Raw genomic sequence first — 57,671 nt, 5'->3', positions numbered from 1 at the left:
TCTAGAACGTTTTTCAACGCGCCCTCAGCTTGTTCCCATAAACGGTCATCGCCCATAGAATCTTCCGGACGAGTAGATAGTTCAACTGAATACTCAAAACCAAAAGTGCTGTAAATTTTATCTACCAGTTTAAATACGTTTTTGATCTCACTTTCAATCTGCCCTGGTGTAACAAAGATATGTGCATCATCTTGACAGAAAGTACGAACACGAATCATACCGTTTAGTGCACCGCTATATTCATGACGGTGAACTTGACCGAACTCGGCCATACGTACAGGGAGATCTCTGTATGAATGAAGCTTGTTTTTAAAGATGAGCATGTGACCCGGGCAGTTCATCGGTTTCATCGCAAATTTTGTATCATCCACTTCAGAGAAATACATGTTTTCGTGGTAGTGATCCCAGTGGCCAGATTGCTCCCATAAACGCTGATTCATCATAAATGGCGTACGCACTTCATCATAATCCACTTGACGCTGAAGTTCGCGAGAGAAATTCTCAAGCTCAGTACGGATAGTCTGGCCGTTTGGAAGATAGAACGGCATACCTGGCGCTTCTTCAGAAAACATGAACAGTTCTAATTCTTTTCCTAATTTACGGTGATCACGTTTTTGAGCTTCTTCAATAAAGTGGAGATACTCATCAAGATCTTTTTGGCTTAAGAATGCAGAGCCATAAATACGCTGAAGCATTTGGTTGTCACTGTCACCACGCCAGTAAGCTCCAGAGATACTCATTAATTTATACGCTTTGATCTTTCCAGTCGAAGGAACGTGCGGCCCGCGGCAAAGGTCAAAGAACTCACCTTGCTCATAGATAGTGATCTTTTCACCTTCAGGAAGGTCACGAATCAATTCAAGCTTTAAGTGATCATTCAATTTTTCATAAATTTCAAGAGCTTCTTCGCGACTTACTTCTTTACGCACGATAGGCAGGTTTTCGTTAACGATTTTCTTCATTTCTTTTTCAATCGCAGGAAGATCTTCTGGTGTTAAATTGTGAGACATATCTACATCGTAGTAGAAGCCGTTATCGATAACAGGTCCGATTCCTAGCTTCACGTCAGGGTAAAGGCGTTTAAGAGCTTGAGCAAGCAAGTGGGCATTCGAGTGTCTTGTCATTTCAAGACCTTCTTTAGAATCCTGCATCACGATTTCAATGGAAGCATCTTCTTCAATCGGACGAGAAAAATCATATAATTGTCCGTTTACTTTTCCTGCAACTGCTTTTTTCTTTAAACTTGGGCTGATACTTTCTGCCACTTGTTCAGAAGTAACGCCTTTTGGAAATTCCTTGACTGATCCGTCTGGGAATTTGATTGAAATTGACGACATATTAAACATCTCCTTTTTTATTTCAGCTGTTTAAGCTTTGTATCTCTTGTAAGTGGTTGATTTCCGCTCCAGGATGCTCGCTTTCCGGGGGGCGTGCGGTGAGCCACCTTGACGCTCTGCATCTGCTGTGTCTCACCTGTCCCGCTGCTCCCCCAGGAGTCTCGCACCTTGCACTCCAATCAACTGTCAATGAAGAGAAAAAAAGCTAGAAAGCAATATTCTTCAAACAGCCTTTATTTTTAAAACAAAAAACACCCGTCCCTAAAAGAAGGGACGAGTGATTATCTCGTGGTTCCACCCTTGTTCCACAACAAATAAATATGCTGCGGCACTCGGACAGTGTAACGGACTGCGGCCGTCAACGAATACTCTGAAAACATTTCACCGTTGAAGTTCCAAGGTGGTAAAGCAATTTTCCGTGATAGGAAGTTTTCAGCCTAGACTTCCCTCTCTTTAAACCGTAAAAATTTGCTTCGTGTCCTTTTCAATACAGATTGAGTGATAAAATTATACATTTATTATATGCAGTCACTTTTCAAAAAGCAAGAGGGCTCTGTAGGTTTATGACTTTTTTTTGCGATAGTACCGTTGTTCCTTATATGTCATCCTCTCAATCGGACTAATCGTCACCTTTTCTTGAAATATATTTTTTACAGTTTGAAGCAGTGGGTGATCGATGTCATAAGCATATATTCTAGCTGAAGAGGGTGATAATCCGATTAATGGACCTAGAAGCCTTTCATCCAAATTTGTAACATTTGTTAACCTCAAAGCTTTTTCATGCAACATCATTAATTCTGTGTGTGACAACTGTTTTTGCTGTTCATCAAAAAGAAACACATGCTCTTTCTCAAAAATAATGATGATATCAGATTTCGAGAAAGATCTTTGTTTGGTTAAGCAAGTCCGCAGCTGTTCGACAAACATCTGGTATTCAAGTTCTAATTTATATTCATCGATCGCACATTCAACAACCTTAAGCAAGGTAGCTAAGTACTCTTTCAATCTAAATTTTATAAATGATTCAAACTCTAAAAATTCTGTTTTTGCTTCTAGGATAGAATCCCACTGTCTGCGAATCAGATCATTCAAGTTTGGCAGATGCTTCACCTCAGGAATTCCTTCGATCTCTCCTAAAACAATACTTTTTGTTATGGCGAAAATTTCTTTTTGTTCAGCGGTATCTGTGTAAAAAAAAGCATGTTCAATCAATTCCTTTAAACAAATATCTTCTACCTTATTCCGTGTAAATTCTGTTAACACATCCAATATGAACGATTTTTTCTCATGTATGTGCAGTTCAAGAATTTTTGAAGAAGTTTCAGATAATTTGGCAAAGGAAGGGTTTATTTTATGTTTTGCAGCTATCCTGATCATGTTTTTCAAGACAGCTATTCCATCTGATGGGTGTGAAAAAGCAATCGCGACCAAATAAGTCCCCCCCATATAAAATCCTCAATAATACACTATATGGGACGAGGTCCTAAAACATGTTACTTACAAACGAAAAAACAACCCAGTAGATCGGGTTGTTTAATCATAAACAAATTTACGTTCAATTTTTGATAAGATATATGCCATCCCAAGAGTTAGGAGCAGATACATCAAGGCTGCGGTCATATAGGGTTCCCACGGCCGGTAGTATTCCCCCATCATGGCCCTCGCATAATACATCAATTCAGGTGTAGCAATGATGGAAACGAGTGATGAATCCTTAATCAGAACAATAAATTCATTCCCAAGCGGAGGAATCATTCTTCTTGAAGCTTGCGGAAGGATTACATTTTTCATAGCTTGTACATTGTTCATTCCTAGAGATCGCGCAGCTTCCATCTGCCCTTTGTCGATCGATTGAATACCTGCTCTGAAGATCTCCGCAATATATGCTGCCGCATTCAGTGACAGAGCTAGAACACTGGATACAAATACATTAGGCGGCTTCATAAAAATCGGCATTAGTGCTGAATGAATCAAAAGAATCTGAACTAATAATGGAGTTCCTCGAAAAAAACTGATATACCAGACACAAGGAAGACTTATGTATGACTGTTTCATCATTTTCCCGAGTCCAATAAACAATCCTAATATGGTGCCAAAAAGAATGGCTAGCAATGAAAGCTGGATTGTAACCCATGTTCCTTTTAAGAACAGAGGCATATACTCACCAATTATTTGTAAAGACAATTCCATGTAGACCTCCAAAGATAGTTTATTGTTTCAGCACATCTACATTCGGCTCTTCACCAAACCATTTTTTATAGATTTCAGCATACTTGCCATCATCAATTACTTTTTTCAAAGCCTTGTTGATCTCATCTTGATGCTCCCCGTCTTTAGGGAAAATGATACCGTAGAATTCACTTTCAAAACTATCTTTATCACTGATCGTCACTAATTTTTTATCAGGGTTATTCTTTTCATACTCCTGAACAACTGCATTATCCGCAACAACCGCTTCTACTTCACCGTTCAATAATGCTTGTATAGCCAGTGTATTGTTATCAAACTTTTTGATATTCTCATTTTTCCCGAACATTTTTTCTAGAGCTTCTTGACCGGTTGTCCCGTTTTGAACACTTACTTTCTTTCCTTCAAGGTCTTTTGCACTCTTAATAGATGTTCCTTCTTTTGCTAAGATCATATTTACGGATTCAAAGTACGGTGAAGAAAAATCATACGTTTTTTTTCTTTTATCATTAATTGTAATGGCAGAAATACCTGCAGATACTTCCTCATTTTTTAAGGCAATAAAGAGAGGCTCCCACCCTGTGTTCTTCATTTCGTATTCTAATCCTGCTTCTTTCATCACAGCATCAAGTAAATCCACATCAAATCCGACAATCTTGTCCCCATCCAAGGATTCAAAAGGGGCATATGCCGCATCTGTTCCAATCGTTAACTTATCTCCTGAAGACGAACAGGCTACAAGGAAAGCAGCAGATAAACCGATAAGTCCCATTTTAAATTTTCGTTTCATGTTCATTATTTTGTTTCCCCCTTTATTCTAAATATTCTTATATTATACACAAAATTTAAAATATAAGGAAAATTAAGATAATTATTTTTAGAAATTGCTGTTTTCGTAAACTTTGATGCTTTTGGAAGTGGTTGATTTCCGTTCCAGGTGCTCGCTTTCCGCGAGGCAGGCGGTGAGCCACATTTGTACGTTTCACTTTTAAGTGTCTCACCTGCCCGCCTGTACTAGCCGTAGTCTCCCAACTTGCACTACAATCAACTTTCACAGAAGAAAATAAAAATGATCTTTGCTCTACGTCTAAAAGTAAATGCTACCGACGCGAGCTTCCTCGTTGCATCCCATGGTGGTAGACACGCACCTTACACTCCACTTAGCTTGTCAAAGGTTTCTTTGGAACAACAACAAAGCAAAACAACAATCCTTTAGAAAATTGTGTTAAACAAAAAGACCCCATCTAGGAGTCTCTTAATTGAACAATTATATTCTGCAAATCTCGATTGGACAATCTTCACAGCTGCAGGCTGTTTTCAAATACTCCAAAGAGGTAATTTTAATTGTTCCTTCTGAATAAACAACGGCACCCTCTTTTTTTAACTGGCTTAACATTCTGTTTACCGTTTCTCGTGATGTACCTATAAGTTCTGCAAGATCAGTATTTGTGAAGTGCTGGGATAGCACAATTCCATCCGGTGTCATTATTCCATAAGAATTTGCAAGCCTGATTAATGTCGAGCATAGCGCTCCTTTTTTTCCATAAAGCATTAAATCTCTAAACTTGGATCGAGTAATTGCATGCATATTACTCATCCATCTCATGAATTCAACCGCTACTTCACCATGCTGCCAAATAATCGTTTCAAGATCTTTTTGCTGTATGATTCCTACTTCACACGTTCTCGTTGCTTTTGCACTGTAGCTGTATCGTGAGTTTGTTGAAATGCCTAATTCGCCAATAAGATCGCCTTCTTGAAAAATATATAAGACGAGTTCTTTTCCATCTTCGTTCATTTTAGTAATTTTAATCTGTCCTTGTTTCAAGTAATACAGACGATCGGCAGGATCGTTATCAACAAATAAATAATGATCTTTTTCCACTTTTTTCGAATACATAAGGTTCTCTAAATATTGAAATGATTTCTTTGAAAATACATCGGTATTTTGATATGAACAAAAATTTGACTGTTGCGTGCAGGCACCCATCAATAAAACCTCCCCGCTTTACTTATTTCCATTATAATCCACAAACGAAATAACGAGTGTGATTTTTATCACACCAACTGTGAACAATGTGTGATTTTTGATACATCCCCTAAAATGTATTTGAATTATCCTTTTGTTAGAAGGAGGTTATTTAAATGACAGCAGCAGTTATTTTAACGGAAATACACCCAGCTTGTCACAAAACGAATACTGTACCACACATATTGCAAGAACTTGAACCTTATTTTCAAGAAAAGATTTTGATCAGCAATCAGCCCTCACTTTATTTACCGTTTGTTAAGAATCAAGCACGCATTCTTGTTCCTTTCTACAAAGGGGCAGATCCATTATCGTCTCTTCATACTTCATTATCCTTGGCTGTTTCAGACGAGGTTTGGCTGCTTCATGAATCCAAGGGCTTTTCTGGTATTCATACTTTTAAAGAAATGAAAAAAACGAAGGAATACTTTCAAACTCAAGGTATTCTCTATCAAGAGGAATCGAAGACCTGCTTTACTAATAGTTTGTTTGATAAAAGTGTATTGAGTGTCCTTCAAAAACAATTAAGCGAGAACAATAAAGATACAGCAAAATTTTTGCGCCAAATTAATTATGTATTTTTTCATGAACAAAAAAAGAAAAGCTTGTAGACGACTGTGTCTACAAGCTTTTTTCTTACCAAAACTTATAACCTGGTGAACCTGGGGGTGCATGCTCAATCATGTGCCAAAAAGGAACGGTGTACGCGATAAGGATCAGTGCAGCGCAAATGCCGACCCAAAGCTTCCAGTTTTCAAGAATGACAGGAGTGGATACTGCATTTTCTTCTACCTCTCCTACCGGAAAGTCCACAACACCTTTAGGAGCTTTAAAGGCGAGAAACCAAGCAATATACATCAATAGTATGATAGCTAAAAAGAGGATTGTTCCACCCACTGCCATGGCGACCTGATAAGGAATCCAATCAACTGCCTGTGAATGATCTGCATAAGTCGTATACGAAGTTCTTCGTGGTGCACCGAACAGACCAACTATATGCATCGCACCCGACATAATCGCCATTCCTGCGGTCCACATGATAGTTTGGATGATTCCCAGCTTATTCATTCTAGGCGTTAACGTCCGTCCTGTAAGGTAAGGAATGAGCCAGTAACAGATGCCAAAAAAAGTGAGTGCAACGGTTGATGCTACTGTTAAATGAAAGTGGCCTGTTACCCACAGCGTGTTATGAATAACTTGGTTTAACTGATGGCTAGCATTGATGATACCTCCAGCTCCTGCCGGGATAAAAATCAGCATACCCATCATAGGAGCGAAAAATCGCACATCCTTCCAAGGCAAAACTTTAATCCAGCCAAACAAACCCCTTGCTCCCTTTTTTCTGCCTGCTGTTTCAAATACAGCAAACATAGAAAAGGCAGTCATCAAAGAAGGAACAATAACCATAAACGTTAAAACCACTTGGAAAAACTTCCACGTATGCGAGATTCCAGGTTCCAGCAACTGATGGTGAAACCCTACTGGAATACTAAATAATAAAAACAATACGAAGGAGAGCCTAGCTAAAGCATCACTAAATATTTTCCCACCTATAATCTTTGGAATCACTACATACCAGCACATATAAGCTGGCAGCAGCCAGAAGTATACGAGCGGATGTCCGAAATACCAAAAGAGAGTTCTGCTAATTAAGATATCAATCTTATCAACCCAACCGATCGACCATGGAATAAATTGAAGAAGAACCGTTGCCGCTAACCCAAGGGTTGCAACAAACCATAATGCCATAGTCATAGCTGCCATGTAGCTAAAAAGAGGAGAAAGTTTATTTTTTGTTCTGCTTTTCCAAATGTAATATTGGTTCCACATCGAAAAAGCACATAACCAGCTTCCCACAACAACGTGAACGAGAGCAATGTAAAACCAAGGGGATGCTTGGAGTGGAGCATAGAAGGTGTAAAGAACCGTTGCTTTGTTTAAAAGAATAAATACCGTTGCTAAACCAGTACCAAAAGTCATCATCACAAACCCAAGCCAGCCTGTTCGCCTTGGTACGTCGTAAAGAGTTCCCATCGTTTTACTAATTCCAGCGTATAAAAATCCTAAAATGAAAAAAGTCGTAAAAATAAGTGCCAACAATACCCCATGAGCCGTTAACAGCTGATAATAGCCTATAGAAAATGGAAGTTCAATTGCACCGCTTCTTACAAACGTCTGCAATAACCCTGCTATTGCCCCAATAAAAAGAGCAATGAAACTAACCGTCAAAAAAGCTAAACTTAAGTGAGCGTCTCTTTTATCAATCATGCTGTCACCTCCAAGGTTACTGCCATGACTTGGTGACCTGCTCCACAATATTCATTGCATAAAATGAGATACTTGCCGGGTTTTGTAAACGTATAAGAGATTTCACTTACATACCCTGGAGTAATCATCATGTTTACATTCGTTGATGGAATTTCAAAACCGTGAACCACATCAGTGCTTGTTACTTTAAAATGGACGGTAGAGCCTTTAGGTACAGACATTTTAGAAGGAGTGTACGTAAAAGCTTGTGCAAGCATAACCGCTTCATATTCCTTTTCTCCAACCTTTGTAAAACCTGGGTTATCAAATGGAGGAGTAGTTACAGCTTTTTCTGGATCAATTGTTTCCATATGACTAGGTGGCTGATTCCCCATAGCAAATGCTGATACACCTACAATTAATAGAAAAAGCGTTAAACACACTGCGCCAGACCAGAGCCAAATCTTTTCATATCTATGAATATGCATGTTTCAACCTCCTAACGTGAAAGGTACAGCAAATAAATTGCCGTCCATGATAAAACGATAAATAATCCTACACCCATTACTGATATAAGAGTGCCTAACAACTCTCTTTCTTTTTTTACTTCCACTTCTTCCTTTACATTTTTTTGAAGCTGCGGCATCTTCATTCCTCCTCACGTTTTACATCTACAGAATAATGCTTTATAAAAATTACCGCTGTGACAAAAGTCATAACGGTATTCACACATTAAAAAACACCCGACACGAATTCATGTCAGGTGTTCTCCACTAGTTTTGCATAACAAAATCTTTTTCTGCTTTTTCCTCTTCTTCAAAAACACGAAGCGTTTCATATTTTGTATTTCGCTGTGCAGGAATCTTACCTGCTTCACGAATTAAGCGAAGCGTTAAGTTTGTGTTTACTTTGTGTGTTGTCCCAGCAGCTGAAACAACGTTCTCTTCCATCATCGTGCTGCCAAAATCGTTACAGCCATAATGAAGAGATTTTTTTCCAACTTCAGGACCCATTGTTACCCAAGAGGATTGGAAGTTTGGAATGTTATCTAAGAAGATACGAGAGATGGCAACGTTTTTCAAATATTCTCTTGGCGTTGTCTTCTCTGCCTTCATATTTGTATTGTCAGGTTGGAACGTCCACGAAATAAAAGCCAGGAAGCAATCCGCTTCATCTTGAGCATCGCGAACTCGTTTTAAATGAAGAGCTCTCTCTTCAAACGTTTCTCCAAATCCAATTACCATCGTCGCAGTAGAATGAAGCCCTACTTTTTTAGCTGTCTTCATACACTCGATCCACTCGGTCCAAGAACCTTTTAATCTGCTTATCTTCTTACGTGTACGATCATCCAGAATCTCCGCTCCTCCACCAGGCAACGAATCAAGACCAGCTTCTTTCAGTTCACGAAGTACTTCTTCAAGAGATAGCCCTGATACTTCAACCATCTTCCACACTTCAGCCGGAGAGAAAGAATGCATCGTAATATCAAACCGTTTCTTTATTTCACGCAATAAGTCGGTATAATAGCTAAACGGCAGATTTGGGTTTGTTCCACCTTGCATTAAGATTTCTGTACCGCCAACATCAACGGTTTCCTGTATTTTTTGGAAGATTACTTCATCGTCCAATACATAACCTTCTTCACTTCCTGGTGCTCTGTAGAAGGCACAGAACCTGCAATATGTATCACAAAAGTTTGTATAGTTTACGTTGCGTCCTATTACAAAAGTGGTGATCGGTTCTGGGTGCCACCTTTTCATAATAATATCCGCAACTTCTCCCATACGTTCTACTTCATCACTTTCATAAAGTTTAACGGCGTCTTCTACCGATAAACGTTCGCCATCTAAAGCTTTTTGTAAAATCGATTCTATACTCATCGGTAACCTCCGAATACAATTTCTTAAGATCTCATCTGTTCTTATCCTATCATATTTTAGCAGAAGAGACAGCTTTGGGTTATAAAGAAGACTATTTTCATAACCTATGTTGTTCTTGGAAGTGTTTGATTTCCGTTTCAGATGCTCGCTTTCCGCGGGGCAGGCGGTGGGCCACATTCGTACGTTTCACTTTTAAGTGTCTCACCTGCCCGCCTCAAGAAAGTATTCTTGCTCCTGCGTCTACAAGTAAATGCTACCTCAGTGAGCTTCCTCGTCGCATGCCTTGCGAGAAGATTTTCATGTGGTAGGCACGCACCTTACACTCTAATCAAACTGTCACAGAAGAAAAGGGACAAATCATATAAAACACTCATTTTGGATATTAGCTTTAAAACGAAAAAAAGCTTCTGCCCTAGAAAGAGCAGAAACCGATATTAATAGTCTTCTCTGAAATTTTTATTGCCGCCCATGAATACTGGAGAACTTAAATGTTTAATGCGCTCCATGATCCTAAGAGCTTTCACTTCATCGAGGCCGCCTTTTTGCGAATAAGACAGGTGCTGCTGAAGCATGTCATAATCACAATTGGATGTATACAAAGTTGGCAGCTTCTCCATCATTCGATATTGAAGGATAACTCCGATAATCTCGTCTCTTACCCAATTAGTCATGTTTTCAGCACCAATATCGTCCAACATTAATACAGGGACCGTTTTTAATAGTTCCATTTTAGAATCAAAACTGCCATCAGAAAGTGATGATTTCATCTCTCGCAGAAACTCCGGTGTGTGGATGATCAATGAATGAATGCCCTTTTCAGCTAATCCATTTGCAATTGCACCGAGTAAATACGTTTTACCCACACCGAACTTACCATAAAAATAAATGCCTTTTACTTGTTGGTCTGTACCTGCCATTTGGACAAACTCATACGCCTTTGAGATAGCATTTCGTCTTGTTTCATCAATACTATGTTTATACAAACGATCGAACCTTGCTTCTAAAATCTCTTTTGGAATAAAATAGCTTTTAATTAATGAAGTCATCGTTTTCTTTTGTTCATCAAGAATTTTCAGCTCGCACGGTTTGTATCGAAGTTCTACAGTTTGTCTGACTTTCGTCAGTTCCGATCTGTACCCTTGCATAAGGTTAGGACATTTCTCTAAACCAGGGCAATTGCGGCAGGCATGTTGTTCGTTCTTAAAGGTGTAAAAACTGGACAATAATTTTTCCGCGTGGACATCTGATATGTCAGGGTTTTCTCTTAAAAAACGCATGACACCCGGGTCAGATAGAACTTGTTGTTTCATTTGCTCATATCTCTCTTGAAACTTATCAAAACCCGGCATGTGTTTAACAGATTCCTTTATGGATTCCATGTTGTTCCCCCCTTTATTTCGAACTATTTAACAAGCTCTCTAGCCATTTGCGATTTTCATCTTCTGTAGAACTTGAACTCGTCTCATCTGGCTGACTAGTTGGAGCCTTTTCTTGCTTCAGCCAATCTGGTACTGTTACATTCGGTTTATTATTATCTCTATACGATCTTGAATTTGACTTTTTATCTTGCCATTCTTTATATTTTCGTTTTTCATCACGAGCAAGCGCCATAGCTTCCGTTACGGTTTGCACTTTTTTACGAGCCCAATGTGATGCGATTCGTTCAATTAGTCCTTTTGCAAGTTTCATGTCATTCTCAGATAACACGTAATCCAAAAGCACATTTGTAACTCCTGGTGTTAAGTTTTGATCGAGCATACAATACGCAACTAGTTTCAGATCAACTTCCGAAGGTGTTGCACCAGAGTAGTCTTCTAGAAGACGGTATGGTGACACTTCTTCAAAATACTTAATAAGCTCTTCTTCTTTTGTTTGCGGCTGCATCCCATGCAGTGCCTTTAAAGGAACCGGTTGTGTTTTCAAAGCCAAAACCGGAAGCCCCTCTTCGTGTTCAAAACGATACCACTTTTGAATTTCTCTTCTTAAGTTTTCCGCAGAAATCTCACCTGTTGAGTAATATACGTTTTGGATTTGCTTGCTCATATCCATTGGCTGCAGCTGGTAGATATAAGCCAGTTTATAGATTGCTTCCTTCAATTTAGGAGTAAGAACCTCTTTAGGGACGATGAAAGCAGAAATCTGGTTTACCATCGCCTCAAAATCAAAAGTAGACTCACCTAGTACAACTTTCCCATGAACTCCTTTTTCATGTAAAGCGGCATCTTCTGGAAGCACATTTTCTGATATCTCGGCATAACTCTTTGAAGACATCTCAGATGGATGCAGCGAAGTAAACACATCGCTAAACGAAGCTGTCACATCCTTAAAACCCGAAACATCTAATTGAGGAATATAGAATGATTCTCTTACTTCAGTGAATTTCGCTTTTCCTAGTCGATTAAATAAGTAAATACTTAAAAAACCATCTGTAAAAAATGCATTTGGAGATAGAGGTTGTTGAAGCTCATACAAATATTCTCTTGAGCTCTCTCCATCTCTCTTATATGTTTTTAGCAGTCCGATCGCTTCTAATTTCTTTCTGCCGGATAAAATATCTTTTAATGAGAACTGAGTTACGTTCATAAGGTGCTGGTGTTTTTGTGCCTGTCGATCCATATTTGCTTCGCACCATAATGTCATGTATAAACTATGTGCAAAAGCGCCAATCAATGGCTGATAAAGCATGGTGAGAACTTTGTGATCTCCTTCATGTAATACACCCTTGCACTGGACGGAATACGCATCAACGGGCACGACTTCCTGAAAATGTACCGTCATCGTTTTCACCCTTTATAAATGATAAGTTATAAAAGTAATGTGGCCGACAGATCGTTTTAATCGTCAGCCATAATTACAATGTATTTTACGTTTTTTATCTCTTCATAACTGTTTTATGTTAAAGGAACAAAAAGAGCGTTACAGCAGTATACCAGACGCTTTAACGCTCCTCTTTGTTAATGAGTTCCTTAAGTTCCTGTATAAAGACGTTAATATCTTTAAATTGGCGATAAACTGAAGCAAATCTTACATAAGCAACTTCATCCGTTTTAGACAAGTGTTCCATTACCTGTTCACCAACAGCTGTACTTGAAATTTCAGATGCACCTGAGTTTCGCAATTCTTTTTCAATACTATCTACTATATTTTCAAGTGTTTCCAAGGGAACAGGTCTCTTTTCACATGCTTTAATAAGCCCACGAAGAATCTTTTCGCGGCTGAATTCTTCCCGTTCCCCGCCCTTTTTAACAATGATAAGCGGTGTTTGTTCTACCGTTTCAAATGTAGTAAATCTATAGCTGCAAGATTCACATTCCCTTCGTCGGCGAATGGACCTTCCGCTATGTACAGGTCTTGAATCAAGCACTTTTGTTCCGTTGTGCTGGCAAGTAGGACACCTCATTGTAATCATCCCCAAAAAATTTTCTATTCTATATCTATCTTAAAGAAAAGGGAGGAATGTGACAAGCTATTCCTACAATTTTTCAGCCATAGACGTCCCAATAAACGTAAGCTTTTGTTTTAACATTTCGTAAATGCTCGTGATCAGTCTCTGATTATTGCCGAAATTAAAGGGAAGAGCAGATTCTGTAGAAACATTAAGGTCTACAGCTGTACGATTTGGCTTCACTGTTACGACACTTACTACAACAAATGCATTCTTAGGCTGTCTTACCTCAAAGGTTACCTCTCCCCTTTCTTCTGAAAAACCAAGTTCCTGAAAATTGGTATCCTCATCTAAGATTTGTTTAATAACTCTCATTACTTCATGCTTATTAGCTTTAAAATAATGTGTTTTAAGCCTTTCGTCTACATGCTGTTCACTCGTTTCTGCATGGCTTTCCATAAGATTTTGAAGTTTTCTAAACATAGTAGTCCTCCAAAGCAACGTAATTTGTATCGTATTATTCCCTATTTTTAGTGAAATAAAAAAGAGGTGTGAAATCTCACACCTCGCTTACATTCTGTTTTTAATTATTGAGCAGTAACTTTTGATTTGGCAACGGAAATTGGACCCATTCCACGAGGAACTTCCAAGTTTTCACGTTTCTTAGCGCCTAATGCTTCTGAAATGTAATCAGCAGCTACGTTAGGATCAATTCGATCTCCACACGTATAAACATCAATACTTGCATAACCATGCTCAGGAAAACTGTGAATAGTTAGATGAGATTCAGAAATAATAACAACCCCACTTACACCATGTGGAGCAAATTTATGAAAAGCAACCTCACGAATTTCTGCACCTGCTTTCAATGCAGCATCAACGAATGTCTCTTCAATAAATTTCATGTCATTTAATTTTTCAGAATCACAACCCCATAACTCAGCAATTACGTGTCTTCCCATTGTATCCATTAGCATAGTCCCCCTTTTAAAAATAATCATGCCTTCAAGCATGCGGTATTGAACATCCACCACGGGGGCAAGTTAGTCCAAAGAGGTCCTAACCCTTTAAGTAGCATTCAACGCCTTTGTTTGCTTTATTTGAAGTTCACGAAACATAGTATACTTCTTTTAAAATTTATTTGCAATAAGTATGGGCAATTTTTTTTGTATCAATTTTTTGATGCGATTCATTTTTGTTGCCTGTCCTTTACTGCCAGTATGATTCTCTTTAAGTATTTAGTAAAACAAAAAAGAGCTGGCAAGTTCCAGCTCTCGGAATATATATTTTTTAATTTACGAAACCGATACATTCTTCTCTTGAACAGGCGTATTCAATGCAAGGCTAACATGCTTTGCAAGATCTACAACTCGGCAAGAATAACCCCACTCATTATCATACCAAGCAAGAACTTTAACCTTATTCCCGTCCATCACCATAGTCGATAATCCGTCTACGATCGAAGAGTTTTCATTTCCGTTATAATCGATTGAAACTAAAGGAAGATCGCTATACCCGAGGATACCTTGCATGGATCCTTCAGCAGCTGATTGAAACGCATGATTTACTTGATCTTTTGATACTGGCGTCTTAAGTTCCACAACAACATCTACCAAAGAAACATTTGGAGTTGGAACGCGAAGGGCCATTCCATTTAGCTTTCCTTCTAAATGCGGAAGAACTTTTGAGATCGCTTTGGCTGCACCTGTTGATGTTGGAATGATAGATGTTCCGCATGCACGTGCACGTCTTAAATCTTTATGTGGATTATCGATATTCTTTTGGTCATTTGTATAGGCATGAACCGTTGTCATCATGCCAGATTGAACACCAAACTGATCATCTAGCACTTTGATTACTGGTGCTAAACAATTTGTTGTACAAGATGCATTTGAAATAATATGATGTTCAGCTGAAATGTAATCGCTGTCATTTACACCCATAACAATTGTAATATCTTCATTTTTCCCTGGCGCTGTAATGATTACTTTCTTTGCACCCGCTTCAATATGAAGACCTGCCGATTCTTTTGAAACGAATTTGCCTGTAGCTTCTATAACAATATCAATACCTAATGTTCCCCAAGGAAGTTCGCGAGGATCACGGGAATTTACTAAAAGAACTTTTTTTCCGTTAACAAAAAGGGCATCTTCTCCAGCGATAACGTCTCCAGGATATGTTCCGTGTATAGAATCATATTTAACCATGTGAGCAAGTGTTTCTGCTGGATAGCTGGCATTAACAGCTACAACCTCGAATTCATCGTTCTCCATCATTTTACGGAAGACCATTCTTCCGATTCTCCCCAAGCCATTAATTGCAATTTTTGCTTTCATGAAGCTGCTCCTTCCAATGTGTTATACTCTTTATGGTATCTATCTGTAAATAGTATATCATAATGAACCACGAAAAGAACATACTTTTATTTAAAATAGGCTAAAAAGGGGCTTATATATACAAAAAACAGACCTTATCATTCTTAAGGTCTGTTTTTTGTATCGTTTAGCAGCTGCAGAACACGACTCTCCAACTCTGTAAGAGAACCGTTATTCTCAATCACTATATCTGCTAGTTTCTTTTTCTCGTCGATCGGCATTTGTGATTGAATTCTAGATAATGCTTGCTGTTCCGTAAAATCGTCTCTTAACATAAGACGCTCTAACTGTATTTCAGGTTTTGCATATACGAGCCAGGTTCGATTCACCATGTGCGTAAGTTTACTCTCAAATAGTAGAGGAATATCCATTATCACTAAAGATTCGCCTGCTTTAAGGTAGGAATCAGCTTGCAGCCGCATCTCTTTCCGAACAGCAGGATGTACTATATTGTTTAGTACACTTCTTTTTTCAGCATCGTTAAAAATAATTTCTCCTAATTGTGCTCGATTTATCGTCTTGTCTTCATGCAAAATACCTGCGCCAAAACTAGAGACAATTTTTTCATATGCTTCTTTTCCTGGCATAACAACTTCCCTGGAAATGATATCAGCGTCGACTATAGGAATTCCTTGATTCCTTACTATCTGGCTGACTGTCGATTTCCCAGTTGCGATGCCTCCTGTTAATCCGATTATCAATCGTTTTCCCCCTGTTACTGTTACATTTTTAGCAAACCCATTACAATCAATAATACACCTGGCAGAATGGATAAACCCTTCATCCAATTTGTTTTATTGAATAAATATAAACCTAACGCCATTCCACCCCACAAGAACAACGCACTCATTACAGCAATCGTAAAAGTTGTTAAAAAAGGTGAAAGATCGATAAGTGCGGCTCCGATTCCTGCTCCAAACGCATCAAGCGATAATGCTATTCCTAGCAGTACAGCTTCCCAGCCTGTTATGGAACCAGACTTATCAATATCAGCCATCACTGGTTTCTTCAGAATGTGTATGACGATGCCTAGAGACTTAATTTCAAAAAGCACAATGTTCTTAGGTTCTTTTTCATTGCTCTCAATGTTCTCTTTCTCTGGCAAAAAAACCTGCCATAGAGAATAGATTCCTATTCCTAAAAGAATCACGCCTCCCAATATCTCACCCGTTTTTGGCGAAATGAATTGTTCTAACGCAAATCCGAGCACCATTGAAAGTAAAAAGGTAACAGCTGAACAAATTGCAATGATCATTATGGAGCGAAAAGGAATTTTAATGGATTTCATTCCATACGTTAATCCGGCTCCAAAACTGTCCAGGCTGACGGCTAGTGCCAGTAAAACAAATGAGTAAGCCACCATGTTCCTGTACTCCTTTCAGTTAACGGTAAACGTAGTATATGAAAGGAGCAGTAAAATGGTTTATCTTTGACAAGACTTACAAATATGAGTTCCTCTTCCGGCTACGACTAACCGTTCGATCTCGGTCCCGCATACCCGGCACGCTTCATTTTTCCTGCCGTACACAAATAATTTCAGCTGAAATCCACCTGTTTCACCCATCGCATTCGTATAAGAACGGATGGAGCTTCCGCCATGCTTAACGGATTCAGATAATATATCCGTTATTGCGTTTTTTAATTTCTTTAACCTGTGAAGTGATAATTCATTCGCAGGTGTCTCTGGATGTATGCCCGCTTGAAACAATACTTCATCCACATAGATATTTCCTAATCCAGCTAAAAGCGTCTGATCTAGGAGTACTGCTTTTATATTTCGTTTTCTGTTAGAGAATAACTTTTTCATAAGAGCTGCTGTTAAGGAATCTGATAGAGGTTCTATTCCTAGCGTTTTCAACGGGGCATTACTTTCTTCTGTCCCTTTTGGATACAAGTGCATAGTACCAAACTTTCTTACATCACGATATCGAAGCTCTGTTCCATCGGTAAACTCAAACACCACGTGTGTGTGCTTATCAGCAGGTTCATCCGATTCAAACAAACCGTATTTGCCTTCCATTCGCAGATGAGAAACTAAAGAATCTTCATTCAGATGAAAAATTAAAAATTTACCCCTTCTGTACACCTTTTCAAAAGTTTGACCTGTGAGCTTCATGACAAATTCTTCCGTACAAGGATGTTTGATAATATTATCCCAATGAATTTTTACATCTTTAATTACTTTGCCAGGCAAAAATTGATTCAGCGTATTTTTGACGTTTTCTACTTCAGGTAACTCAGGCATCAAGTCCACCTCCTTTATTAAGAAAAACAGCACCCCACTTTTAATGAGGATGCTGTTTTTTTATTTATTTTGCTTCAAACCAGGAATCTCCCCAGTTCACATCTACTTTTAATGGCACATCTAGTTCAACTGCCTGTTCCATTACCTCACAGACAATTTGTTCTAGCTTTTGTAATTCATTCTCAGGTACTTCAAAAATAAGTTCATCGTGAACGGTTAAAAGCATCTTCGCTTCTAGTTTTTCTTTACTTAAACGCTGATCCATGTCCACCATCGCTTTTTTTATTATATCAGCTGCTGTTCCCTGGATCGGAGTGTTCATAGCTGTACGCTCAGCAAAACTGCGAAGGTTAAAGTTTCTGCTGTTGATTTCTGGTAAATAACGTCTTCTATGAAGAAGAGTTGAAACGTATCCGCTTTGCTTTGCTTCTGTAACGCTATCCTTCATGTATTGCTGTACACCTGGAAAACTTTCTAAGTAAGACGCGATAAATTCGCCTGCTTCTTTTCTTGTGATTCCTAGACTTTGAGATAATCCATAATCACTAATTCCATAAACAATACCAAAGTTAACGGCCTTTGCATGTCGCCTCATTTCAGATGTTACTTCGTCTTCTCCAACATGAAAAACGTCCATGGCTGTTTTCGTATGAACATCCATCTCCTTTTTGAAAGCTTCCATCAAGTTTTCATCTTGAGAGATGTGCGCCAGTACTCGCAATTCAATTTGCGAATAATCGGCTGCAAGAATCTTCCATCCGGGTTCTGAAGCCACAAAGGCATGTCTGATCTTCCTTCCTGCCTCTAAACGTATCGGGATATTTTGCAGGTTCGGATCGATCGAACTGAGTCTTCCTGTCTGAGCAAGCACCTGGTTAAAGCGAGTATGAATTTTCCCTGTATCTTCTTTCACAACTTTTAAAAGACCTTCGATGTAAGTTGATCTTAACTTACCCAGCTGACGATAGATAAGAATCTTATGAATGATCTCATGCTTTCCTTCTAATTTCTCCAAAACATCTACTGAAGTAGAGTAACCCGTTTTGGTCTTTTTTACAGGAGGAAGATTTAATTTCTCAAACAAGATTTCACCGAGCTGTTTTGGTGAGTTGATATTAAATGAAACACCTGCAAGCTCGTGAATTTCTTTTTCTAATGAAGTTAACTGCAGATCTAATTCAGCGCCCATCTTTTGCAGTGTATCTGCCTTAACCTTTACTCCGAACTCTTCCATTTTAGCTAGTACTAGAGCTAGCGGCATCTCTAGATGATAGAATAAATCACTCTGTTCGTTCTCTTTTAACTTTCCATCTAGTATTTCACTCAATTGAAAGATGGTATTTGCTTTTCTGCATAGGTGTTCAGCTAAAACCCCTTCTTCTTCCGGCAGCTTTTTCTTAGCACCTTTTCCGTATACAGCTTCATTCACATCTACATTGGATTTCCCATATTGCTTTGCAACATCAGCCACCTCATCTAAAGATTCAGCAGGATTTAGCAGGTATGAAGCAAGTTGGATATCAAATTCAATTCCATTCAACGTTATTCCTTGACCGTGTAATGCTACATGAGCTCTTTTGGCATCAAACATGACCTTTTTTTGTTTGTCATCTTGCAGCCAATCCTTAAATTCAGTAGATTCTTCTGCAAGAGTGGAAGAGATATAAAACGTTCCACTTTCATTGCTGAGCGCAAACCCATGAATTTTCGCTTTATGATAATCTTCTGTAAGAGTTTCCACAACAAGGGCAGAAGGACTTCTTAGCATGTCAGGCTCTATTTTCGTAACAGTCTGAAAGCTAAGCTCTTCTTTTTCTGCATCTTGAAGGACTTCTTCTTCACCACCTAATCGTTCTAGCAGCGAGTTGAAACCTAGCTCTTTAAATAGAGGAAAAACAGAAGAATTATCATAGCCTTCGTAGTTTGTATCTTCTAAACCAATCTTAACAGGGGCTTCCTTTGTGATAGTAGCAAGCTCTTTACTCATTAAAGCTTGTTCCTTATTTTCTGTTAAACGTTCTTTCAGCTTAGCTCCTGAGATCTCATCAATCGAATTCAATACTTTTTCAATCGTTCCGTATTGTTTGATAAGCTTGATCGCAGTCTTTTCTCCAACTCCAGGAACGCCTGGAATGTTGTCTGACGGGTCTCCCATCAGACCTTTCATATCAATGATCTGATCTGGCGTGATACCATATCGTTCATTTACTTGTTCGACTGTATATGCTTCTACCTCTGATATTCCTTTTCTCGTTAAAACAACTTCAACATCCTCGGTAACGAGCTGAAGCAAGTCTTTATCGCCAGTAAAAACTTTGACATCCCATTCACCATCTGCCGCATGCGAAGCAAGTGTTCCGATGATGTCATCGGCTTCATAATTCTCAAGTTCATAACGTTTAATTTCAAAAGCATCTAATAGCTGTCTGATAAAAGGAAACTGTTCAGATAGTTCAGGTGGCGTTTTTTGACGGCCGCCTTTGTATTCACCAAACGTCTTATGGCGGAAAGTCGTTTTCCCAGCATCAAAAGCAACAAGGATATGAGTTGGCTTTTCATCTTCTAAAATCTTTAATAGCATTTGCGTAAACCCATAAACAGCGTTTGTATAAACGCCTTTGTCGTTGTTTAAAAGGGGCAGAGCAAAAAAAGCTCGATAAGCAATACTATTTCCGTCAATCAGCACTAATTTATTTGTTTTTCCCAAGTCCGTAACCTCCTGAGGACAATTCTCTACAATCTATTGTATCATGACCGCTAACAGAAACAAAAAAGAAGAACAAAAGGAGCAGTGCTTCGCGTTTTTTAATGAATTTTCTTTTTAATGGTTGTTTTCTAACGGATTGTTGCTTCTTAATGTTTTTATTCATTCGCTTCTTTGACAAGTTGATTGGAGTGCAAGGTGCGAGACTCCTGCGGGACAGGCGGGCAGGTGAGACACTTATACGTGAAATGTAAAAATGTGGCTCACCGCCTGCCCCGCGGAAAGCGAAGCACCTGGAATGGAGATCAACCACTTTCAAAAGCAACAATAAATACGAAAACAATGGACATAAAGGAGTTTTACTAACAAAAAAGGCGAGAATCCAAAGGATTCTCGCTAAGGGGGTACTGAAAAAGGATACTTTTATAATAAAGTCTGACTATTAATTAAAGAAAACAAGGGTGTAAAGGATTTGTAAATCTTAAGACTCTATCTTTTTTGGAAATAATATTGTGAAAAGTGACCCTTCACCAGGCTTACTTTGAACGTAGATGGTCCCATGATGAGCTTCTACAAGATGTTTAACAATAGCAAGCCCCAGTCCAGTTCCACCTGAATTCCTGCTTCGTGCTTTATCTACACGATAGAATCGCTCGAAAATGCGAGGAATCTCACTTTCTTTAATACCGATTCCTGTATCTTTAACGACTAGCTTAACATGCTCTTCAAGTTCTTCGACAATTACAGATACACTGCCACCGACAGGCGTATACGTTAAGCTGTTTGATACAAGGTTGATGATAATCTGTTTCAGCCGCGGAGGATCTCCATCCATCATTGTATTGCCTATAACCTCGACTGAAAGTGAAATCTCTTTTTTTTCAGCCTTTGGAAGTAAAATCTCTACCGTTTCGTTAACTAATGATTCTAAATTAGTCTGTTGTACTTCTATCTGAAAGCTTTGCTCACTTTTTGATAAATCAAGTAAGTCTTGTATCAGCGCTTGCAGTCTGTCACTTTCATTCAAAATTATAGTTAAGAACTTATTTCGGAACTCTGCATTTTCTCCAGCACCATCTAAAAGTGTTTCAGCAAACCCTTTTAAAGAGGTAATTGGTGTTTTGAGTTCATGAGACACATTGGCTACGAAATCTTTTCTTACCTGCTCTAGTTTTTTTAACTCCGTTATATCGTGAAAAACGAGTACTATTCCTTTCAATTTGCCTTTAGCATTTAATACGGGTGCGCTATATACATCAAAATGCTTTCTTTCAATATGAATCGGAATGACTGTGTTTTTCCTTACATTTTTTTCAGTTAGATACGTTTCTTTAACGATATCTTTAATAGAAGCATGTGGAAATACTTCGTAAAACAGATGGCCCGTCCAATAATCAGCATGCTCCTTGAATAGTTCTTTAAATGCTTTATTCACTAAATTGATATAGCCGTTTGCATCAATTAAAATTAGTCCGCTGCCCATATTTTCTATTAGTGTTATTAAGCGGTCATGCTGTGATTCCTGTGATTTTGTCATTTTTTCTAGATTTCTAGCCAATACGTTCAATGAAAAGTTTAACTCTCCAATATCCTCCCCAAAGTACTCATATGTTCTTGCTTTAAAGTTCCCTTTTGCAAGTTCTTTAGCGGTTTGGGTCGCCTCTTCAACAGGCCGAACAATCTTATGAATCACTTTAATAGATACGTAAAGAATGATAATAAAACATACTAAAAAACCGACTGACATCATGATCCATATTGATCTCTCATCTGATTCCGCAGAACCTTCTGGAATGGCAAATTGTATATACCCTGATTCATCTTTCTTTTTTAATGTATAATACAATTTGCCATTCTCGTTCTTTTGCACGAGACTCTGATTCGATTGTTTTGTATCACCTGGATAATAGGGTGCCATGTTTCTTGGACTGTCCCCGTCAGATGTATACTTTACATTCCAGTCCGAATCCAGTACATAGATTTCACCCTTTAAGGATTTAGAGGCTGTTCTCAATATGTTGGTTATGATTAATTTTCGTTCCTCTGTCTTTAGGACTTCTTCAATCAGGCTTAATTCTCCCGTATAGAATTCCATTCGTTTCTCTTTAACACTGTGATGAACGATGTTTCCCATAATTAGCGCTAAAAGAATAAAAACAAGTAAAATACCGAGTAAAAAAAACGTAAGTACCCGGTTTTTAAAGTCATGCATTATTGAGGCTCCTCTAATTTATAACCTAACCCTCTAATCGTTTTGATATAAACAGGCTTACGCGTATTGCTTTCAATTTTTTCACGAAGATGACTAATATGCACATCAACAATTCTCGTATCTCCTACAAAATCATAATTCCAAACCGCTGATAGAAGCTGCTCTCTCGAAAGAACACGGCTCTTGTGCCGAGCTAAATAAACGAGCAGTTCAAATTCTTTTGGTGTTAGTTCTAGTGCTTTTTCTTTAAAATAAGCTTCATAATTCTCAGGATAAATATCTACTTCACCAATTCTGAGATGCTCAACTTCTTCTTTTGTTTTTTCAGAATCAGTATTCACTGATGCAGTCCTGCGGAGAATGGCTTTCACTCTAGCTACTACTTCTCTTGGACTGAATGGTTTAGTCATATAATCATCAGCACCTAGCTCAAGGCCTAAAACTTTATCAAACTCATCATCTTTAGCCGTTAGCATGAGAATAGGAATATTTAGTTTCCTTAGACGGAGCTCTTTACAAACTTCTATCCCGTCCATTTCTGGCAGCATGAGATCTAGTATGATCAGATTGGGCCCTTCGCTTTCTGCCTTCTCTAATCCGCTCTTGCCATCCATTGCCGTTACTACTTGAAATCCTGCTTGTTCTAAGTTAAATTGCAACAATGTTGAGATGGATATTTCATCTTCTACAACGAGTAACTTTTGGCTCATTCACATTCCCACCTTTTTACGACTTGTACAAATTTATCATACTATTTTTTTATTAGTGTGTACAAAAATCGCAAAATTTTCATACCGACTTTACATACCCTTAACATTCCCTTTACATTGTTGTTCTATTTTTTCGTTATTGTAGTGCTGAGTATACTTACTATTTACAACAATGTTCATCACAAAAAAAGCGAGCATCTTGAAATGAAAATCAACGGCTATCAAAACATAACTATAGGATTTCTTCATTGACTAATTGATTGTAGTGTAAGGTGCGAGACTCCTGGGGGATCAGTGTGACAGGTGAGACCCCGCCATCGCAAAGCGGTAGGGAGGCTCACCGCACACCCCCCGGAAAGCGAGCACCCTGAAACGGAAATCAATGGCTTTCAAGAGCATTCAAAATCATCTAACAACCTTTTAAAAAGAGCAAAAAAATAAACCTTTCAGATGAAAGGTTTAAAAATTCTCCATTGTATTAGATGTGATGGACTTTGGTGGATATGGCGGACATACTTGTAAACTGCTCTTCAGCACTTCAATGCCATCTTCATTTTTCGCTGTAACTTTCATATATACAAGATGATTATCACGGTCTACATCTGTGATTTCAAATAGAAAAGTTAGCTTCGAATAATGAAAGACGGGTTTAACAAAAGAAAATTGAGATTCTACGATAGAGCTTCCTGGACCCGGTAAATATTTGGACACAGCAGAAGTTACCATTCCCATGAGCATGATTTGAGGTACGACCGGTTTTTTAAAAGGTGTAAGTGTTGCATAATCATGCTGTATGAACAATGGGTTATTATCATTGGTTAATCCTAAATACAGAAGAAGATCTTTATCTTCAATTGTTTCCTGCATCTCCAGCTTTTCGCCCGCTTGGATTTCGCCTATCTTTCTTCCGAGCTTTCGTTTTTTTCCAATCAGCATTTTAAGACCCCCTTTTTCATGGTAGCGCTTTCATTAATTATAGGAGAAAAGATCCGGGGTACGCCCGAATCTTTCTTACTTTCACATGCTTATGCTAATACTTTCATAACTGACTTTACAGACTCCGCGGATTGATCAAGAGCTGCTTTCTCTTCAGCTGTAAGTTCAAGTTCAATAATTTCTTCCAGACCGTTTCCTCCAAGGATAGTCGGAACACCAAGACAGATACCTTCATAACCGTATTCACCTTCTAAATAAGCGATTGAAGGAAGCACTCTTCGTTGGTCTTTAACGATCGCTTCAACCATCTCAACTAATGAAGCAGCTGGCGCATAATATGCGGAACCGTTACCTAATAGATTAACGATTTCTCCGCCGCCTTTACGTGTACGCTCAACAATAGCATCAAGACGATCTTTAGAAATTAATTTTTCTAGTGGTATTCCGCCTGCATAGGAATAGCGTACTAACGGAACCATATCGTCTCCGTGTCCGCCAAGAACAAAGCCAGTAACGTCTTTTACAGAAAGGTTTAACTCCATAGCAACAAATGTGCGGAAACGAGCTGTATCAAGAATTCCAGATTGTCCAATTACACGGCTCTTAGGAAAACCTGACTCTTTTAGAACCGTATAAGTCATAGCATCAACTGGGTTCGTTAAAACGATGATCGTACATTCAGGAGAATGTTTTACGATCTCTTTCGTTACGCTTTTCATGATTCCCGCGTTCGTATTCACTAAGTCATCACGGCTCATTCCAGGCTTACGAGCGATACCAGCAGTAATAACGACTACATCAGAACCCGCTGTATCTGCATAATCACTCGTTCCTGTAATCGCAGCGTCAAACCCTTGAACAGGGCTCGCTTCCATCATATCTAGCGCTTTCCCCTTTGTTGGGTTTTCCATTTGGGGAATATCAACTAATACTACGTTTCCAACTTCTTTTTGCCCTAAGATGAATGCCGTCGTTGCTCCGGTAAATCCGCCGCCAATAACTGAAATCTTTTTACGTTTGTTAGCCATGTCTTTCCCTCCAGAAACATTATAATTTCTTCGTCTTTTGAAAAGACCCCTCGCGAAAGGGGCCAACAAAGATTACATATTTTTGATTAGTTCGTCTGCAAACTCTGAACACTTAACTTCAGTTGCACCGTCCATAAGACGAGCAAAGTCATATGTTACAACTTTACTAGCAATTGTATTTTCCATTGAAGAAAGAACAAGCTTAGCAGCTTCTCCCCAACCTAAATGCTCAAGCATTAATACTCCTGAAAGGATAACAGATGATGGGTTTACTTTATCAAGACCTGCGTATTTTGGAGCAGTACCATGAGTTGCTTCAAAGATTGCATGTCCTGTTTCGTAGTTGATGTTTGCTCCTGGAGCAATACCGATTCCACCAACTTGTGCAGCAAGTGCATCAGAAATGTAGTCACCGTTCAAGTTCATTGTTGCAACTACATCAAATTCAGCTGGACGAGTCAAAATTTGCTGTAAGAAGATATCAGCGATTGAATCTTTCACGATGATCTTCCCAGCAGCTTCAGCGTCAGCTTGAGCTTTGTTAGCAGCGTCTTTTCCGCTCTCTTCAACGATACGGTCGTATTGAGCCCATGTGAATACTTTGTCGCCGAATTCAGCTTCAGCTAGCTCATAACCCCAGTTCTTGAAAGCACCTTCTGTATATTTCATGATGTTTCCTTTGTGAACAAGCGTTACACTCTTACGGCCTTCGTTGATCGCGTATTGGATCGCAGCACGTACTAGACGCTGAGTTCCTTCTGAAGAAACCGGTTTGATTCCGATTCCTGAAGTTTCAGGGAAACGGATTTTGTTTGCACCCATCTCATCTTGCAGGAATTGGATCAGTTTTTTCACTTCATCAGAACCGCTTGCATACTCGATACCCGCATAGATGTCTTCTGTGTTTTCACGGAAAATAACCATGTTTGTATCTTCAGGGCGTTTTACTGGTGAAGGAACACCTTTAAAGTATTGAACTGGACGCAAGCAAGTGAATAGGTCCAACTCTTGTCTTAATGCTACGTTTAAAGAACGAATTCCTCCTCCTACTGGAGTTGTTAAAGGTCCTTTAATCGCAATTATGTAATCGCGAATCACATCAAGTGTTTCTGCAGGCAGCCATTCACCTGTTTGGTTAAACGCTTTTTCTCCAGCAAGAACTTCTTTCCATACGATCTTCTTCTCACCGTTATATGCTTTTTCAACAGCAGCTTCTAATACACGTGAAGCAGCAGCCCAAATATCTGGTCCAGTACCGTCACCTTCGATAAAAGGGATAACCGGTTGATTTGGTACGTTTAATACACCATTGTCGACTGTAATACGTTCTCCGTTAGACATTCTAAATTCCTCCTAATTCTTCAATTGCATGTACTTTACTAGTCTACTAAAAAACATAGGTAAAAGAGAAGAAGAATCCCTTCTCTTTTTACGTTATGTCATATTGATTTAAATTTATCTTTGCTCTAAAGCTACATAATGCTGCATATCAGGTCCGATATATTCAGCACGCGGGCGGATTAAGCGGTTGTTTTCGTATTGTTCTAAAATGTGAGCAATCCATCCAGAAACACGGCTGATTGCAAAGATTGGTGTGAATAAGTCATGATCGATTCCTAAGCTGTGGTAAACACTCGCAGAATAGAAATCTACGTTTGGAAGCAATCCTTTTTTCTGCTTTAACGTGTCTTCAATCTTCACGCTCATTGTGTACCATTTCTCTTCCCCAGTAATGGCTGTAAGCTGTTTGGACATTTCACGCAAATGTTTCGCGCGTGGATCACCATTCTTGTACACACGGTGACCAAAGCCCATGATCTTTTGTTTGTTCTCGATTGCATTCTCCAAGTAAGATTCAACATTTGCTTCTTCACCAATTTCAGAAAGCATCTTCATTACTTGTTCATTAGCTCCACCGTGAAGCGGTCCTTTTAGTGCACCGATTGCCGCTGTGATTCCTGAATAGATATCAGAAAGCGTAGCCACACAAACACGCGCAGTAAATGTAGAAGCATTCAACTCATGGTCTGCATGCAATACTAATGCTTTATTAAAGGCTGTTTCAGAAATTTCATCAGGCTCTTTGCCTGTTAGCATATATAGGAAGTTAGCCGCATAGCTAAGTTCTTTTTTAGGAGCGATCGGATCTTTTCCTTCTCTAATACGTGCAAATGCCGTCACAAGGGAAGACATCTGTGCCTGAAGACGGATGGCCTTTTTATAGTTTCCTTCCGTAGACATATCCTCTGCATCTGCATCATACATCGCAAGTGTTGAGACGATTGTACGTAATACAGTCATAGAATGTGCATTCTTCAAAGGAAGCGATTTCATTTGTTCCAACAATTCTGCAGGCAGCTCACTTGCCTCAGCTAGTTCTGATTTAAATTGATCTAATTCAGATTGGTTAGGCAGTTTACCATTCCAAAGCAAGTATACAACTTCCTCAAAAGTTGCATGTTCAGCTAAGTCATCAATGCTATATCCTCTATAGGTTAAAACATCGTCAATGATAGAGCTGACAGAAGATGTTGTTGCAACAATTCCTTCTAATCCTCTTGTAGCTGTCATGGCTATCTCTCCTTTTTTTCTGTTATTCTCTCTTCTCCTTTAATTATTTCACTTTTTAAAAAATAGAAAGAGCTTACATTTTTCTCTTATAAAAAAGGCGGATTGCCTCTTGCATTTCCGGCTTTTTAATCTCAAAACTGAGACTTGAAAAATGAAAGACTATTTAAAGGAAATGGGACATACACATCAATTATAAACAATAATCTGATATTTGTGAACGGATATCACTTAATTCGTGTGTGATAGGCCTCATGAACCCGTAAACATCCCGACTATCTTCATTGCCATGTAAGCGATCCCTGCACCGATTAATGGTCCGACTGCTACTCCTTTAAATAGAGCGACAGCAAGAATCGTACCAAACACTAAAGCTGCTGTTATATGAGGGTCATTTTGCAGCAAGTGAAGTCCTCTGCTTGCAATAATAGCAACAAAAACCCCTGATAATAAGGCAATCCAAGCATAAGATGAGCGAAGTGCTTCTGATAGTTGTCTAAAGCCGATTTCACCGGAGGCTATGGGTACTAAAACGGCAATCGTAATAATTGTCACTCCCCAATTTATTCCCTTTTGCTGAAAGAGAGAGAACCACTTTTCACCTAATCCGGTAAATTTTAACGCTAATAAAAACGCCACTGCGATTATTAAAGATTGGTTCTTTGCGATTACACCAATGACTAATAATCCTATTAGAAAAAGAATAGGTTCCATAAATAAAATCCTTTCTGATTAAATGATATGTATGAAAAAGGCGGGTGAAAAAAGTGTATACCGAATTGACACATCGATTAATTCGCTTAATCTCTATTCTATTTTTTGCATCAGTTCTTATTTTCACCAGTTATTATGTTTCAGGCATTTTGTATCCATTTATTGCAGGGGCAATTATTGCTCTGCTCATCAATCCATTTGTAGATTTTTTAACTGCCAGATTTAAAATGAATAGAGCACTTGCTGTCATTCTTTCCATATTAGCTCTTCTTGGTGTTCTTGTCTTATTATTAACATTGCTTATTCAAGAAATGATGACCGGATTTGCCTATATTGCCCATGAGTTGCCTGCTTACATTCAAGAGCTTGTGTTTTATTTTGAAAAATCTTTTAAAACAAATATCCTGCCGTTATATCAAGATATGCTCTCTATTTATAGCCAGTTAGGAACTGACCAGCAAGAAACAGTTATGGATAATATCGAGAAGATCGGAACAGGAATTACTACGACAGCGACAAGTATTACTCAATCCATTATTAACAGCGTCTCTTTAATGATTGTAAGTCTTCCTACTTTTTTAACGGTATTCATATTTTCATTATTAGCTGCCTTCTTTATTAGCAAAGACTGGTACAGACTGACGGGTTTTCTCACTTCTACCTTTCCTAAAAAGTTAACTTTGACCGTTCATACTGTTTATATTGAATTGCGAAAAGCGTTATTCGGATTTATAAAAGCACAATTAACTTTGATCTCTATAACGGCATGTATCGTATTAGTGGGTCTACTTATTTTACAGATCGATTATGCGGTAACAATTTCTGTGTTAATTGGAGCCATTGATTTGCTTCCATACCTTGGTACAGGCGCAGTCTTTTTACCCTGGATCGCTTATTGTTTCTTAACTGGAAACTATACACTTACGATAGGGCTCTCCATCCTTTATGGTATTGTTGTTGTTCAACGTCAGGTCATGGAGCCTAAACTTTTATCCACAACCATCGGACTGGACCCTCTCGCAACACTAGTTGCTCTGTTTGCAGGCTTCCAGCTATTCGGTTTTGTAGGTCTGATTATAGGTCCCGTGATTCTCGTTATCATGCGAGCACTTTATGAAGCGAAGTTTTTCCACGAAATCTATCAGTTTGTTATGAAGCCTATACAAAAGTAAAAAAGCTGTTTTCGTATTCTATGATGCTTTTAGCAGGTTGATTTCCGTTCCAGGTGCTTCGCTTTCCGCGGGGCAGGCGGTGAGCCACATTCGTACATTCCATGTATAAGTGTCTCACCTGCCCGCCTGTCCCGCAGGAGTCTCACACCTTGCACTCCAATCAACTTGTCAAAGAAGCGAGTGAACTAAAAGATTAAAAAACAACAATCCCTTTAGAAAAGTAGTTAAAAAAACCAAATAAAAAAACGTCTGCTTAATTATTCAAGCAGCGTTTTTTTAGTGAACTTGTCGATTAACATTTTCATGATAAATTCCAATCAGCTTGTCCAAGAATGGTTTATAGAAAGCAATTTATAAGAGAACACAAACCAGCTATTACATTCTAGAGAAGACTTTTAGAAATGGAATACTTCAGGATTCACACTATCTTCTTTTTATAAAATAAAATTGACCTGACTTCATCTTTTGAAAGATCTTTGCTTTTATCCAAAATTTTACGGGCTTTCTTAACGGGGGAAAGAGTAAAGAAAAACCTAAAAAGTCCGTTAGAAATCCTGGAGTTAACAGAAGTGCTCCTCCAACTAGTATACACGCTCCGTCTAAAACAGCATCACCTGGCATCTGTCCGCTTTCGAGCTGTCTCTTTACACGCTGCAGCGTTTCTGTTCCTTCTTTTTTTGCTAAATAAGCACCTAATATGCCGGTGAAAAGTATGCATGCGATTGTAGCAGGAATACCTATATATTGCCCTGCTAAAATAAACAGAATTACTTCTATTGTTGGCACTATGATAAAAATTGGCAATAATACTCGGAACAAATTAAATCACCACTTTCAATAGAAAAATAATATCCTGCCCATTTCTAGGATATATGGAGTTTTACGCAGCAAAAAAGAGAAGGTTTCATCCTTCTCTTTTCATCATTTAGATAACACTCTTTCTTCCATCGTATATATAACCAACAGAAGCATCAATTGTAATCTCTTGACCATCTTTAAAGATATCAGTTGCATTTTGAAGTCCAACAATAACTGGGATGCTTAGAGAAACTCCACAGACAGCCGCATGGCTAGTTAAGCCGCCTTCTTCTGTAATAACAGCTGCAGCTTTTTCAAATGCAGGCATCATATCACGATCTGTGCCGACCGTTACAAGAATCGCTCCTTCTGTCATCTTCTCCATCGCTTCTTGAGCTGTTTTTGCTACAACTACTTTACCTGAAGCGGATGATTGTCCAATTCCTTGAGCTTTTGCAAGCACATCACCAATAATGTGTACTTTCATCAAGTTCGTAGACCCTGATTCACCAACAGGAACACCAGCAGTAATTACAACTAAGTTACCGTGTTGAACAGCCTCTGCTTTTAATGCAGAGTCGATTGCAATTTGGAACATTTCATCCGTAGTTCCTGCTTTTTCTCCTTTAACTGGTGTTACACCCCAAACAAGAGCAAGCTTGCGGCAAACATCTTCATTGCTTGTTACAGCGATGATTGGCGCTTTAGGACGATACTTCGAAATCATTCGAGCTGTTTGCCCTTTTTCAGTTGCCGTGATTACTGCATCTGCATCCAAGTTAAGCGCAGTAAAGGAAACCGATTGGGAAATAGCATCTGTGATCGTTGTTTTGCTTTCTTTGCTTTTTGAAGATAAAAGTGTCTTGTAGTTTAATGAGCTCTCAGCACGGCTGGCAATTTTGTGCATCGTTAGAACTGCTTCAACAGGATAGTTACCAGCAGCCGTTTCTCCTGATAGCATGATAGCGTCTGTACCGTCGAATATAGCGTTAGCTACGTCACTCGCTTCAGCACGTGTAGGACGCGGATTACGCTGCATAGAATCTAACATTTGTGTTGCCGTAATAACTGGTTTTCCGAGCTCGTTACACTTCTTGATAAGCATCTTCTGAACTAGAGGAACTTCTTCAGCAGGGATCTCGACACCTAGGTCACCACGAGCTACCATTAATCCATCGGAAACAGCAAGAATCTCATCAATATTATCTACACCTTCTTGATTCTCAATCTTAGGGATAATTTGAATATGATTTGCATTGTGTTTGTCCAAAATTTCACGGATTTCAAGCACATCAGTTGCACGTCGTACGAAAGATGCAGCAATAAAATCAACACCTTGTTCAATACCAAACTCAATATCTTTTGCATCTTTGTCTGTAATACCAGGAAGCTTTACGCTTACGTTCGGTACGTTAACACCTTTTTTGTTTTTTAATGTTCCTGAGTTTAAGATTTTTGTAGTAAGTTCATTCTGACCGATTGCAGTTACTTCAAGCTCGATCAATCCATCATCAAGCAGGATTCTTGAACCCACTTCAACATCTTCAACAAGACCAGGGTATGTTACAGAGATCTTCTTATCGTTTCCGATAACTTCTTCCATAGAAACGATCAGTTCATTTCCCGCTACAAGTTCAGCTACTCCACCTTCAAGTGTTTGAGTACGGATTTCAGGACCTTTTGTGTCTAAAAGAATGGCAACCGTTTTACCAAGCTCTTTAGAAGCTTCACGGATGTTTATAATTCGTTGACCATGTTCTTCAAAGTCACCATGTGAGAAATTTAGGCGGGAAACGTTCATCCCCGCATTCATCAAATCTTTTAATTTATCAATGCTTTCGCTTGCAGGACCTATCGTACAAACGATTTTAGTTTTACGCATCATGTAAATGGCCTCCTGAGTTCTTTTTTTTCGCAAGAAGGCATCGTACGGACTAAATACAGATTTCTGCAGCCGTACGATGCTATTTTGCTGGCTATATGGATAATTCCTGAGATAATCGATACATTTGTTTATCAATGTTATGTTTTCTTGATAAAACCTCTGTAATGTCATAATCAACAAGTTTGTTATTTTCAATACCTACTGTACGTCCAGCTTTGCCTTCTAATAGCAGTTCAACCGCTTGCGCACCTAGTCGGCTTGCTAATACACGGTCAAAAGCAGTAGGGGATCCGCCACGTTGGATATGTCCTAAAACCGTAACCCTTGTTTCAAACCCTGTAAGTGTTTCAATTTCTTTTGCAACATCAACACCGCTTCCACAGCCTTCTGCAACAATGATAATACTGTGTTTCTTTCCGCGCTCATGTCCTCTTTTAAGTTTTTGAACCACTTGTTCCATCTTGTGATCTTCTTCTGGTATAAGAATAGTTTCTGCTCCATCAGCTAGTCCTGCCCATAATGCAAGGTCACCTGCATCTCGTCCCATAACTTCGATGATGTACGTACGTTCATGAGAAGTAGCTGTATCACGAATCTTATCGATAGCATCTATAATCGTATTTAAAGCTGTATCAAATCCAATTGTGAAATCTGTTCCAGGAATATCGTTATCGATCGTTCCAGGAACTCCAATCGTAGGATATCCTTGTTCAGATAACTTCTTCGCTCCTTGGAAAGATCCGTCGCCACCGATGACAACTAAGCCTTCGATACCAAATTTCTTTAGCTGCTCGATCCCTTTTTGCTGACCTTCTGGTGTTTTAAACTCTAAACAACGTGCTGAATGAAGCATTGTTCCACCACGATGTATAATATCTCCAACAGAACCTAATTCTAGTTTCTTTATATTCCCTGAAATTAGTCCTGCATAACCATTGTATATCCCATAAACTTCTAAGTCGTGATAGATTCCTTTTCGAACAACCGCTCGAATTGCAGCATTCATGCCGGGTGAATCTCCACCACTCGTAAGAACTCCTATCCGTTTCATGAAACATTTCACCTCTCTAGTTCTCTCGTCTTATTAAAATATCATGTTCAAATGTTGAACACAATAGACAACAATAGACAAAAAAATGCGCCTTTCCTTAAGCAGAAAGGCACATTCCCTATTTAACAACAATGGAATCGTTTACAAACCCAAATTGTCCGATTTTTTTATATTTTTCATAACGCTGATTTATGAGCTCTTCTTCAGACATTGATAACAAGTTATTTAAGGAATCCTCCAAAATCTGGTCGATTAATTCAGCTTGGTGCTTTGCATCTTTATGCGCCCCGCCCTTAACTTCTTCTATGATTTCATCAATAATTCCCATTTCTTTCAAGTCTGGAGCTGTGATTCTCATAGACTCTGCAGCTTTTTTAGCTAATGAAGCGTCTTTCCAAAGAATCGCAGCAGCACCTTCTGGTGATATAACGGAATAAGTTGAGTTCTCCAGCATGTGTACATAATTACCAACACCCAGTGCAAGAGCACCGCCGCTTCCACCTTCACCGATCACAACACAAATAACAGGAACCGTTAAGCCAGCCATCTCAACAAGATTTCGTGCAATGGCTTCACTTTGTCCTCTTTCTTCTGCTGCTTTCCCAGGATAAGCTCCTTTCGTATCGATAAAACAAATAATTGGCCTATTAAACTTCTCTGCCTGCTTCATCAAACGGAGTGCTTTACGATACCCCTCTGGGTGAGGCATACCAAAGTTACGGCGAAGATTTTCCTTCGTATCTTTTCCTCTTTGGTGACCGATTACCGTAACAGGAAGTTCCTTATAAAAAGCTACTCCACCAACAATCGCTTCGTCGTCACCAAAAAGGCGGTCTCCATGTAATTCAATGAAATCGGTAAAAAGATAGCGAATATAGTCAAGGGTGGTCGGTCGTTCAGCATGTCGGGCAATTTGAACACGATCCCAAGGTTTCATTTCTGAATACGTACTATTCTCAAGGTTGGACAATTTTTCTTCCAGCCTATTGATCTCATCTGTTAAGTCAATACCCTTTTCGTCCATAAAAGATTTCAACTCTGCTATCTTTTTTTCAAGTTCGTGTATGGGTCTTTCAAATTCTAGTTCTGCCGCCATGCTTTAACGCCTCCCTTCTGTATGCATCTTTAACAATGTACTCAATGTCTTTTTCATATCACTTCGATGAATAACTCTGTCGAGCTGGCCATGTTTTAACAAAAACTCAGCAGTCTGGAAATCTTCTGGCAATTCTTGACGAATCGTTTGTTCAATGATTCTTCTTCCAGCAAATCCGATTAGAGCTTTTGGCTCTGCGAAGTTATAATCTCCAACAGAAGCAAAACTAGCAGATACTCCCCCAGTCGTTGGGTGTGTCATAACAGAAATAAACAACAAACCTTTGTCACTTAGTCTTCTAAGAGCAACACTCGTTTTGGCCATTTGCATCAGACTTAGAACACCTTCTTGCATACGAGCACCGCCTGATGCCGTGAAAATAATAAATGGAGTTTCATTATCGACGGCGTGTTCAATCGCACGTGTAATTTTTTCCCCGACAACAGAACCCATGCTGCCCATTCTAAACCGTGAATCCATTACAGCCAGTGTTACATCAAGTCCATTCATCTGACCTGCACCTGTAACAACTGCTTCGTTTATCTTTGTTTTCTTTCGGTCCCCCTCAAGCTTTTCCACATAATCAGGGAATTCTAGAGGGTTTCCTGAAATCATATCAGCATCATATTCCGTAAAGGTTCCTTCATCAATCAGAGAAGCTATTCGTTCTTGGGATGACATCGGATAATGATACTGACAGCCTTGACAGACAAGCAGATTTTTCCTGAGCTCTTTGGTTACCATGATGTGCTTGCACTCTGGACATTTACTCATAATGCCTTCAGGTACATCTTGTTTTACTTTACCAGTTGGTATTGTGGCATATTTTTTCTTTTTAACAAACAAACCTTTAATCATGAATGAATAACACCACCTATTCGATTGCGTTTAGGGCATCGTTTTGTTTTGATAACAAATTCGTTAGCTTCTCGGCGTTCTTTTGTTCAAGAAGTTCTAGAACTTCTTTACAAAGAGCCGGTGGCCAAAAGGATTTTGCTTGTTGCAATGATGATCCATAACCCGTAAGCTCCACATATAAACGATAAAGAAGATGATTGCCGCATGATTGAATCACAGTTTTTTCAAATTGTTTACAGACTTCATTTGTTTTCCCATTTCCGTCTTTATCCATCTGTTGAATTAATTCCTTCAGGATGCTGATCGTAGATGAATCACATCTAAGAACAGCAAGCTCTGCACAATCCTTGATTACGATATGTCTTGTTTCCTGAAGATCTTGTCTAGCTTTTTTGTCGTTTAAAATGAAAGACGCTAGCACTTCTACAAGACGATGGCCTGTTGCTTCACGTATAAAAGTCCCTTCTCCTCTTCTGGTTTCTATTAAACCGAGCAGTTCAAGAGCCCTTAACGCTTCACGAACAGAAGACCTTCCGGCTTTTAAGCGTTCGCTTAGCTCCCTTTCAGATGGAAGCTTGTCACCCGCTTGAAGACCGTCTTCTACAATAATAGATTTAATCTGCTTTAAAATTTCAATATATACTTTTTCGGTAGGCTGGACAGACATTCCTCTCTCCTTTACCGGTTTCATTCATCTTTTCCGATAATTGCAAGTCTCTTTGTCTTTTCAGCGATGTCTTCTGGACTCATACGAATTCTTGCAACACCTGTTTCCATAGCAGCAGTCGCAACAGCTGCTGCAACTGCAGGAGCTACACGGGGATCAAACGGCGCTGGAATAACGTATTCTGCACTTAATTCAACAGGATTTACTAAGTTTGCAATGGCATGTACTGCTGCAATCTTCATTTCCTCATTGATATGAGTCGCTCTTACATCAAGAGCACCTCGGAAGATACCAGGGAATGCAAGTACGTTGTTAACTTGGTTCGGGAAATCAGATCGTCCAGTACCAATTACCATCGCTCCTGCTTCACGAGCTTCATGAGGCATAATTTCTGGATTAGGGTTTGCCATCGCAAAAATAATCGGTTCAGGGTTCATCGATTCTACCATTGCTTTAGTAAGAGCACCTTCTACAGAAACACCAACAAAAACATCAGTACCGCTAATGACATCAGCTAGTGTACCTTCTTGTTTTGTACGGTTTGTAAACCTTGCCACTTCTTTCTTTACACTATTCATTCCGAATGGACGGCCTTCGTAGATCGCACCTTTTGTATCACACATAATAATGTCTTTTACGCCGAAACGATCTAGCAATTTAATAATTGCGATACCAGCAGCACCGGCACCATTTACGACAACTTTAATTTTAGACATTTCACGTCCAGTTAATTTAAGTGCGTTTACTAGGCCTGCTAGAGTAACAATTGCAGTTCCATGCTGATCATCATGGAAGATCGGAATATTTGTTTCTTTTTTTAATCGCTCTTCAACTACGAAACAATTCGGTGCAGCAATATCTTCTAAATTCACTCCACCAAAAGTCGGCTCGAGGAGTTTTACTGTTTCAACAATCTTGTCCACGTCTGTTGTATTCAAACAGATCGGAAATGCATCAACTCCAGCAAAACTCTTAAAAAGAACGGCTTTTCCTTCCATTACCGGCAGTGCAGCTTCAGGACCAATATTACCTAGACCTAAAACCGCTGTTCCGTCAGAAACAACAGCTACAGTATTGCCTTTCATCGTATAGTCATAGACTTTAGATTTATCGTCATAAATATCCTTGCAAGGCTCAGCGACACCTGGAGAATAGGCAAGGCTTAAATCCTTTGCATTGCGAACAGGTACCTTTGATTTTGATTCTAATTTTCCTTGATGGGTGCGGTGCATGTGTAGTGCTTCTTCTCGTAATGTAGACATCTCTTCATCTCCTAATGGTTTTAAAATTTATGGTCGATGAGTCAAATTAGGAGGTGGTCAGACCACTGTTATTGACTCATTCATTATAACAAAAGTAAACAAGCTGTAAAGTTTTTTAATTTCTTCTTAAAACGACATTACCCTCACCAACAACAGATTGCAACTCTGACAATAAATTCTCCGTAGCATTTATTTTTTGTGAAATCTGTACCTTCTGTCTGCTTTCCTCATAGATGAGTACAACAGGTACGCTGCCATTAGATTGCTCCAAAATGGTCTTCACTGCATTTAAATGTTCAGGTGACTGATGTTTTTTATCAATCTTTATAAATACTGCTGGTTGTTCATTGGGTTTTAATTCATGCAGCAGCTTGCATTTATTAATCAGTATCTGTAAGGTTTCGTTGCGCTTTTCAACACTTCCTTCTAAAAATAATTGTTCACCTTTTTGCAGAATACTGTGATGTGCCTCGTACACTTTCGGAAAAGCAACCGCTTCAATCTCCCCGCTCTCATCACTGATTGTCAGAAAAGCCATCAGCTCTCCTTTTTTGGTTTTAATCACACGAACTTTGTCCACTAAAACACCGAGAAGGACTGAAGATCTTTTTTCGTTCAGATCCCTAATATCAGCTGCTTTCCAGCTGCTAAGGATGGCACGATATCGTTCTAACGGGTGAGAGGAAAAGAAAAAGCCAAGCGCTTCTTTTTCAAACTTAAGTTTCTCACTTCCTTGAAAGGGCTGGACAGATACATAAGAAGGCTTGGGAAGATTAATGTCATCATCAAATAGATACATTTGATTTTTTCGTGAGATCTCCTGAAACTCTTCTCCGTATTCAATCGCTGTTTCAAGAGAAGCTAACAATACAGCTCTGTCTTCTCCAAGATCATCCAGCGCGCCTGCAAAAATTAGCGATTCAATCGTTCGTTTATTTACAGTTTTCTGGGGACATCGTGCACAAATATCAAACAGATCTTGAAACGGTTCTTTATCGTTTTCTTCCATAAGGCTTCTAACTGCTTGAAGTCCTACATTTTTTATCGCTAAAAGACCGAATGCAATAGCTGATCCATGAGATGTAAAAACAGCTGAGCTCTTATTTATAGAAGGAGGCAGGATAGGAACTCCTTTTTGCTCAGACTCTTTTATATATTGATACACTTTATCATGATTGCCAATAACGCTTGAAAGTAATGCAGCCATAAAATATGATGGGTAATTTGCTTTTAAGTAAGCCAGTTGATAGGCGATTACACTGTATGCAACTGCATGACTCCTTGGGAAACCATAGTCTGCAAAACGAACGATCAGATCATATAAAGCATCAGCAGACTTTTCATCATAGCCTTGTTCTAAACACCCCGCAACAAAATGCTGACGCTCACGAAGCAAAATATCTCGTTTCTTTTTACCAACTGCTCTTCTTAACAAATCTGCTTCTCCAAGAGTAAATCCAGCAGCTTTTGTTGCAATCTGCATGATCTGTTCTTGATAGACGATAACACCGTATGTTGATTTAAGTATGGGCTCAAGGTCTGGGTGCATATATTCAACCGTCTTTAGACCGTGTTTACCTGCTATATAATCAGGGATGTTTTGCATCGGACCTGGTCGGTAAAGAGCATTAACCGCAACAATGTCTTCAAACTCTGTTGGTTTAAGCTGCTGCAGCACTTTTCTCATTCCATCTGATTCGAGCTGAAACACGCCTGTCGTATCACCTTTTGCAAGAAGCTCAAACGTTTTAGCGTCTGTAAAAGGAATTTCATTAAGCTTGATCTTTACGTTCTCGTTCTTTTCAATCGCGAACAAAATATTTTCAATGAGTGATAAATTGCGCAATCCTAAAAAATCCATCTTCAATAGGCCAGCTGCTTCGAGCCAATCCATGCTGTATTGTGTGAGTGGAATTCCGTCGTGTCCACTCTGCAAAGGAACTTTTTGAACAAGCGGTGAACCTGATAAGACGACGCCTGCTGCATGAGTAGAGGCATGTCTAGGCAACCCTTCAAGTGTCATAGCTATCTCTACAAGTTTTTTTACATCCGCGTCTGTTGTATACGCTTGCTGTAGACCAGCGGATTCTTTTAACGCGTTTTCTAAAGTGATTCCAGGTCTAGCAGGAATATTTTTAGCCGTCAAATCGATGAGCGATGGAGGAAAATCCATGACTCTTCCTGCGTCTCTAATCGCTGCTCTGGCAGCCAATGTGCCAAAGGTTATGATTTGCGCGACATAATCTGTCCCATATTTGTTCGCAACATATCTTAAGACTTCATCACGGCGGTTGTCAGGAAAATCAATATCAATATCTGGCATCGTCACCCGCTCTGGATTTAAGAAACGTTCAAAAATCAATTGATGATGGATTGGGTCAACGTTTGTTATATGAAGAACATAAGCCACTAAAGAACCGGCGGCCGAACCCCTTCCTGGGCCAGTAATCATCTTTTCATCATGAGCAAACTTCATGAAATCCCATACAATCAGAAAATAGTCTTCAAAATTCATATTCTTAATGATAGTAAGTTCGTACGAAAGCCGATCTTTAATCTCGGGTGTTATTGTTTCATATCTGTTTAAAAGGCCCTCTTCACACAATTCAGTTAAGTATTCATAGCTGTTTCGGTTAGTCGGAACTGGGTATTTTGGGAGAGCTATATTACCTAGTTCAAGCTTTAAAGAGCATCTCTCTGCAAGTTTAGCTGTTTCGGATAAGGCTTCTGGTACATGTGAGAATAATTCTTCCATCTCATGCTGTGATTTCAAATAAAACTCATTCGTTGGGAGTTTATATCGATCACGATTATTAATCTTTTCTCCTTGCTTTATGCATAACAGAATGTCATGAGCGTCAGCATCTTCCTTTTTCACATAATACGTTTCATGCATACAAACTAACGGTATGTGAAATTTTCTAGAGAGAGATTGCAATTGCATGTTTACCGTTTTTTCAAGCCCCGTATTATGATCTTCAAGTCCAAGATAAAAACGATCAGGGAACCAATGCATATAAAATTCAAGCAATCTATTCAGTTTACCGTCTTCATGATTTTCATAAACTAGGTATTTCTGAATCTCGCCCTCTGAACCAGACGAAATAGCAATCAGGCCGGCAGCATGTTTTGAGATCTCTGTATGAGTAAGCGGTGATACTTCCCCTTCTTGTTTCGTTTGCATAAGCGTAGTAAGTTTTAATAAATTTTCATAGCCTTCATTGTTTATGGCATATAAAAGTATTTTATGTGATGAGCGTATTTTCTCTTTAGTGTTTTGGTGCTGTGTTCCTATTTCGGCTTCTAGACCGATTATAGGCTGAATTCCTGCTTTTAAGCATGCAGTATAGAACTTTAAAGCACCGTACATATTTGATTTATCTGTTATGGCAAGCGCCTTATAGCCCAATTCTTTTGCACATTGAACTAGCTCTTCAATTCGGCAAGAGCTTTCTAGAAGCGAATATTCACTATGTATATGCAAAGGGACAAATCCCATACTCTTCACTTCCTTTCGCACCTGTTTGCAACTTCATTATAGTACAGAAGTTCGCATGTGTTAATGAAACAGTTTTCATTATAGGGAGTTTATTATTTCTAAGATGTTTTCGAAAATTGGAAGTGGTTGATTTCCGTTCCAGGTGCTCGCTTTCCGCGGGGCAGGCGGTGAGCCACATTCTTAACGTTTCACGTTTAAGTGTCTCACCTGCCCACCTGTCCCGCAGGAGTCTCGCACCCTCCACTTCAATCAACTTTATCAATGATGTATAAAAGGATGATCCTAAGTCATGATTTGCTTGACCAAAAACTAGACAGAACCTCTCATTGGCACATCCGTTTCAACTTCCTTCCAAGAACAAAGTGCTCGAAAACAACAATCTTTTAATAAAGCATTTATTTTAAAAATAGAAACGAGCATACACTTCTCAAGTTGTCCATACATTTAGTAGGAGAGGAGGATGTCTCATGGTAAGAGATTTTTTTTCAAACATAATCTTAGACTTTGCCATTGCTTTTGGCGTTTTATTAGGCGGTGCATTAATTGGTGGCCTTGCAGCATTTCTGGTTGGTAAAGCTCCTATATACGAAATGATGGAGCTGGCAAAGAGACTTAAAATATGGGCCATCGTCGCGGCTATTGGAGGAACGTTTGATACGATCACAAACTTTGAGCGCAGTTTTGAAAATGGCGCCACTATAGAGATCTTTAAGCAATTAACCTATATATTTGTAGCGATTGCAGGAGCCAATACGGCTATGCAGTTAATTCAATGGCTTAGCCAGGAGAACATCAACTGATGAGGATTCCTCCGCTGTATCAACGAAAAGGCTACCAGCGTTTTTTTGCTGGAATGGCGATAGGATTTATTATCGGCTGGGCATTTTTTTTAATACAAGGCGGCTTGGCTCATGAAAGGCTTATTCATAAATTAGAAGATCAGAAATTGGAGTTAGATGATTATAAGAAAAAAAACGAGATTCTAACTTCTGATGACAAAAGAGCAAATGAAGAACTTGCAAAGAAATTTAAACTTCATGAGATCAATGTAAGGTTTTCAAATTCAGACTCTCAAAAATTATCAAACCTGACAAGAATGCATTTAATAAAAGCAGTTGAAGACGATTTAGAGCATCTTATAGGAGAAGATACAGAAACGATTGCTAAGAGTAATACACTGCTTTTCCAAGCGATAGAAAATAAACCCTATCGCCTCGATGATGATGAACAAGCTTACCGAGTTAAGATTGACCACCTATATCTGTATACAGGAGTGCTTCGAATCTATATTTCTGCAAAGATAAATGAATGATTATGCATAAATAATGGTCGAATTATTACGTTTTTATGAATCTTTGGGCAAAGAAATAGCAATACCTCCTTAATTTGTATAAAATAATGAGTAAAGAAGTGAATATTGGGGGGGAACTACATGATTATCAATCGAAAAGAACTTGCCCGTGAAAAGGTAAAGGAATTACAGAATGGTTTTTCTGCTTTTGCGGAAACGAAAGAAGTAGCAGACCTGATCAAAAGAGAGCTTGCAAAATTAAACTTGAAAGTGCATGAAGATGTAACGGATGTTGGCTCTTGGTTTATCCCTGAAAAAGCTAACTAATTTACGTTCTAAAGTATAAAAAGGCCCCCCGATGAGGCCTTTTTTATTTTGCTTTGTATTCTTTACAAAGGTTTCTGAGTTCCGAAAGCACAGACAGAGTTTCATCCTTTGTATACACCGTTGCACCAGATGCCCTCGGATGACCTCCACCGTTAAATTTAGCTGCAATCTTATTTACCACCGGCCCTTTAGAGCGCAACCTTACTCTAATCTGGTCAGGCTCATCCACAAAAAATACCCAAGCAAGCAACCCTTCAACATGAGAAAAAGAGTTTACTAACAGTGACGCTTCACTGGCATTTATGTTGAACTCATTTAATGTATCTTTCGTTAAATGGATATACCCTACACAATCATCTACTATTGAAAAGTTCTGCAAAACATGTCCGTTTAATCTTACGAGTTTCTCAGAAATCTTATATAAATTCTCATGTATTTCTGATGGAGAAAATCCAGTCTCTAACAAAGCTGCTGTATAGCGGTGGGTTTTCTGAGTCGTGTTCGCAAACAAAAATCGTCCGGTATCGCCAATAATACCTGCATATAAAAGTCTTGCTGCGCTTTTATCTAATTTCAGTCCCTGCTCATGTCCTGAAAGGTATAGATCCATAATCATCTCAGAAGTAGAACTTGCTTCTGTATCTACCCAGATTAAATCTCCGTAAGGATCCTCATTCGGATGGTGATCGATCTTAATTACAAGATCGCCTAACGAGTAACGGTTATCACTTATTCTCGGAGAATTGGCTGTATCGCAAATAATAACTAAAGCACCTTGGTATACATCATCTTCAATACCGTCCATTCTGTTCAGAAACGCCAATCCTTCTTCTTCTTCTCCAACTGAATAAACTTCCTTATGGGGATAACTCGCCTTAATAATAGAAGCAAGTCCACCTTGCGATCCGAGCGCATCTGGGTCTGGTCTAACATGACGATGAATGATGATTTTTTCATACTGTTCAATTTTCTGTAAGATTTCTTCTTTCATAGCAGACTCCTTTTAGATGTCGTTGTGGCAATTATGGTTTTAAACGTTTACAATATAGTGGAGTAAAAATGTGGGGAGTTTTTTAATGCCGATCTTTATTATTCTTATTATACTTTCTTTTAGTTTGTATGTGTTTTATAAAGTTTCAGAAGTACGTGCAAAAGAACCTTTCTTAAAGCGCTGGACAGGAACAAAAGCAAAAATGGCACTTGGGGCGTTCTTAGCATCATTCGGTTTAAACGAGCTGACTGCTGTAGAAGGCCGCGTGCAGCTTTGGGTCGCACTAATCTTCTTAGCATATGGAATCGTACTATTAATCATGAACTATAAAATGTACAAGCATTTTCTTACACTTGCACGAGAAGAAGCACAGAAAAACTAAATAATTATGGATAAAAAGTCCCTTTAATAGGGACTTTTTTAGTACTCTTTAAAAAAGTTTGGCTTTTAGGAACAGATTTTCTAAATCCTTCACTGACAAGTTGATTGAAGTGTAAGGTGGCGAGACTCCTGAAACGGAAATCAACTACTCACAAGAACAACAAAGGATAAGAAAAAAGTCTTTTTTATGACCGGTGATCGAGAAGCTGAGCCATCATCATCGCTTTTCCAACAATCTTTCCTTCATGATGAATTTCTACATCTACTTTTCCAAATTTCCGGCTCACTTCCAGAACTCTTGGTATCAATTCAATGTCACTATCGATCTGAACAGGCTTGATATAGTAGAATGTTACGTTCTCAACAACAAGGTCACCTTTTTTAATTCTTCTCAACGCTTTACGAGCTGTCTCGGTTACTAAAGTCATCAGTACACCATAAGAAACTGTGCCGAGGTGATTGGTCATCTGAGGTGTGATCCTGCAAGTAAACGTAACTTCATGATCCACCTTTTGTTCTTTTAACTCTGTAGTGATCAGGTCATCGAAAGTGGCTCCAACTTGCGGCTGCTTCTGCATCATCTGCATCGCTTTCAAAACATCTTGCCTTGTTAAAATTCCAATGAGTTTATGAGAAGAACCGATAACCGGCAGCAGTTCAATTCCTTCCCAAATCATCATGTGGGCACATGCTGCTACAGATGTTTTTTCTGTAACCGTTAAAGGAGCACGAGTCATAACCTTTTCTACTTGCATGGATACAGGAACTCCGATAATGTCTTTAGAAGTTACAACACCCGTTACACGATTCGCTTGATCCACAACAGGATAACGGCTGTGCATCGTCTCTTGGTTTAATTCATGCCACTTCGAAACTTTATCATGCTGAAAGAGGTAATGGGTTTCATCGATTGGTATTAATATATCAGAGGCTAATACGATATCCTTTTTGATTAAGCGGTCATGTATCGCCTTATTGATCATCGTTGCTACAGTAAATGTATCGTAACTTGTTGAAATCACAGGAAGTTCAAGTTCATCTGCAAGCCTCTTCACTTCTTCTTCCGTATCGAAGCCCCCTGTTACTAAAATCGCACTTCCGGCTTTAAGTCCTAATTCATGCGCGTTCACACGGTTACCAACAATTAAAAGACTTCCAGCATCTACATAGCGCATCATCGCTTCTAGTTTCATAGCACCGATAACAAACTTATGAAGCGTTTTGTGAAGCCCTGCGCGCCCGCCAAGTACTTGTCCTTCAACAATATTTACGACTTCGGCGAACGTTAGCTTTTCAATATTGCTTTTTGCTTGTCTTTCAATACGTATCGTACCAACACGTTCAATCGTACTTACGATTCCCTGGTTTTCAGCTTCTTTAATCGCTCGATAAGCTGTACCTTCACTGACCGTTAAATCTTTTGCAATTTGCCGAACGGAGATTTTTGATCCGACATCAAGGTCCAAAATATGCTGCAATATTTGTTCATGCTTGGTTAGCATTACATTCACCGTTCCTTTTACCTGTATCTATCTGTTTTGTTTATTTGACTAATACAGATTATACAGGCATACAAACAGAAACTCAACTTTCCATGTGCATTCTTTTCCTCATTTTCCGATTTGCAGAAATACTTTGTTTCCTGACTGCTCGTTTCTTTAGAGTATCTTTTTTAAACAGCAAGCCAATCATCAACATACATGCAAACCCGCTCCATGCAATCGTAAAAACACTTTGCAAAAGAGGACCGTCTAAAGAGAGAACAGGTATTGCTACATAAAGCAGTACACACAACATTAAGACTTTTGCTATTTTTTCTTGGCTCATATAAAATACAACCTCCCTTACTATCATTCGTATGCATAGAAAGGGAGGTTAGAATCATTATACGTTTAAGCTTTCACCGCTTTGAAGCACTTTTCCTTTATTCCCAAGTTTCGATGTAAAAGAAGTTTCTGGATCTTGTTCGATTACAGGAAATGTGTTGAAGTGGATTGGAACAGTTATGTCTGCACCGATCCATTTTGCTGCAATAAGTGCATCTTCAGGACCCATCGTAAAATTATCACCTATGGGTAAGAAGGCAGCGTCAGGTTTCTCAAATTCTCCAATCAATTTCATATCTGAGAATAGAGCGGTATCACCTGCATGGTATAGGGTTTTTCCACCGTGTGAAAATAAAATTCCTGCTGGCATCCCTGTATACACAACAGTGCCATCTTCTTCTTCATAACTTGATCCATGGAAAGCTTGAGTAAACTTTACTTTTCCAAAATCAAACGTGCGGCTTCCTCCAATGTGCATAGGGTGTGCTTCCACTCCTTGAGAACTGATGTAATTGGCAAGTTCGAAAGGCGCTACTACTAAGCTGTTGTTTGCTTTTGCAATCTCAACTGTGTCTCCAACGTGATCGTTATGACCGTGTGTTAATAAAATAACATCTGCTTTTACATCGCTAACTTTAATTTTAGCTTGTCCGTTTCCATTAATAAAAGGGTCTATCCAAACGGAATGTTCCCCGGTTTGAATCTCAAGTACTGAATGTCCGTGATACGTCACTTTCATATAACTTACTCCCTCCTCTAATTAGGACGCTAGATTTCATCCTATTTCCTTACATACCCTATTATAGAACAGAAAAAAAGCCCCATTCCAGTAAAAAGGAACGTTGGACTTTTGTGTCACCCTAATTATTTTTGAGTCAATATGGAAACCGCATCTTTATAATCCAGCTGATGTGCTTCAGCAACAGCTTTATACGTTACAAAACCATCCAACGTATTAATTCCTTTTAGTAAAGCTTCATTATCTAAACATGCTTTCGCGTACCCTTTGTTTGCGATTTGAAGTGCATAAGGAACAGTCACATTTGTCAGCCCGATCGTTGAAGTTCTTGGAACAGCACCTGGCATGTTTGCAACTGCATAGTGCAGAACTCCATACTTTTCATAAGTCGGATTATCATGTGTTGTAATGCGATCGACGGTTTCAAAAATACCGCCCTGATCAATTGCAACGTCTACAATTACTGAACCCGGCTGCATCCCTTTTATCATCTCTTCAGTAACGAGCTTAGGCGCCCTTGCTCCTGGGATTAAAACGGCACCAATTACCAATGCAGACTCTTGAACAGCAAGCGCAATATTAAGCGGATTAGATATGAGAGTATTAATTTCTACACCAAAAATATCATCAAGCTGACGAAGACGTTCTGGATTTAAATCTATGATCGTAACATCTGCTCCAAGTCCCATAGCAATTTTAGCAGCGTTTGTTCCAACCACTCCACCGCCGATTACCGTTACTTTGCCGCGTCGAACTCCAGGAATTCCACTTAACAAAATCCCTAGGCCGCCTTTAGGTTTTTCTAAAAATTGAGCACCAATCTGAGCAGCCATCCTTCCCGCTACTTCGCTCATCGGTGTAAGCAACGGTAATGTTCCGTTTGGCAGCTGTACAGTCTCATATGCAATGCCGATAACCTTGTTATCTGTCAGCGCTTTAGTTAACTCAGGCTCAGGTGCAAGATGTAAATATGTGAACAGGATTAATCCTTCCCGAAAGAAACAATACTCCTCGGGCAGCGGTTCTTTCACTTTCATAACCATTTCCATCGACCACGCCTGAACAGGCGTTTCAACGATCACGCCGCCAGCACTTTCGTATTCTTCATCTGTAAAGCCAGAGCCGATTCCAGCACCTTTTTGAATAAACACTTCATGACCAGACGCCACGAGATTTAAAACTCCAGCAGGAGTCATAGCTACACGATTTTCGTTATTTTTTATTTCAGTCGGTACACCAATTTTCATCTGTTTTCCCTCCCTATCAATATTGGAAATTATTTCATTATCTATAGTTACCATACCATCTAAGATTCAAAATAAAAAGTTGAAAATCATTATGATTTTTTTTGCAGATAAGACAGCATTAAGGTGCCCTAAATAGGAGAAGGAGATTCAAGCTTGGGTGCTGGATGAAATACCGCCGCTGCAGTTATAAGTTGCATAATTTTTTCTCATTTTGTACTACCTATACATTTTTTACTTAAAACTCGTTATAGATAGATCAAATAGATGCATATTCGCCTCTTTAAACAGGCCCTCTCTTATACCAGCTTGGGTAAAACTATCACTAGTTCAAGAAAATTTTGAAATAATTCTAGAAATTCCAGGGATAATCCGGCGACATTTGACTATATTCCAGCGAGTTTTGAACATATATCGGCGAGTTGACAAAAATCGTCATATGTTCACTAGCCCTATACCCCTCCTCCCTACAAACATCTCACGCATACCAACCTTCTAACATACATTCCTCAAAACAAGGTATAAACAAAAAGGATAGCTCAACTATGTGAGCCATCCCTTATTAACTACTTTTATGAAAGACTTTCTTCGTCATCTAGCTTTGTTCTTTGCTGTCCTTGATCTACTTTATCAACAATTCCACTTTGGTACGCTTCTGTTATCTGCTGATGAACGGTCATTTCACCTTCAGCATCGTATTCTAACTGTTGATTTGGACGTTTTTCCTTTGCCATGGTAACTTCCTCCTTCAAATTTAAAACCTTAACCATAGTTTTTGTCCTCTGAAGAAAGTTAAACGGTATTAATTTTTGGAAACAAGTATTTTTGATTTCGCTGCATCAATCTGTTTGTGCACTGCATCAAAACCTGTACCGCCTTCTGAATTTCTTCTTTCAACAGCGGTTTTTGGTGATAGCGCAACAAATAAATCGTTTTCCACAAGTGGACACCATGCCTGATATTCCTCAAGACTAATATCAAGAAGATAGCACCCTTTTTGAATACATTGAAGTACCATCTGACCAACTAATTCATGGGCTTCGCGAAACGGAATCCCTTTTTTCGCTAAATAATCAGCGAGTTCTGTTGCATTCGAAAAATCTTGATGAACGGCTTTGTTCATCTTTTCAGCATTTATTTTAACCTCATTCATCATTCCAGTCATGATACTGAGACATCCTTTAACTGTTTTTACCGTGTCAAAAACAGGTTCTTTGTCTTCTTGCATATCTTTGTTGTAAGCAAGAGGAAGTCCCTTCATCAACGTGAGTAAAGACATTAATGATCCATATACTCTGCCGCTTTTGCCGCGAATTAATTCGGCCATATCTGGATTCTTCTTTTGTGGCATCATGCTGCTGCCCGTTGTGAAGCTATCACTGATTTCAATGAATCCGAATTCTTCTGAAGACCAAAGAATCAATTCTTCACAAAAACGAGAAAGATGCATCATGATCATAGAAGCGTTGCTGCAGCATTCGATTGCAAAATCTCGATCACTTACCGCATCCAAGCTGTTAAGATATTTATTTGAGAATCCTAATTCGTTCATTGTGATGTTTCTGTCGATATCAAAAGTTGTTCCCGCTAGTGCACCTGCTCCAAGCGGCATTACATCTGTTCTTTTTAAACTGTCTTGCAATCTGCCCTTATCTCGATCAAGCATCCAAAAATAGGCTAAAAGATGATGCGCTAAGGAAACTGGCTGGGCACGCTGAAGATGGGTATAACCAGGTATAATGGTCTCCACATGTTCTTCAGCAAGATTCAAAAGGGATTTTTGCAGTTCTTCAATATGCTCAATAATAAGTAGTGTCTCTTCTTTTACATAGAGATGGAAGTCTGTTGCAACTTGATCATTTCGGCTTCTCGCTGTATGAAGTTTTCCTCCGTCTGGTCCGATTTTATCGGTTAACAGTTTTTCAAGGTTCAAGTGTATATCTTCATACTTCACTGAGTAAGATAGTTCGCCTGCTTTCTCTTCCTGTACAAGAGAAAGCAATCCATTCTTAATGTTTTCATAAGCACTTTCATCAATAATATTGCATTGATACAGCATTTTAGCATGCGCAAGACTTCCTTTTAAATCTTGACTTGCCAGCTGCTGATCGAACGAAATGGATGCTCCGAACTCATCTACCCATTCTTCAGGTTGTTTAGAGAAACGTCCTCCCCATAGCTTTTTCACACTTTCACCTCATTTTTTTGAACCATGCTGCTGACTTTTGTAGGTAACCCCCATAGTGAGATAAACCCTTTTGCAGCAGTGTGATCAAATGCATCGTCTGATGTGTAAGTAGCTAATTTTTCATCATATAGAGAGTAAGGTGATTTTCTTCCTTCTACAATCGCATGGCCTTTAAAGAATTTAACACGGACAGTCCCTGTTACATGTTTTTGTGTTTCATCCAAAAAGGCTTTTAACGATGCGTTCAGTGGTGAGAACCAAAGACCTTCATAGATTAATTCTGTCATCTTCTTTTCTATGATCGGCTTAAAATGAGCGACTTCTTTTACTAATGTTAAGTCTTCTAATTCTTTATGTGCCTTAATAAGTGTTGTAGCTGCAGGACACTCATAAACTTCACGTGATTTAATCCCAACGAGTCTATTCTCCACATGATCGATTCGTCCAACCCCATGTGCGCCTCCCCATTCATTTAGCTGGTGAATGAGGTGATCGAGCGATACACTCTCACCATTAAGGGATACAGGAACACCTTGCTCAAATCCGATTTCAACGATTTGTGGCTGATCTGGCGTATTTTCAAGTGATACTGTCATTTCGTATGCTTCTTCAGGCGGAGCTGCCCAAGGATCTTCTAATATTCCGCATTCATTGCTTCTTCCCCACAAATTTTGATCAATTGAAAAAGGATTTTCTTTTTTGATAGGCACTGGAATATCATGCTGTTTTGCATATTGAATTTCTTCTTCACGCGACCAGCTCCATTCACGGACTGGTGCGAGCACCTCAAGTTCTGGTGCTAGTGCTGCAACAGAAACTTCAAAACGCACTTGGTCGTTCCCTTTACCTGTACAGCCATGAGCAACAGCAGTTGCACCATATTTTTCAGCTGTCTCAACTAACTTTTTAGCGATAAGCGGGCGGCTTAAAGCAGAGATCAATGGATATTTCCCTTCATAAAGTGCATGTGACTGAAGAGCGACTAATGCATATTCTTCAGCGTATTCTTTTTGAACATCCAATACGATGGATTCAGATGCTCCGATTGATAGTGCTTTTGATTGTATAAAAGGAAGATCCTTCCCCTCACCCACATCCAAGCATAATGCAATTACCTCATATCCTTTATCCGCTAACCACGGTATAGCAACCGATGTATCTAATCCCCCAGAATAAGCTAAAACAACTTTTTTCCCCATATGAAATCTCTCCTCCTGTTGATTACTAAAATGAATAATTATTTATTTTTATACATTATTGTTTATAAAAATACCATTTAAGATAGTTCATACTATAACAAAATTCCAATGAAAATTGCAAGGTTATTCTTTAAAATGAATAAAAATAACTTTTAACATTTATCTCGCATCAGCATGCACCCTTTTGTACAATAGGGATAGAGGTGATTTATTTTGCAAAATAACTTTGTATGGGATGACAGGCTCGGAATATCCGTGCCGCATTTAAATAAGCCTTGGGGAACGTATGATAAAGCTTTGCAAGCAGCCATTCTGTTGCATTGGGAGAAAATAAGAGGGACGATTCCAGATCGAATCGGGCAAATTGAAAAACACATCAATGAACTCCAAGATCAGTTATCTTCGGAAGAAAACTTTGAAATATCATGTGAGCTGAACTACAAAATTGCCAGTTTAGCCTCCGTCATCAATGATCTTTGGTTATGGTATAGATTGAATCAAAACATCTCATCAAAAATACACGGATAAAAAAGAGGATGCATAAGCACCCTCTTTATTTTTGCAGCTGTTGTACGACATGATTCAGCTCTGGCATTATTAATTTTTCCATTCCTAATTTCACAGCTCCCGACGAACCTGGCAGGGCAAATATTGCCGTCCTATCTTTAACACCAGCAATAGCACGGCTTAACATGGCACTCGATCCGATATCCTCAGTGTAGCTTAACATACGAAACAGTTCTCCGAAACCCGTGATTTCTTTGTCAAATAAGGGGATGAGAGATTCAATCGTTACATCTCTAGACGCTATTCCTGTACCACCGTTAAAAAGAACTACATCAATGTTATCGTTTTGAATTCCAAACTGCGCGGCAATCTGAATCCGTTCTTTATCATCGCTAACAATTCTATATTCTGCGATCACATGATTTTGGGATTTCAAAAATGTCTGGATCAGCTTTCCGCTTTTATCCGTCTCTTCATTTCGTGTATCACTTACCGTTACGATCATGCAATTCACTATTTTCGGTGCTCGTGCTTTATGTTCTTGAACACTCATTTTAATAACACCTGTTTCTTAATATTTTTCATAAAGATATCGTTTTTGATAAAACTTGTGTGCGATTTCTGTAATTTTTCTAGATTGCTGATAGTTCATGACAGCCCCCAAAGCCATACCGAAAATAGGCAATCCTTGTGTCAGCTTCTTTCTAAGAAGAAGAATGGCCATCATCTTAACCGCTTGCTGAATCGGGTGAGACATCCACGAGATATCTGCAATAACATCTTTCCCAGCATAAAAAATAGGATCTTCTTCTTCTCGAATCTCTGCCATTAGCTCGTCCCATTTCTCTTGCTGAAAGCGTTTTGGCATAGTAGCTGCATGATAGACTTTTAGCGATCTCATCATTTCAGCAGGTCTTTGAATGTCATATCCATAATGCATGGCGATCGATTGAACTGAACGAATTCCGAGTGCCACCATTGCTGGTAGATCTGTTCCTAAAAAGAGAAGTCCACCCGTTCCGGCAAGTCCGCCTTGAGAAAAGGAAAGAAGGCGGTTTCGGGCGATCTGTTGATCTGCCATATAAGATAATTGGTCGATCGAGCACTTCTTTAAATCTTCAATCTCAAGAATATCATCTCGAAATACTCTTGCCTCAGAAAGGATTCTTTGTTTAGTATCTAACTGGAATTGAGAGTTTTGTATAAGAGCATGAATATGGAACAATACAGAATCCACATATTCTCCGATTGTCTCCTGCATCTCTTCAGACAGAAGATCCATTTGTCGCGTTGCCCATTTTTCATAAGTACGGCCAAAATCTGTTGGTTCATATGTAAAAAAATCATCTTCCCAGGCTTTGATTTCTTCCCAAATTTGCTCTTCACGCTCTGTTAACGGCATACTTCTCCTCCTTAAAATCCTTTTTTTATAGTGTATTATAATCTTTCCTTGAAGTAAAAAAACAACAGGTTTTCCTTATCCGTTAAAAGGATTTCTCCATTCCATGAGAAGAGCATGATTGCATGACTCCTCATCCTCTAAATAATCAGGAACCAATTCTAACGGCGTTCTGCCACATCTCAACAAGAACGAAATGACTGGATCGTACATGCTTCCTTCCACTACTCTCTCAACATATGCTTGTGGTGAAAGATTGTTTGAATGCTCTCGATACCCGGGCATTCTGCCTCCGCCTAACAAACGCTCTAATTTGAGATGAACAACGGTTTCATATAATGATTGCATCAAGAGCTTGCCAAGGTTCAATTTTCTGTATGCAGGACGGACACATATATCAACAACATAAAGCGTTTTTCCATTGTTATCATGATTTGAGATATATCCGCTGTCCGTTATCTCTTCCCAAGTATGGCGAGGATGACTAGGATCAAAATTCACTAACAGCCCTGTTATTGAGCCTGCCAATACTCCATCGATCTCCACACATAATGCTCCCTCCTGAAAAAGCGTGATGTGGTTTTGCAGCTGCTTCTCATTCCACAATAGTTCAGAAGGAAAAGGAGGAGGAAAGCTTTCTCGTTGGATTTTCATAAGCTCAGAAATATCCTCTTTATCATAATTACGCACTTTTGCTTTTACATTTTTATCTTTAGCATATAAATATTGTTCCTTTTTGTACATCAGACAGAACTCCCTCATATAGGTGCACACTATTTTAAGTACATAAAAGGGTTTACGCTATAACAATCTGTTTTCCTTCTTTACAGAGCATTTTCAAATAAAAAAACAGCCTTTACATGCATGGGCATGAAAAGGCTGTTTTATAAAATTACATCGCAATACGCATCGTATCTCGAGCAATCATAACTTCTTCATTCGTAGGAATGACTATTACTTTTACTGGAGAGTGAGGATAGCTGATAAATGCTTCTTTACCGCGAACTTGGTTTAGAGCAGGGTCCCAATACACACCCATAAATTCTAATCCGCGAAGTACACGCTCGCGAACTGCCGTACTGTTTTCACCGATACCAGCTGTGAAGATAATTGCATCAATGCCTGCCATTCTTGCTGCATAAGAACCGATATATTTATGGATACGGCTAGCAAAAACTTCTAAAGCAAGTTCAGCACGTTCATTCCCTTTCTCAGCTTCACTTTCGATGTCACGAAGGTCAGAAGAGAATCCAGAAACACCTAGCATTCCACTCTTATTGTTCAATACATTAATTACTTCTTCAGCACTTTGACCTGTCTTTTGCATGATATAAGGGATTAATGATGGATCAATGTTACCTGAACGAGTTCCCATTGTAACACCCGCTAAAGGTGTGAAACCCATAGAGGTATCAATTGATTTTCCACCTTCGATCGCTGCAATGCTTGCACCGTTTCCTAAATGGCAAGATAAAAGACGAAGCTGTTCAACCGGACGTCCAAGAAGCTCTGCTGCTCTTTCAGAAACATATTTATGACTTGTTCCGTGGAATCCGTATTTACGAATACCATACTCTTCGTAATATTCGTATGGAAGGCTGTATAAAAATGATTTTTCAGGCATGGACTGATGGAAAGCTGTATCAAAAACGGCAACTGCAGGTACATCAGGCAATACCGTTTTGAACGCTTTAATTCCAACAACATTGGCTGGATTGTGCAATGGCGCAAGATATGAAATCTCTTCAATTTCATTTAATATCTCATCTGTGATAAGAACAGAATCATTAAACTTTTCTCCGCCATGAACGACACGGTGGCCAATTCCTTCGATCTCATCAAGGGAAGAAATAATGTTATGTTTAACTAATTTATCTAAAAGCATAGACACTGCTTCTGAATGATCATGAATATCTTTAATTTCTTTTACTTTTTCACCATTTACTTCGATCGTGAAAACTGAGTCGTTTAATCCGATACGTTCTACAAGTCCTTTTGTCAGTACCTCTTCTTCAGGCATTTGAAGTAACTGAAATTTTAAGGACGAGCTTCCGGCATTAATTGCAATAATTTTAGCCAAAATAGCCATCTCCTTCATATTCAATGAAAAAGAAGGATGCAGTCAGCACACTTCTGTCTCATTTGATACTATAATCCTTCCTTATTTAAACACTGCCCATTGTTAATATCAAGGTTGTAAAACGCTTACACCTTATATTCATGCAATTCAGACTTGAATCCGTTTGCAAACACATAAAAAAACAGCATAGGTTTTATCCCACGCTGTTATTTTTCACGTTCCCATTCTGTTTTAAACCAATCATTCATCTGTTCCATGACATTTCCTAATCCATTTTTGTTCGAGAAGGACGGCAGCTGAGCAAGCATCGCTTGTTTAGGCTTTATAGCTCCTTCTCCATTCTTTTGCAGAATTAGGATGCTTTTGGCGTGAACAGCAGATTTGAATAATGATTCCGGAAGCTGTAAAAGCCCTAATACCGTGACTGTTTCTTTCATCCACGCTTTAAGCAGCTCAGCTTGTTCACTTTCAAAAATGTTGTTCGGTACAATAAATAGGCCTATACCTGCTTCTTTCAAGTGATGGATCGCTTGTTCAATGATTAGATGATGCGCGAATGTATGACCTTCTTTTTCATGGACCTTAAATGCTTTTGCACTTTCATCGTCAGGATAATAGCCAACAGGCAGATCTGCAATCACCACATCAACCGGATCAGCATAAAGCGGCTTGATCACGTCTTGATGAAAAAGCTCTACTTTATGTTTTTGTATATTAGCATTTACCCAAGCTAATCGTAAAAGTGTTTCATCTACTTCTACTCCAAAAGCAACTGTTTCTTTATCTTTAAGCTGGTTCATGACAGCTGTTATCAAATTCCCTGAGCCCACTACAGGGTCTAAAAGGGTTAGGGTTTCGGATTTATTAGCAAACTTTTGAACAAGATAGCCTGCAAATAAAGCAACAGCATCTGGCGTCATGGCATGATGAGGCTGAACAGCTTCTTTCATCCCTTTTAATACTGCGAGCTGAAACGCTTTACGCGTTTCTTCTTTGCCGAATTCAGTTAAGTTAATCTTCTTGTATTCATCCGTTAAAACATTCGTTAATTCTTTAGGGTACTCTTTTGGTATCTCCTGAAAAAACAGGTTCTCTCCCGTTTCGACAAGTGCATCTAAATAAGGCAGGTCAAGTTTATCCTTGATTGCCGTTGCTGTATTATCCATCGTTACAAACAATTTTTCTACATCTTTAAAAGAACTCATATCCGCTTCCTCCTAAGTTTACACAGGAAACATTTTAGCAAATCCAAGCTAAAAAATACAATGGTTAACGTTTTTCAGGTTATTTATTATACTTTTGTTTTTATAAATGATTGATTTCGTGTAACAACTGAATTGTTAACAGATACAAATAAAAATCTCCGGTATGTATTGGCTCTACCGGAGATGTCTGATTGCTTATTTTGCAGCTTTAGCCGCTTCGATTGCTGCTTCGTAGTTAGGGTGACTCGTTACTTCACTAACATATTCCACATAAGTGATCTTGTCTGAGCTATCGATAACAAAAACAGATCTCGCAAGAAGGCGAAGTTCTTCTATCGCAACGCCATAAGCCTTACCGAATGAAAGGTCACGATGATCAGAAAGAGTTTGAACATTTTCAATGCCAGCTGCAGCACACCATCTTTTTTGTGCGAAAGGCAAGTCCACTGAAACGGTTAACACTTTTACGTTATCGAGCTTTGATGCCTCTTCATTGAAACGACGAACTTCAGCATCACAAACACCTGTATCAACAGAAGGTACAGCGGCAATTAAACGTACGCTTCCTTTTGAGTCAGCTAGAGTTACTTCTGACATATCGTTTGCCAACACTTTAAAATCGGGAGCTTGGTCCCCTACTTTTACTTCGTTTCCTAGTAATGTAACTGGTTTTTCTTTAAATGTTACGCTCATGATTCATACTCCTCCTCAAAGAAATAATAATATGTACTTTCCCTTTCATCTTAAAGCAATGCAGAAGAAAAAGCTAACGAGATGTTAGCTTTTTTAAAACTCATGATTTTGTGTACTTGATGGCCCTTGATTGTTTTTATTTTTATTCATAATATGCTGCAGTTTATCAATTACACCAGGAGCTAGATCTAAAATTCTCTCATATAAATGTGTGCTATTATCTAAGTGAATCGTTTTAATCCCTGTGTTGCTTACGACAAGGAATGCGATTGGAGTGATTGAAACTCCTCCCCCGCTTCCTCCGCCAAACGGCATCTCTTTCGATTGACTTGAAGTCCCTTGCTGAGTTGATGCACGTGATGATTCTTCTTGATTCCCAAACTCACTTCCGCCTGCAGCAAACCCAAACCCTACCTTTGATACAGTTAAAATCACACTGCCGTCAGGGGTTTCTACCGGATCACCGATAATCGTATTCACATCGATCATTTCTTTTAAATTTTCCATCGCGGTTTTCATTAAACCCTGGATTGGATGTTCACTCATTTTTACATGCCTCCAGTCATATATTCAGAATTCACCTTAGCTGAACGACTTGACATTCGCCAGGACTTTAAGATTTTTAACATAACGACAATAGCATGCCCGATTTTAAATGAAAACATACAAGAGAACCGCGTTTCACTGTGCATGCCTTGAAAAACCGGAACGACAGATATGTTCGGATTTCCTTCCAGCTTAAAGAAAGTATGCATT

Annotated in this window: 61 protein-coding genes, 1 pseudogene and 1 other annotated feature (2 of these 63 cut by a window edge); of the genes and pseudogenes, 8 read left to right on the top strand and 54 right to left on the bottom strand. The window is 39.0% G+C overall.

Annotated elements, in window-relative coordinates; translation table 11 throughout:
* The 7 genes from thrS to QUF49_RS06380 all read right to left on the bottom strand — a co-directional run.
* Positions 1–1,337, bottom strand: the 5' portion of a protein-coding gene (thrS, locus tag QUF49_RS06410) for a threonine--tRNA ligase (protein WP_289494893.1). 574 nt of this gene lie to the left of the window's left edge; the window shows 1,337 of its 1,911 coding nt (coding positions 1–1,337); the start codon lies at positions 1,335–1,337; its stop codon lies beyond the left edge, outside the window.
* A gap of 17 nt (positions 1,338–1,354) precedes the next feature.
* Positions 1,355–1,504 (bottom strand): hypothetical protein, encoded by a 150-nt coding sequence (locus tag QUF49_RS06405; RefSeq protein ID WP_289494892.1) that lies wholly within the window; start codon positions 1,502–1,504, stop codon positions 1,355–1,357.
* Between the two features lie 99 nt (positions 1,505–1,603).
* Positions 1,604–1,834 (bottom strand) — a binding site (T-box leader).
* Positions 1,835–1,898: 64 nt separating this feature from the next.
* The gene (ytxC, locus tag QUF49_RS06400; protein ID WP_289494891.1) at positions 1,899–2,768 is read right to left on the bottom strand and encodes a sporulation protein YtxC; all 870 of its coding nucleotides are present in this window, start codon (positions 2,766–2,768) and stop codon (positions 1,899–1,901) included.
* Between the two features lie 102 nt (positions 2,769–2,870).
* Entirely contained in the window at positions 2,871–3,527 is a 657-nt protein-coding gene (locus tag QUF49_RS06395) for an amino acid ABC transporter permease (protein ID WP_289494890.1), read from the bottom strand.
* A gap of 19 nt (positions 3,528–3,546) precedes the next feature.
* The gene (locus QUF49_RS06390; protein WP_425590490.1) at positions 3,547–4,314 is read right to left on the bottom strand and encodes a basic amino acid ABC transporter substrate-binding protein; all 768 of its coding nucleotides are present in this window, start codon (positions 4,312–4,314) and stop codon (positions 3,547–3,549) included.
* 55 nt (positions 4,315–4,369) lie between these two features.
* Positions 4,370–4,579: a hypothetical protein gene (locus tag QUF49_RS06385; protein WP_289494889.1), complete on the bottom strand. Its 210-nt coding sequence runs from the start codon at positions 4,577–4,579 to the stop codon at positions 4,370–4,372.
* A gap of 212 nt (positions 4,580–4,791) precedes the next feature.
* Entirely contained in the window at positions 4,792–5,514 is a 723-nt protein-coding gene (locus tag QUF49_RS06380; RefSeq protein ID WP_289497590.1) for a Crp/Fnr family transcriptional regulator, read from the bottom strand.
* Positions 5,515–5,669: 155 nt separating this feature from the next.
* On the opposite strand from QUF49_RS06380, the gene QUF49_RS06375 reads away from it, so the two are divergent.
* Positions 5,670–6,164, top strand: a complete 495-nt coding sequence (locus tag QUF49_RS06375; RefSeq protein ID WP_289494888.1) for a hypothetical protein — start codon at positions 5,670–5,672, stop codon at positions 6,162–6,164.
* A gap of 25 nt (positions 6,165–6,189) precedes the next feature.
* Here QUF49_RS06375 and QUF49_RS06370 read toward each other — a convergent pair whose 3' ends face one another.
* The 14 genes from QUF49_RS06370 to polA form a co-directional block, all read right to left on the bottom strand.
* A complete protein-coding gene (locus QUF49_RS06370; protein ID WP_289494887.1) occupies positions 6,190–7,821 on the bottom strand; it encodes a b(o/a)3-type cytochrome-c oxidase subunit 1 in 1,632 nt (543 codons plus the stop codon).
* Positions 7,818–8,288 (bottom strand): cytochrome c oxidase subunit II, encoded by a 471-nt coding sequence (locus tag QUF49_RS06365; RefSeq protein WP_289494886.1) that lies wholly within the window; start codon positions 8,286–8,288, stop codon positions 7,818–7,820. Before QUF49_RS06365 ends, QUF49_RS06370 begins: the two co-directional genes overlap by 4 nt.
* Positions 8,289–8,299: 11 nt before the next feature.
* Entirely contained in the window at positions 8,300–8,446 is a 147-nt protein-coding gene (locus tag QUF49_RS06360) for a cytochrome c oxidase subunit 2A (protein WP_289494885.1), read from the bottom strand.
* Positions 8,447–8,573: 127 nt separating this feature from the next.
* Entirely contained in the window at positions 8,574–9,680 is a 1,107-nt protein-coding gene (gene mqnC, locus QUF49_RS06355) for a cyclic dehypoxanthinyl futalosine synthase (RefSeq protein ID WP_289494884.1), read from the bottom strand.
* Positions 9,681–10,114: 434 nt separating this feature from the next.
* Positions 10,115–11,059 (bottom strand): primosomal protein DnaI, encoded by a 945-nt coding sequence (dnaI, locus tag QUF49_RS06350; RefSeq protein WP_289494883.1) that lies wholly within the window; start codon positions 11,057–11,059, stop codon positions 10,115–10,117.
* Positions 11,060–11,072: 13 nt separating this feature from the next.
* Positions 11,073–12,458 carry a replication initiation and membrane attachment family protein gene (locus QUF49_RS06345; RefSeq protein WP_289494882.1) on the bottom strand — a complete coding sequence of 462 codons (1,386 nt, stop codon included), beginning with the start codon at positions 12,456–12,458 and terminating at the stop codon, positions 11,073–11,075.
* Between the two features lie 160 nt (positions 12,459–12,618).
* On the bottom strand, positions 12,619–13,080 hold the full coding sequence (gene nrdR, locus QUF49_RS06340; protein WP_188401624.1) for a transcriptional regulator NrdR: 462 nt from the start codon (positions 13,078–13,080) through the stop codon (positions 12,619–12,621).
* Positions 13,081–13,152: 72 nt separating this feature from the next.
* A complete protein-coding gene (locus tag QUF49_RS06335; RefSeq protein WP_289494881.1) occupies positions 13,153–13,548 on the bottom strand; it encodes a cytosolic protein in 396 nt (131 codons plus the stop codon).
* Between the two features lie 104 nt (positions 13,549–13,652).
* Positions 13,653–14,036, bottom strand: a complete 384-nt coding sequence (gene speD / locus QUF49_RS06330) for an adenosylmethionine decarboxylase (RefSeq protein ID WP_066396744.1) — start codon at positions 14,034–14,036, stop codon at positions 13,653–13,655.
* Between the two features lie 324 nt (positions 14,037–14,360).
* On the bottom strand, positions 14,361–15,401 hold the full coding sequence (locus QUF49_RS06325) for a glyceraldehyde-3-phosphate dehydrogenase (protein WP_289494880.1): 1,041 nt from the start codon (positions 15,399–15,401) through the stop codon (positions 14,361–14,363).
* A gap of 143 nt (positions 15,402–15,544) precedes the next feature.
* Complete coding sequence (coaE, locus tag QUF49_RS06320) at positions 15,545–16,141, bottom strand: dephospho-CoA kinase (RefSeq protein WP_289494879.1); 597 nt, start codon at positions 16,139–16,141, stop codon at positions 15,545–15,547.
* Between the two features lie 20 nt (positions 16,142–16,161).
* Positions 16,162–16,803, bottom strand: a complete 642-nt coding sequence (gene ytaF / locus QUF49_RS06315) for a sporulation membrane protein YtaF (RefSeq protein ID WP_289494878.1) — start codon at positions 16,801–16,803, stop codon at positions 16,162–16,164.
* A 60-nt stretch (positions 16,804–16,863) separates the two neighbouring features.
* Positions 16,864–17,685, bottom strand: coding sequence for a DNA-formamidopyrimidine glycosylase (mutM, locus tag QUF49_RS06310; protein ID WP_289494877.1), 822 nt, complete (start codon positions 17,683–17,685; stop codon positions 16,864–16,866).
* 64 nt (positions 17,686–17,749) lie between these two features.
* The gene (gene polA, locus QUF49_RS06305; RefSeq protein WP_289494876.1) at positions 17,750–20,392 is read right to left on the bottom strand and encodes a DNA polymerase I; all 2,643 of its coding nucleotides are present in this window, start codon (positions 20,390–20,392) and stop codon (positions 17,750–17,752) included.
* A gap of 195 nt (positions 20,393–20,587) precedes the next feature.
* Here polA and QUF49_RS06300 point away from each other — a divergent pair, with 195 nt between their 5' ends.
* Positions 20,588–20,755: a hypothetical protein gene (locus QUF49_RS06300; RefSeq protein ID WP_289494875.1), complete on the top strand. Its 168-nt coding sequence runs from the start codon at positions 20,588–20,590 to the stop codon at positions 20,753–20,755.
* Positions 20,756–20,870: 115 nt separating this feature from the next.
* Here QUF49_RS06300 and pnpS read toward each other — a convergent pair whose 3' ends face one another.
* From pnpS to QUF49_RS06265, 7 genes are all read right to left on the bottom strand, one after another.
* On the bottom strand, positions 20,871–22,601 hold the full coding sequence (pnpS, locus tag QUF49_RS06295) for a two-component system histidine kinase PnpS (protein WP_289494874.1): 1,731 nt from the start codon (positions 22,599–22,601) through the stop codon (positions 20,871–20,873).
* Positions 22,601–23,311, bottom strand: coding sequence for a response regulator transcription factor (locus QUF49_RS06290; protein WP_289494873.1), 711 nt, complete (start codon positions 23,309–23,311; stop codon positions 22,601–22,603). Before QUF49_RS06290 ends, pnpS begins: the two co-directional genes overlap by 1 nt.
* 459 nt (positions 23,312–23,770) lie before the next feature.
* Entirely contained in the window at positions 23,771–24,247 is a 477-nt protein-coding gene (locus QUF49_RS06285; RefSeq protein ID WP_289494872.1) for a MaoC family dehydratase, read from the bottom strand.
* 89 nt (positions 24,248–24,336) lie between these two features.
* Positions 24,337–25,275, bottom strand: coding sequence for a malate dehydrogenase (gene mdh / locus QUF49_RS06280; protein WP_289494871.1), 939 nt, complete (start codon positions 25,273–25,275; stop codon positions 24,337–24,339).
* 72 nt (positions 25,276–25,347) lie between these two features.
* Positions 25,348–26,616: an NADP-dependent isocitrate dehydrogenase gene (gene icd / locus QUF49_RS06275; RefSeq protein WP_066396762.1), complete on the bottom strand. Its 1,269-nt coding sequence runs from the start codon at positions 26,614–26,616 to the stop codon at positions 25,348–25,350.
* 114 nt (positions 26,617–26,730) lie between these two features.
* Positions 26,731–27,846: a citrate synthase gene (gene citZ / locus QUF49_RS06270; protein ID WP_289494870.1), complete on the bottom strand. Its 1,116-nt coding sequence runs from the start codon at positions 27,844–27,846 to the stop codon at positions 26,731–26,733.
* 249 nt (positions 27,847–28,095) lie between these two features.
* Positions 28,096–28,557 (bottom strand): DUF441 domain-containing protein, encoded by a 462-nt coding sequence (locus QUF49_RS06265; RefSeq protein WP_289494869.1) that lies wholly within the window; start codon positions 28,555–28,557, stop codon positions 28,096–28,098.
* Positions 28,558–28,610: 53 nt separating this feature from the next.
* Between QUF49_RS06265 and ytvI the strand changes: the two genes are divergently transcribed.
* The gene (ytvI, locus tag QUF49_RS06260; protein ID WP_289494868.1) at positions 28,611–29,729 is read left to right on the top strand and encodes a sporulation integral membrane protein YtvI; all 1,119 of its coding nucleotides are present in this window, start codon (positions 28,611–28,613) and stop codon (positions 29,727–29,729) included.
* Between the two features lie 29 nt (positions 29,730–29,758).
* Here the strand turns inward: ytvI and QUF49_RS06255 are convergent, their stop codons facing one another.
* The 10 genes and pseudogenes from QUF49_RS06255 to QUF49_RS06210 form a co-directional block, all read right to left on the bottom strand.
* Positions 29,759–29,893, bottom strand: coding sequence for a hypothetical protein (locus tag QUF49_RS06255; protein ID WP_289497721.1), 135 nt, complete (start codon positions 29,891–29,893; stop codon positions 29,759–29,761).
* Positions 29,894–30,152: 259 nt separating this feature from the next.
* Entirely contained in the window at positions 30,153–30,515 is a 363-nt protein-coding gene (locus tag QUF49_RS06250) for an FxsA family protein (protein ID WP_289494867.1), read from the bottom strand.
* A 139-nt stretch (positions 30,516–30,654) separates the two neighbouring features.
* Entirely contained in the window at positions 30,655–32,409 is a 1,755-nt protein-coding gene (gene pyk, locus QUF49_RS06245; protein WP_289497589.1) for a pyruvate kinase, read from the bottom strand.
* A gap of 94 nt (positions 32,410–32,503) precedes the next feature.
* Entirely contained in the window at positions 32,504–33,463 is a 960-nt protein-coding gene (gene pfkA, locus QUF49_RS06240) for a 6-phosphofructokinase (protein WP_289494866.1), read from the bottom strand.
* 118 nt (positions 33,464–33,581) lie between these two features.
* Entirely contained in the window at positions 33,582–34,559 is a 978-nt protein-coding gene (gene accA, locus QUF49_RS06235) for an acetyl-CoA carboxylase carboxyl transferase subunit alpha (RefSeq protein WP_289494865.1), read from the bottom strand.
* Positions 34,544–35,417: pseudogene (gene accD, locus QUF49_RS06230) on the bottom strand (acetyl-CoA carboxylase, carboxyltransferase subunit beta). Before accD ends, accA begins: the two are co-directional and overlap by 16 nt.
* 16 nt (positions 35,418–35,433) lie before the next feature.
* Entirely contained in the window at positions 35,434–36,084 is a 651-nt protein-coding gene (locus QUF49_RS06225) for a FadR/GntR family transcriptional regulator (protein ID WP_289494863.1), read from the bottom strand.
* Positions 36,085–36,104: 20 nt separating this feature from the next.
* Complete coding sequence (locus tag QUF49_RS06220; RefSeq protein ID WP_289494862.1) at positions 36,105–37,346, bottom strand: NAD(P)-dependent malic enzyme; 1,242 nt, start codon at positions 37,344–37,346, stop codon at positions 36,105–36,107.
* 115 nt (positions 37,347–37,461) lie between these two features.
* The gene (gene dnaE / locus QUF49_RS06215) at positions 37,462–40,845 is read right to left on the bottom strand and encodes a DNA polymerase III subunit alpha (protein WP_289494861.1); all 3,384 of its coding nucleotides are present in this window, start codon (positions 40,843–40,845) and stop codon (positions 37,462–37,464) included.
* A complete protein-coding gene (locus QUF49_RS06210; protein ID WP_289494860.1) occupies positions 40,817–41,098 on the bottom strand; it encodes a hypothetical protein in 282 nt (93 codons plus the stop codon). Before QUF49_RS06210 ends, dnaE begins: the two co-directional genes overlap by 29 nt.
* A gap of 214 nt (positions 41,099–41,312) precedes the next feature.
* On the opposite strand from QUF49_RS06210, the gene QUF49_RS06205 reads away from it, so the two are divergent.
* The 3 genes from QUF49_RS06205 (at position 41,313) to QUF49_RS06195 (ending at position 42,463) form a co-directional block, all read left to right on the top strand.
* Positions 41,313–41,645 carry a YtrH family sporulation protein gene (locus tag QUF49_RS06205; protein WP_289494859.1) on the top strand — a complete coding sequence of 111 codons (333 nt, stop codon included), beginning with the start codon at positions 41,313–41,315 and terminating at the stop codon, positions 41,643–41,645.
* The gene (gene ytrI, locus QUF49_RS06200; RefSeq protein WP_289494858.1) at positions 41,645–42,157 is read left to right on the top strand and encodes a sporulation membrane protein YtrI; all 513 of its coding nucleotides are present in this window, start codon (positions 41,645–41,647) and stop codon (positions 42,155–42,157) included. The genes QUF49_RS06205 and ytrI overlap by 1 nt, the downstream gene beginning before the upstream one ends.
* Before the next feature lie 120 nt (positions 42,158–42,277).
* The gene (locus tag QUF49_RS06195; protein ID WP_066396796.1) at positions 42,278–42,463 is read left to right on the top strand and encodes a hypothetical protein; all 186 of its coding nucleotides are present in this window, start codon (positions 42,278–42,280) and stop codon (positions 42,461–42,463) included.
* A 43-nt stretch (positions 42,464–42,506) separates the two neighbouring features.
* On the opposite strand, the gene QUF49_RS06190 is transcribed toward QUF49_RS06195, so the two are convergent.
* Positions 42,507–43,454, bottom strand: a complete 948-nt coding sequence (locus tag QUF49_RS06190; protein WP_289494856.1) for a DHH family phosphoesterase — start codon at positions 43,452–43,454, stop codon at positions 42,507–42,509.
* 85 nt (positions 43,455–43,539) lie between these two features.
* Here QUF49_RS06190 and QUF49_RS06185 point away from each other — a divergent pair, with 85 nt between their 5' ends.
* The gene (locus QUF49_RS06185) at positions 43,540–43,836 is read left to right on the top strand and encodes a YtpI family protein (RefSeq protein ID WP_066243718.1); all 297 of its coding nucleotides are present in this window, start codon (positions 43,540–43,542) and stop codon (positions 43,834–43,836) included.
* 184 nt (positions 43,837–44,020) lie between these two features.
* Here QUF49_RS06185 and QUF49_RS06180 read toward each other — a convergent pair whose 3' ends face one another.
* The 7 genes from QUF49_RS06180 to QUF49_RS06150 all read right to left on the bottom strand — a co-directional run bounded on the left by QUF49_RS06180 (position 44,021) and on the right by QUF49_RS06150 (position 51,031).
* Complete coding sequence (locus QUF49_RS06180; protein WP_289494855.1) at positions 44,021–45,337, bottom strand: DRTGG domain-containing protein; 1,317 nt, start codon at positions 45,335–45,337, stop codon at positions 44,021–44,023.
* A gap of 82 nt (positions 45,338–45,419) precedes the next feature.
* A complete protein-coding gene (locus QUF49_RS06175) occupies positions 45,420–45,662 on the bottom strand; it encodes a hypothetical protein (RefSeq protein ID WP_289494854.1) in 243 nt (80 codons plus the stop codon).
* Positions 45,663–45,719: 57 nt separating this feature from the next.
* Positions 45,720–46,400, bottom strand: coding sequence for a metal-dependent hydrolase (locus tag QUF49_RS06170; RefSeq protein ID WP_289494853.1), 681 nt, complete (start codon positions 46,398–46,400; stop codon positions 45,720–45,722).
* Between the two features lie 125 nt (positions 46,401–46,525).
* Entirely contained in the window at positions 46,526–47,647 is a 1,122-nt protein-coding gene (gene ald, locus QUF49_RS06165; protein ID WP_289494852.1) for an alanine dehydrogenase, read from the bottom strand.
* 569 nt (positions 47,648–48,216) lie between these two features.
* On the bottom strand, positions 48,217–48,378 hold the full coding sequence (locus QUF49_RS06160; protein WP_289494851.1) for a hypothetical protein: 162 nt from the start codon (positions 48,376–48,378) through the stop codon (positions 48,217–48,219).
* Positions 48,379–48,446: 68 nt separating this feature from the next.
* Positions 48,447–49,832: an argininosuccinate lyase gene (gene argH / locus QUF49_RS06155; RefSeq protein ID WP_289494850.1), complete on the bottom strand. Its 1,386-nt coding sequence runs from the start codon at positions 49,830–49,832 to the stop codon at positions 48,447–48,449.
* Complete coding sequence (locus tag QUF49_RS06150) at positions 49,829–51,031, bottom strand: argininosuccinate synthase (RefSeq protein ID WP_289494849.1); 1,203 nt, start codon at positions 51,029–51,031, stop codon at positions 49,829–49,831. Before QUF49_RS06150 ends, argH begins: the two co-directional genes overlap by 4 nt.
* A 213-nt stretch (positions 51,032–51,244) precedes the next feature.
* Here QUF49_RS06150 and QUF49_RS06145 point away from each other — a divergent pair, with 213 nt between their 5' ends.
* Complete coding sequence (locus QUF49_RS06145; protein ID WP_289494848.1) at positions 51,245–51,559, top strand: hypothetical protein; 315 nt, start codon at positions 51,245–51,247, stop codon at positions 51,557–51,559.
* A 25-nt stretch (positions 51,560–51,584) separates the two neighbouring features.
* Here QUF49_RS06145 and QUF49_RS06140 read toward each other — a convergent pair whose 3' ends face one another.
* The 8 genes from QUF49_RS06140 to QUF49_RS06105 all read right to left on the bottom strand — a co-directional run.
* Positions 51,585–52,091 (bottom strand): MogA/MoaB family molybdenum cofactor biosynthesis protein, encoded by a 507-nt coding sequence (locus QUF49_RS06140; RefSeq protein WP_289494847.1) that lies wholly within the window; start codon positions 52,089–52,091, stop codon positions 51,585–51,587.
* Between the two features lie 18 nt (positions 52,092–52,109).
* Positions 52,110–52,940 (bottom strand): EcsC family protein, encoded by an 831-nt coding sequence (locus QUF49_RS06135; RefSeq protein WP_289494846.1) that lies wholly within the window; start codon positions 52,938–52,940, stop codon positions 52,110–52,112.
* Positions 52,941–53,015: 75 nt separating this feature from the next.
* Positions 53,016–53,681, bottom strand: a complete 666-nt coding sequence (locus QUF49_RS06130) for a GNAT family N-acetyltransferase (RefSeq protein WP_289494845.1) — start codon at positions 53,679–53,681, stop codon at positions 53,016–53,018.
* A gap of 148 nt (positions 53,682–53,829) precedes the next feature.
* Positions 53,830–55,017 carry an acetate kinase gene (locus tag QUF49_RS06125; RefSeq protein WP_289494844.1) on the bottom strand — a complete coding sequence of 396 codons (1,188 nt, stop codon included), beginning with the start codon at positions 55,015–55,017 and terminating at the stop codon, positions 53,830–53,832.
* Between the two features lie 206 nt (positions 55,018–55,223).
* Positions 55,224–56,222 (bottom strand): class I SAM-dependent methyltransferase, encoded by a 999-nt coding sequence (locus QUF49_RS06120; protein ID WP_289494842.1) that lies wholly within the window; start codon positions 56,220–56,222, stop codon positions 55,224–55,226.
* A gap of 195 nt (positions 56,223–56,417) precedes the next feature.
* Positions 56,418–56,918, bottom strand: coding sequence for a thiol peroxidase (gene tpx / locus QUF49_RS06115; protein ID WP_289497588.1), 501 nt, complete (start codon positions 56,916–56,918; stop codon positions 56,418–56,420).
* Between the two features lie 90 nt (positions 56,919–57,008).
* A complete protein-coding gene (gene ytfJ, locus QUF49_RS06110; protein WP_289494840.1) occupies positions 57,009–57,461 on the bottom strand; it encodes a GerW family sporulation protein in 453 nt (150 codons plus the stop codon).
* A 2-nt stretch (positions 57,462–57,463) separates the two neighbouring features.
* Positions 57,464–57,671 carry the 3' end of a DUF2953 domain-containing protein gene (locus QUF49_RS06105; protein ID WP_289494838.1) on the bottom strand. The gene runs 464 nt beyond the window's last position, so 208 of the gene's 672 nt are visible here — the last part of the coding sequence; its start codon lies off the right edge, out of view; the stop codon is at positions 57,464–57,466.

It is taken from the genome of Fictibacillus sp. b24, assembly GCF_030348825.1.
Classification (GTDB): Bacteria; Bacillota; Bacilli; order Bacillales; family Fictibacillaceae; genus Fictibacillus.
The sequence above is the reverse complement of the archived record's forward strand: the minus strand, read 5'-3'. Positions and strand labels throughout refer to the sequence as shown.

Coding starts and splice junctions, on each gene's coding strand:
- QUF49_RS06395 (WP_289494890.1), bottom strand. CDS start 3,527: ATGGAATTGTCTTTACAAATAATTGGTGAGTATATGCCTCTGTTCTTA.
- QUF49_RS06390 (WP_425590490.1), bottom strand. CDS start 4,314: ATGAAACGAAAATTTAAAATGGGACTTATCGGTTTATCTGCTGCTTTC.
- QUF49_RS06380 (WP_289497590.1), bottom strand. CDS start 5,514: ATGGGTGCCTGCACGCAACAGTCAAATTTTTGTTCATATCAAAATACC.
- QUF49_RS06375 (WP_289494888.1), top strand. CDS start 5,670: ATGACAGCAGCAGTTATTTTAACGGAAATACACCCAGCTTGTCACAAA.
- QUF49_RS06370 (WP_289494887.1), bottom strand. CDS start 7,821: ATGATTGATAAAAGAGACGCTCACTTAAGTTTAGCTTTTTTGACGGTT.
- QUF49_RS06365 (WP_289494886.1), bottom strand. CDS start 8,288: ATGCATATTCATAGATATGAAAAGATTTGGCTCTGGTCTGGCGCAGTG.
- QUF49_RS06360 (WP_289494885.1), bottom strand. CDS start 8,446: ATGCCGCAGCTTCAAAAAAATGTAAAGGAAGAAGTGGAAGTAAAAAAA.
- mqnC (WP_289494884.1), bottom strand. CDS start 9,680: ATGAGTATAGAATCGATTTTACAAAAAGCTTTAGATGGCGAACGTTTA.
- dnaI (WP_289494883.1), bottom strand. CDS start 11,059: ATGGAATCCATAAAGGAATCTGTTAAACACATGCCGGGTTTTGATAAG.
- QUF49_RS06345 (WP_289494882.1), bottom strand. CDS start 12,458: ATGACGGTACATTTTCAGGAAGTCGTGCCCGTTGATGCGTATTCCGTC.
- nrdR (WP_188401624.1), bottom strand. CDS start 13,080: ATGAGGTGTCCTACTTGCCAGCACAACGGAACAAAAGTGCTTGATTCA.
- QUF49_RS06335 (WP_289494881.1), bottom strand. CDS start 13,548: ATGTTTAGAAAACTTCAAAATCTTATGGAAAGCCATGCAGAAACGAGT.
- speD (WP_066396744.1), bottom strand. CDS start 14,036: ATGGATACAATGGGAAGACACGTAATTGCTGAGTTATGGGGTTGTGAT.
- QUF49_RS06325 (WP_289494880.1), bottom strand. CDS start 15,401: ATGAAAGCAAAAATTGCAATTAATGGCTTGGGGAGAATCGGAAGAATG.
- ytaF (WP_289494878.1), bottom strand. CDS start 16,803: ATGGTGGCTTACTCATTTGTTTTACTGGCACTAGCCGTCAGCCTGGAC.
- mutM (WP_289494877.1), bottom strand. CDS start 17,685: ATGCCTGAGTTACCTGAAGTAGAAAACGTCAAAAATACGCTGAATCAA.
- pnpS (WP_289494874.1), bottom strand. CDS start 22,601: ATGCATGACTTTAAAAACCGGGTACTTACGTTTTTTTTACTCGGTATT.
- QUF49_RS06290 (WP_289494873.1), bottom strand. CDS start 23,311: ATGAGCCAAAAGTTACTCGTTGTAGAAGATGAAATATCCATCTCAACA.
- QUF49_RS06285 (WP_289494872.1), bottom strand. CDS start 24,247: ATGCTGATTGGAAAAAAACGAAAGCTCGGAAGAAAGATAGGCGAAATC.
- mdh (WP_289494871.1), bottom strand. CDS start 25,275: ATGGCTAACAAACGTAAAAAGATTTCAGTTATTGGCGGCGGATTTACC.
- icd (WP_066396762.1), bottom strand. CDS start 26,616: ATGTCTAACGGAGAACGTATTACAGTCGACAATGGTGTATTAAACGTA.
- citZ (WP_289494870.1), bottom strand. CDS start 27,846: ATGACAGCTACAAGAGGATTAGAAGGAATTGTTGCAACAACATCTTCT.
- QUF49_RS06265 (WP_289494869.1), bottom strand. CDS start 28,557: ATGGAACCTATTCTTTTTCTAATAGGATTATTAGTCATTGGTGTAATC.
- pyk (WP_289497589.1), bottom strand. CDS start 32,409: ATGCGTAAAACTAAAATCGTTTGTACGATAGGTCCTGCAAGCGAAAGC.
- pfkA (WP_289494866.1), bottom strand. CDS start 33,463: ATGAAACGGATAGGAGTTCTTACGAGTGGTGGAGATTCACCCGGCATG.
- accA (WP_289494865.1), bottom strand. CDS start 34,559: ATGGCGGCAGAACTAGAATTTGAAAGACCCATACACGAACTTGAAAAA.
- QUF49_RS06225 (WP_289494863.1), bottom strand. CDS start 36,084: ATGTCTGTCCAGCCTACCGAAAAAGTATATATTGAAATTTTAAAGCAG.
- QUF49_RS06220 (WP_289494862.1), bottom strand. CDS start 37,346: ATGTCTACATTACGAGAAGAAGCACTACACATGCACCGCACCCATCAA.
- dnaE (WP_289494861.1), bottom strand. CDS start 40,845: ATGGGATTTGTCCCTTTGCATATACATAGTGAATATTCGCTTCTAGAA.
- QUF49_RS06205 (WP_289494859.1), top strand. CDS start 41,313: ATGGTAAGAGATTTTTTTTCAAACATAATCTTAGACTTTGCCATTGCT.
- ytrI (WP_289494858.1), top strand. CDS start 41,645: ATGAGGATTCCTCCGCTGTATCAACGAAAAGGCTACCAGCGTTTTTTT.
- QUF49_RS06195 (WP_066396796.1), top strand. CDS start 42,278: ATGATTATCAATCGAAAAGAACTTGCCCGTGAAAAGGTAAAGGAATTA.
- QUF49_RS06190 (WP_289494856.1), bottom strand. CDS start 43,454: ATGAAAGAAGAAATCTTACAGAAAATTGAACAGTATGAAAAAATCATC.
- QUF49_RS06185 (WP_066243718.1), top strand. CDS start 43,540: ATGCCGATCTTTATTATTCTTATTATACTTTCTTTTAGTTTGTATGTG.
- QUF49_RS06180 (WP_289494855.1), bottom strand. CDS start 45,337: ATGCTAACCAAGCATGAACAAATATTGCAGCATATTTTGGACCTTGAT.
- QUF49_RS06175 (WP_289494854.1), bottom strand. CDS start 45,662: ATGAGCCAAGAAAAAATAGCAAAAGTCTTAATGTTGTGTGTACTGCTT.
- QUF49_RS06170 (WP_289494853.1), bottom strand. CDS start 46,400: ATGAAAGTGACGTATCACGGACATTCAGTACTTGAGATTCAAACCGGG.
- ald (WP_289494852.1), bottom strand. CDS start 47,647: ATGAAAATTGGTGTACCGACTGAAATAAAAAATAACGAAAATCGTGTA.
- QUF49_RS06160 (WP_289494851.1), bottom strand. CDS start 48,378: ATGGCAAAGGAAAAACGTCCAAATCAACAGTTAGAATACGATGCTGAA.
- QUF49_RS06150 (WP_289494849.1), bottom strand. CDS start 51,031: ATGGGGAAAAAAGTTGTTTTAGCTTATTCTGGGGGATTAGATACATCG.
- QUF49_RS06140 (WP_289494847.1), bottom strand. CDS start 52,091: ATGAGTGTTCAAGAACATAAAGCACGAGCACCGAAAATAGTGAATTGC.
- QUF49_RS06135 (WP_289494846.1), bottom strand. CDS start 52,940: ATGCCGTTAACAGAGCGTGAAGAGCAAATTTGGGAAGAAATCAAAGCC.
- QUF49_RS06130 (WP_289494845.1), bottom strand. CDS start 53,681: ATGTACAAAAAGGAACAATATTTATATGCTAAAGATAAAAATGTAAAA.
- QUF49_RS06120 (WP_289494842.1), bottom strand. CDS start 56,222: ATGAGTTCTTTTAAAGATGTAGAAAAATTGTTTGTAACGATGGATAAT.
- ytfJ (WP_289494840.1), bottom strand. CDS start 57,461: ATGAGTGAACATCCAATCCAGGGTTTAATGAAAACCGCGATGGAAAAT.